The sequence below is a fragment of the Acinetobacter sp. YH12027 genome (assembly GCF_013420085.1).
In the GTDB taxonomy this organism is placed as follows: domain Bacteria; phylum Pseudomonadota; class Gammaproteobacteria; order Pseudomonadales; family Moraxellaceae; genus Acinetobacter; species Acinetobacter amyesii.
This window is the reverse complement of the sequence record NZ_VOYW01000007.1, coordinates 1-57,671: the sequence shown is the minus strand read 5'-3', so window position 1 is coordinate 57,671 and position 57,671 is coordinate 1. Positions and strand designations below refer to the sequence as shown.

The following is a 57,671-nucleotide window of genomic DNA, read 5'->3' as shown; positions in this document are numbered from 1 at the left end:
CAAGATGAAGAATCAGATCGCGTGGAATGGATTATCACGGTCTATGTCTATATGGAACCTGATTATGAAGATATCGTTGATTTAGAGCAGTGGTTTATTAAAATTGCGGAACAACATTCGGGCGAATATGATGGCTGGGGTTGTATGGCTTATATCTATGAAGATGATGATCTGGAAGAAGATGAAGCACAATTGAGCTAAGTCTCACTATTGCATCTTTAGCAACAAGAACCCAGTCTTTCAACTGGGTTTTTTATTATTTAAATTTTAGAGAAATTGTGTAAAATTTTGATTTTTCAATATTTTTATAAAAATCAATATGAATGCAGCTCACAAAACATAACACGGCATTGCGTTAAAGTGATGGGATCAATCTGTAGGATTCACTATAGTATTGAACAGCAATGACCTTTCTCGCATGTCTCAAAGCTGTTTCATTTAGAACGTTTCAGTGTGATAAAAATGGACGATAAAGCGAGGGTGAATGCATGTGGATGATTCAGTGAAAACAATGACACAAGGACATCATCATGAGCAATACTGTTCGATTACATCGTGTTTTTAGTGCGCCTGTAGAGCGCGTTTATCGTGCCTTTGTGGAGCCAGATGCTTTGGTGAAATGGATGGCACCGCATGGATTTACGGCCCATGTGGAGCATTCGGATGTGCGTGTAGGTGGCTCGTACCGCATGTCGTTTCAAAATTTTTCAACCGGAACCACACACGCTTTTCATGGTGATTATCATGAAGTCGTGCCGAATCATTTACTGCGCTATACAGACCAATTTGATATGCCAGAGTTAGCTGGTGAAATCGAAGTCACTGTTGAGTTTAAAGCGGTCTCAGTAGGAACCGAAGTGACGATTGTACAGGCAGGGTTGCCGAGCGTTATTCCACCTGATGCCTGTTATTTGGGGTGGCAGGAGTCTTTACAGTTGCTGGCTTTTTTAGTGAATCCAGCGATCCCCGATGAATAATCTGAAGAATGATCGAAAAACTATAAATAGGCGAAGGAGGGCTTAATGACTGTACACATTAAACGTATTTATGATGAGATAAGCCCAGATGACGGTAAACGCATTTTGGTCGATCGCTTGTGGCCGCGTGGTATCAGTAAAGTGAGCGCAGAGCTAGATTTGTGGCCGAAGGCATTGACGCCATCTACAGATTTACGTCGTTGGTATCATCAAGATGAGGCAATGGCTTCTCGATGGGACGAGTTTAAACAGCGCTATTTGCAAGAAATACAGCCACATCAAGCCGAGTTGGAACAACTACGGGCATGGGAAAAAGAGGAGCCACTAACCTTACTCACAGCGGCTAAACATACGGATAAAAATCATGCGCATATCTTAAAAGCGTTAATATTAAACACCTCATTAGATATCTAAAATTTAAACCTTCAAGTGCTGTAGCGTTGTGAAATTTACGACCTTCACAAGGTGATTAAACCATACGATATTTATGGTTTTTAAGTTCATGAAATACATAAAAATGTTATATTAAGTTTTTATGGATTTTTACATCCATCTTTTTTGAGGTCTTTTATGTCTTTACCCAATTGTCCCCAATGTAATTCTGAATATACCTATAATGATGGTGACTTACTGATTTGTCCTGAATGCTCACACGAATGGCGTGAAGGCGAAAGCGCTGCAGATGAACAGGTGCTGATTAAAGATGCCAATGGCAATGTATTGGCCGATGGCGACACGGTTACTGTGGTGAAAGATCTTAAAATTAAAGGCTCATCGTCAGTGGTGAAAGTTGGTACCAAAGTTAAAAATATTCGACTTTTAGCTGATGCAACAGATGGTCATGACATTGACTGTAAAATTGATGGTATCGGGGCTATGAAACTCAAATCTGAATACGTGAAAAAAGTTTAAGTTTCGTTTTTGTTCGCTCTAAAGCAACCTTCAAGCATCCTAAGCGAAGTCAACACTTGGCTTAGGATGTCTACTTAAACATGAAATTGATATCTAATCCGCTATAGATTTTACTTTTCAGCCTGCATAATAGACGCATTACAGGTTTGAAATGTCTTTACTATGCCGCATATTCATTTGGAATATTCCAATAACCTTGACGTCGAAGCTCGACCTTTACTTAAAGCGCTAAACGCTGCCTTATTTGAATCGGGTCATGTGAGTGCCATCAATGATATTAAGAGCCGTGCCGTAGCTCAGCAAGATTTTGTTGTGGGCTTGGATGAACACGCTCAACATGCGTATATGCATGCCAAAGTTTCATTATTGACGGGTCGAACGGTCGAAGTGCAAAAGCAAATTTCATTGTTACTATTGGACGTGCTGAAACAACATGTCACAGCTTCAGTAGTAGAAGTGCAACTTTGTGTGGAAATTTTAGAAATGAATAAAGCGACGTATTCAAAGCAGATCGTGAGTTCTTAAGACATTCATTACATGCAGAAACGCGCATATATTTTGAAATACATCATGCTGTAAAAATGATGAAATCTGACTTCGGTCGGATTATTTTTTATTGGAATTATTTATTAAAAAATCCCTTTTTGATTAAATTTTGAGCTTTATACTGATCAAAAAAGACATTGAAAAATGTGACCGAGTTCATTTATATTCTGTAGATCAGGTTGAATTTCCAAAAACAAATCCTGATCGAATAATAGAGAAAACAATGAAAATGAAGGGGTAACATATGTCGGGATGGTACGAGATCAGTCATTCTAATGATCAGCAGTTTCGTTTTGTATTAAAAGCAGGGAACGGTGAAATCATTTTAACGAGTGAATTATATAAAGCGAAAGCATCAGCCCAAAACGGGATTGAGTCTGTACAAAAGAACAGTGCAGATGACAGCCGTTTTGAACGACTGACGGCCAAAAATGGCAAACCATATTTCAATTTGAAAGCGGCAAACCATCAAATTATTGGGACCAGTCAATTTTATGCCAGTGAGCAATCGCGAGATAAAGGCATTGAATCAGTTAAAACCAATGGTGCAAGTACCCAAATTAAAGACCTAACGGCTTAAATTTGAAACAACCTGATCGAGACAGTCTTAGCAGGATGAACAAAACCTGAAGGCTCGTCAAAATCACAAGATCAAAAGCAATATGGTTCTCAGATAAGTGCTGTTAGGTAGGATGCTATTCAATCTAGATCAGGCTTATTTGACGGTACATGGAAGTACCACAACTTCACTGGCTAGAGTGGTGAAAGATGAATAAGCAGAATCATATTTTGTATTATGGGCTCATTGCGATCTTGATCATCGTCATGGGTTGGATGATTGCGTCTCCGTATTGGGTGCTTTACCAAATACGTCAAGCCTATGAGCACAATCAACCTGAAAAAATTGCTCAATATATCGATTTTGCGGCAGTCAAATCGAGTCTAAAACCACAAGTTGAAGACCTCATACAACAGAAAACTGGGCTACAGCATTTACCCGAATTTGCCCAGTCTTGGGGTGGGCAGCTCAGCACAGTCCTCAGTGCAACGCTAGTCGACAGTCTGGTCAATCCAACCAGTATCATGCTGCTTTTACAAGGCAAAGCATTAAAAGAGTCGATCCAACTACCAGAAATAACCAAACTGACCAATCCGAGCATGATTAGCCCAGGGATTGAACTATTCACGCATGCTGAAAATAAGGTCGCAGAACAACCTTATGCGTCAACACTATCCAAAAATGACGAAACTGCAACCGCTGTTGCTTTAAAGCAAAGCCAGCCACTTGAACCCAAAGCCAGCTATAGCGCTTGGAATCGATTTGATCTGTATGTGCCGCTCCAAGGCCTAAGCGAAGAAAAATATACCGTATTTAGTATGCAACGCCGCGGTTGGAGCTGGAAGATCGTTAAAATTCAACTTCCAAACGCCGCCCAGAACAATGCTTCATAAAAAATAAAATAAATAGGTGCCAGAGATGCAAGATAAAATCAAAATAGTTGGTGACCAACAGGCCGCTGACGAAATTCTGCAATTTTTAGCCAATTGGGATGAGGTCATCTGCCAATTGAAAATTGAAAATATTGCTGAATCCTGCGCAGCAGATGTGTACTTTTTTGATGCCAGTTGTGAAATGCGTGGCTTAATGGCATATCAAAAAATGTGGGAATTTTATCGGGAGTATTTTCGTGAAGGCTTAAAGGTATTTAGGCGGGAATTGGTCATCCATGCAGATCCTGATATTGCCTTTCTGCACTGTTATTCCAAAATTGATGATAAGAGTGGAATACCAACGCCAGGGATCTCGTGGTGTCGTAACACCATTGGGATGAAAAAAACGCAGTCTCAATGGAAGATCGTTCATCAACATATTTCTGTTCCCGTGGATATTGTGACTCATCAAAGTAAAGTGATTACCTTTTAATTCATCTGAAAACACAGTATGAAAACAGAGCTATAAAGCTCTGTTTTTTTCTTTGCAAATCATTACATGAAATGCGTATGCAGCCCTAAAACTTCAGCCTAAATTAAAAAATAATGACCATCGTTCAGGATAAGAAAATGGATCATAAAAATAATAAATTAGCGCAAGAATTTGAATCATCACCATCAGGTCAAAAGCAAGGCTTGCAAGACCTGAACGCATCGAAGCAAATGCCCCCTGCAGATTTACATAAAGTGATTCGAATCACAGCAGGGTTTATCATCGGCAGTTTGCTGATTGCCGCCTTATATCTTGGCAAAGATATTTTTATTCCATTGGCACTCGCAATTTTATTGGCTTTTTTAGTTGATCCTTTGGTGATGAAACTACGCGGTTGGGGACTTCCGCAGATGCCATCTATATTTATTGTGGTCGGTTTGGCTTTGGCGATTTTATCCGGCGCGGCCTCTTATTTGGGTTATCAACTGGGGCAATTAAGCCAAGAATTACCGCAATATCAGGGCACGATTCAAAAGAAAATGGATTCTATTCGTCAATTTGCACGCGGCCCGAGTGTTTGGGATGGCGCAAAAACCACCATAGATACCGTTGAAAATTCGATAGATGATGTGGTGCCTGAAGAGAAAAATCCTAAAGTGCAACAAGTGAAAGTGGTGGGGCAACAACAAACCACGGCTGAAGCAGTCATGGCTTGGAGCGAGCGGGTGCTCAATCCCTTGGCAACTGCGGGTATTGTTTTTTTGTTTGTGATTCTGATTTTGGTTAATCGGAAAGATTTGCATGATCGGTTCCTTAAGCTGCTGGGCGGAAATTTAAATATCGGAACAGACGCCTTAGATGAAGCGGCCAATCGTATAGGTAAATATTTACGTATGCAGCTGATGGTCAATGTGACCTACGGTATTCCGATGGCCTTGGGACTATGGTTTATTGGGGTTCCGGCAGCAATTATGTGGGGAATGGTGGCGATAGTGATGCGCTTTGTTCCCTATGTCGGCCCAATGATTTCTGCGATTTTCCTCATTGCATTGGCTTTTGCGGTAGATCCCACATGGAATATGGTGCTATGGACAGTGGGTTTAATTTTGCTCTTGGAGTTGGTCAGTAATAATATTATTGAGCCTTGGTTATATGGGGAAAGTACCGGACTTTCAACCTTAGCCATTATTATTGCTGCCATGTTTTGGACGGCGGTGTGGGGGCCAATTGGTTTAATTTTATCGACGCCTTTAACCGCGTGTTTATTGGTGCTTTCAAGCTATGTACCATCTTTAGGTTTTATTAAAACCCTGATCGGTAGTACACCTGCATTGGAGCCGCATGAGCGCTTTTATCAGCGATTGGTCGCTGATGATGTGCAAGATGCCATGGATGTAGCACAGACTTTTATTGCTGAAAAGTTACCGAAAGATGCCACGGATGAAATCAAGGCACGTCGGGTCAATGCGTTTTATGCCAAAGTGGCGATTCCAGCCATACGGATTTTTTCGAGCGGACACAACACCGAGGCCAGTGCAGAGCATCGACTACGCTTACATCAAGGCTTAAAACTGTTTAATCATAGTTTTCAACGGGCATATCCAGTGGCACAGCAGGATCAGAAAGCAGCGGTGTTATGTATCGGCGCACGTTGGGAAATTGATGTTCAAGTATCGGCTATGTTGGCGCATGGGCTAAGTTTAAGGGGTATTCCGGCTCAGGCATTTAGCGACGTATTGATTCAAAATCAGCATCAAAGTATGGATGATATCCAAGAGGATATTCAGATCGTATGTATTTCGATTTTCCATACAGCACCAGAAGCTCAAATTCGCCTTTTAAGCCAAGTTTTTAAGGCACAGTTTCCAGATATAAAACTGATTTTTGCACTGTGGAGCTGTGATGAGATATCCCAATTAGATGCGATCAAAGAAAATTTCACCGTCGATGCAGTGGTCAATAATATGAATGACTTGTTATTAACCATTGAAGCTTTTCAATTGAAGCATGGTGAATCTTGGTTGGATGAGCCTGATCCTAGCGTTGAAGCGCAGCGCTTAAAAGCATTAGAAGAACTGAATGTTTTGGATGAGCGGAATTTACCGATCTATGAACAATATATTGAAGAAGCCAGACAAGCCTTCGATGTGAAATATGCACAAATTTCTTGGGTCAAGCAAGACTGGGTCTATACCCCAGGTAGCCCTTTGGCTGAGGCTACCGAGCAACCGATGCAGATACGTCAGTCGAAGCAAGATTCGATCTGCAGTCATTTGGTGTATCAAAATGAACGTTTGATTATTGAAGACCTACAACGTGACCCACGCTTTGCGCATTTACCTGAATTGATGCATAACCGCATTCGCTTTTATGCTGGCGTTGCACTTAGAGACCGCAATGGGGTGGCATTGGGAAGTTTTTGTGTTTTAGATCGGCAGCCGAATCAAATGACCGATGATGATATGAGTCTGTTAAAAGGACTGGCGGCAGATTTGATGAATACGCTCAGTGATGAAAATGTGAAGCGAAAAAAATGTGAGGAGATACAGCAACTGAATGATTCATCTTCATAATTTCAAATGATGCAGCAGATCTTTTTAGGCTGGAGTTTCGGTGAAAAGCATTTTAAGATGGTTCTAATATAATTATTTTGAGCCAAAGACATGAACAAAAATAATGTCATCTGGCAACTTCTATTGGGCTACGTTGCTGCATTGGGTTGTAGTATGAGCTTTGCTCAAATTCAAGGAAACTATTTTTCACATAAGGATTGGGAAATCGCTTGTGATAATACGGGGACTTGTCGCGTTGCAGGTTATCAAGCGGAGGGCAATCAGCCCGCTATTTCTGTGTTATTACAACGTGCCGCGGGCGCTCAAGCGCAAGTCAGCGCACGAGTAAAACTCGATCCTGAAACCTTCAATGCGGCAAATCAACCACTTCAACTTTATATTTTAGGTAAAAATCAGGGAACTGTGCAGCTTGATGCCAAAACTGCGGAAGGTCAGTTAAGTGCAGCTCAAACTCAAAAACTGATTCAAGCCTTACAAGCCAATCAACCGATTGTGTGGAAAGGCAACAACAAAACATGGTTATTGTCCGTACAAGGTGCTAGTGCGGTTTTGCTCCGTATGGATGATTTTCAAAAGCGAATAGGGACAAATTCAGCATTATTACGTAAAGCCAATAGCAGTTCGGTTAATGTACTCAAACCGAAAAGTATTCCGAAAGTGAATATTCAAAATTACAGTAAGGGCTTACAAACACGGTATGCCGTCAATGCGCCCACCGCCAAACAATTATTTGGATTGATAAAGAAGAAAACGACAGTGGAAGATTGTCCTCAACTCTTTGATGCAAATTTTTTAGAGGATGATCGGGTCGTGGTGTTTCCAATCAATGGGAAAAATGCCTTGGTCGAAGTGCCATGTTGGCGTGGGGCATATAATAGTGGTAATGGTTATTGGTTGATGGATCGCAACTTAAAGCAAATCAAACAATCCGTGACCTTTTCTGGAAGTGGTTTTAGCGAAGGGCAAATTTTTTCCAATCAACGTGGGCGAGGCATTGGTGACTGTCATAGTACGGGGGAGTGGTCGTGGAATGGTCAGCGTTTTATCCAAACCTATATGGCAAAAACCACACAGTGCAAAGGATTTGCTGGTGGTGCATGGGAAATTCCAACCTTAGTATATCGCGTTCAACTCGACTCTTAATTTGAAAAAGCCCTGATATTCAGGGCTTTAAATGATGCAGCGTTTTATTCTATCGGGTTTAAATAAATAACCGAGTACTTTAAAAACGTTTTGGAATTTTCTGTCCTCCGACAACTGGTGATTCAGCGATTTTCAACACACCAAATAGCCATGTTTCGGCATGATGAACAGCCGTTTTGAGCTCATCACCTAAGGCTAAACGCCCTGCAATAAAACTCGCCAATGAACAGCCCGAACCATGATATTCCCCATCCAGTCGTGGACAACGGGTTTCAGAGACTAATTCACCCTGAACGTACAACGAGTTTTGGATATAGTCAGGCGTATTTTCATGCCCACCTTTTACTAATACCGCTTGAGCACCCATCGCAAAAAGTTGCGCAGTTGCTTTAGAAATATCCTCTTCACCTGTGAGCGCACGTAATTCTACGGTATTGGGTGTAAGCACAGTGGCAAGTGGAATCAGTTCTGCAAAGGCTTTGACCAAAGTTGCTTGATCGCCCAAAGAACCACCACTATTGGCAACTAAAACGGGGTCGAGAACATAATGATATTCGGGATGTTCACGTAAAAACTCAGCGAGAGCCGCGATATTTTCAGTCGTTCCTAACATTCCTGATTTTACACAGCGAATAGGGAGGTCACCGACGACGGCATGTGCTTGAGCCAGCAATAACTCACGAGAGGTCGCTTCAAACGAATACACTTGTTGTGAGTTTTGAACGGTTAATGCTGTACACGCAATGGCAGCATGTGCGCCACTTTGACCAATGGCTTCAATGTCCGCTTGCAGTCCTGCACCACCTGAAGGGTCAAGACCTGAAAAGCACAGTACAGTAGGGCGCACAATGATGTCCTTATTACACAAAATTTGCGATAGTATAGGCAACTTTGAGCGAACACTCGATAGTATTTTTGCAGAAGTGAATGGATAAGGTACAAGCTGTGATTAAGAATATATTGATCGATCTCGATGGAACATTAACAGATCCAAAAGTTGGCATTACTACTTCAGCACGCTATGGACTGGCGAAAATTGGACATCCCATTTCGGATGAGACCAATATCGATTGGATCATTGGGCCACCTTTGAAAGCCTCTTTGGCCAAAATCCTCAATGTCGATGTGCATAATGTACTTGCAGATCAGGCTTTACTAGGCTATCGCGAGCGCTTTGCAGTGACTGGCTTATTTGAAAATAAAGTCTATCCTGCCGTTGCCGACACTCTAGCAACTTTACAACAGCAAGGCTTTCACTTGTACGTCGCTACAGCAAAGCCGACGGTCTATGCCCGCCAAATTTTAGAACATTTTGATTTGGCACAATATTTTACTGTGATCTATGGCAGTGAACTGAACGGTGAGCGCACCAACAAAGGCGATTTAATTGAATACATTTTGCAGCAAGAACAGTTGGATGCGAAGGAATGTGTGATGGTGGGAGACCGTGAGTACGATATTTTAGGCGCACGCCGTAATGCAGTGCAGAGTATTGCTGTGAGCTATGGTTATGGTAGTGCAGAAGAAATTCAAACGGCTGCACCGGCACTGGTGATTGATCGTTTTAACGATTTGATTTCGAGTATTGAGCAATTGCAGCAGCAGAAAGTGTCGTAGTTGCACCTAATCAAGAGAATGATGCTGATTATTTAAAGATAATCAGCAAAATCAGAAAAATCAGCCCACAGAAAAACCATTTGAGCAAAGGTGACTCATCATTTTTGATGGTTTCTGCTTCGAGTGCGATGCCATGTTTATCGTAGACAAATACAAAATGTGCATTTGCGCTTAGAGCCATTTCTTGAATGGCTTGTAGCTCGAGTGCGCTGACTTCTTCACTTAAGCGTTCTTTTAACTGAATAAAAATAACCGGCTGTCCAAACTCATACCACTTGAAGTGGATCTGTTGTATGAGTTGGTTGAAGCACTGTTCTGCAACATGATAGTTTCGGACAAAACTTCCACGTTCTATAAAAGCCAGAGGGCAGTTTTGTTCAGCTACAATTTGATGATCACGCGTTAAAACTTGCATTTGATCATAATGAATCTGTACCCAAACTGCGTCAGGAAAAGACGCTAATTTTTCTTTTAACATCACTTTTAGGTTTCATTATTATTTTAGTGGATAGCAGTATGTCATTAAAATTTAGAGAAAAATATAGCTGAGATATAAAAAACACATCGATCTATCGAGTTTTTATCTTAAAACGTCTTTCGCAGTTTTGTCACTTTGAATTTTTAACTTCTACAATTGAAATATCTAAATCTTACGTGTGTTTTTAAAGCCATTATCCTTTTTCTAGAAAACTGTTTCTCATCTGATTTATGTAATCGATCTTGTAACTGTTTCAGGCTTTTGAAAAAATTCAGACAGAAAACAATAAAGCTGAATGCTATGTCCAAATCATTTTTATTCCCTAGCCAGTGGCTCAAACCTTTGCACCCACGTGATCCACATGAGCATCATCGTGTCGCGACCTCTTTAGAATTGCTTTTTGACTTGATCTTTGTCGTGGCGATCGCAACAGCAGGGCAGCAACTGCATCATGCCATTGTTGAAAATCATTTAGCTCAGGGTTTAACGCTGTATGGCATGGTGTTTTTTGCCTTGTGGTGGGCGTGGATGAACTTTAGTTGGTTTGCTTCGGCGTATGATAATGATGATGCGCTCTATCGAATCTTAACTTTCGTACAGATCATTGGTTCTTTGGTCATTGCTGCAGGTATTCCAAGCGCTTTTCAAAAGCAGGATTTTGACGTAATTGTGATTGGTTATGCCATTATGCGTCTGGGCTTAGTTACAGCAGTGGTTTCGCGTTGCAAAGCATGATCTGTCCCGTCGGAAAACAGCATTACGCTATGCTTTTGGCATCATACTGGTGCAAGTGGGGTGGCTGTTCTTTCATTTTTCACCGCTGCATTTCACAGTTTATCTTTTCATTTTGCTCGCAATTGCTGAACTGTCTATCCCAGTTTTTGCAGAAGCTGCAAGCCGTACACCTTGGCATGCGCATCATATTGCAGAGCGATATTCACTGCTTACCATTATCGTTTTAGGCGAATCTATTGTCGGATGCTCGATTGCCATAGCCGATGCATTAACAAATCAGCGTTTTAGTACTGAACTGATTTTTCTGATGGTGGGCGGCCTGATGATGATGTTCACCATGTGGTGGTCTTATTTTGATACCAGTATTGCAGAGCGTCTAAATAGCCGAAAAATGGCATTTACTTGGGGTTATGGACATTTCTTTGTCTTTATTAGTATCGCGGCGATTGGTGCAGGTTTAGCTGCCGCAGTCGATGTAGTTTCGCATGAGGCACTGATTAGTTCTGAAAAAGAAAGCTACTTTGTGGCGATCAGCCTCGTGATTTATACAACAAGTTTATATTTACTCCATGAGTTGCATCATCAAAGCGGCTTTAGAAAACTTTTATATCCTTTAACCGTGGTGATTGTTTTGTGTATTCCGTTGTTTATCACTCCCGCAGGTTATGCAATATTTGCGATGGCAGTGGTATATGCATTGAGATTGATGTTTACAAAATGCTATTTGGCAAGATAAGTTAATGATATGATATTCATCAATAATTCGTTATATTGCTGATGAAAATAACGTCCAAGAATCATCAAATAAAGATAAAACATAGAGGATTATATGAAAGGGCAAATACTCGATTTTTCTGTTCAAAATAATACAGGCATCATCAGTGGAGATGATCAGAATCGTTATCAATTTTCTGGAAGCGATTGGAAAGGACAAACTGTTCCTGCTCGTGGACAATTTGTTGATTTTGAGACAAGTGGAATGGGTTACGCAACCGATATTTACTTAGTCGCTGTGCCGAATGCTTTAGGCACGCAATACGGTCAAAAGAGTCGAATTGTTGCTGCACTCTTAGCATTCTTCCTTGGTGGATTTGGTATCCATAAATTCTATTTGGGTCGTATTGGATGGGGGATTGTGTATCTACTATTCTGTTGGACCTTTATTCCATCCATTGTTGCTTTTATTGAATTTATTATTTATCTATGCACTTCAGATGAAGATTTTGCACGTAAATATGGCTAAATTTTTGTGTTAAAAGATAAGGCGCATTGTGCGCCTTATTTTATTGTTGCAGATCTCTAGCGGGTTGACCCCATTGGTTGTTCTCGGCTTTGGTGTCTGTAGCCCACCAGATAATCAGTGGGATGATCCCAATGATTGTGAGCATTAAAAGTTGCCACCAACCTGAACGTCCTGTGTCATGTAGTCGACGTGCGCCAACAGCTAAGCTAGGAATGAGTAAAACGATATTGGTAATATTTTCTAGCCAAGGTTCACTGCCAATAACGAAATCGCAAACAGAGGCGAGTATAGTGACCAATATACAAAATAGCCAAAAGAACCAGAACTCTTTACGTCGAGCACGTCCTTCAAATTCAGCAAACTTTTTCAGTGGTTTGAATGACCACGCGAAAAAGTCATAGTTTTCCTCTTCTTCACTGTAGTTTGTTCGCGTATTCGTGGAAAAACTTTGTTGGCGTAATGCAATGTAGACTTGAATCGCTTGCTCACTTTCATCCAAAGCAAAATCAACCTGTTCTCCACGTGTAGGTGGTCTTTGACCTCGCCATTCATGACCAGCAAATTGATAGTGTTTTCCATCTTCAGCACTAATCACCCCAGTATTAGTTTGAATCGAAAAATCTAGTATTTGTCCTTTCATATTTTTCCTGAGTTGATGTGCTGTTGATAGGGCGGCTATATAAATAGTAGCCACGATTTTTTATTTATTTTGCAGGTTGTCCCCATTGGTTTACTTCAGGTTTGGTTTCCGTTGCAAGCCAAATTAGAACCAGAATTGGTCCAACGAGCGGAATCATTTGTATTAACCAATACCAACCAGATTTATTAATATCATGTAAACGACGTACTGCAACAGAAAGGGACGGAATAACCATTGCTAAGATGAAAATACCTGTGAATATTCCTCTGGTTCTAAGCACTGAATCGACAATCAGAGTAATAATCATTGCGATAAGATAGACCAAAACAAAAAACCAATATTCTTTACGGCGTGCACGTCCAGTAAAGTTGGCATAATTTTTTAGACATTTGACAAACCAATCAATCATGTTGAATTTTGATTCAGCTTGGTCTTGGTTTGAAATTTTATCGAGGTGCTGTGAAATTTGTTGAATAGGATTACTGCTGCCAAGTGCATTGAATACTTGAACCGCTTGACCTTCGGGACTGATATCGAAATCTACATGATCGCCACGTTTAGGTGAGTTTTGGCCACGCCATTCTGCACCTGTAAACTCATAACGGTTTTGATCATCTCCACTGATGATGCCTGAATTGGTTTGTACTGAATAATCTAATATCTGACCTTTCATTCTGTCCTCTTTTATTATGTGATTTTTATTAATTAATGTATTTTTATACCGTTTTATATTAGCAGAATATGAATTAAATTAAATGCATAGATTTGCTTGGGTGAATGAAATTCTTCATAAAAAAAGCGGAACACTTGGTTCCGCTTTTGATATTTCGCTGAAAAATTTATTACCAGCTTAACGCGCCACCAGTTTGGTAATCTGTTACGCGAGTTTCAAAGAAGTTCTTCTCTTTACGTAAGTCCATCATTTCTGACATCCACTGGAATGGGTTATTCACACCAGCAAATTGTTCAGGTAAGCCTAATTGGCTTAAACGACGGTTACAGATGAACTTCAAGTATTCTTCCATCATGCCTGCATTCATACCCAATACACCGCGTGGCATAGTGTCACGAGCATATTCGATTTCAAGCATTGTACCTTCAAGAATCATTTGAATGATTTCTTCTTGGAACTCAGCAGTCCATAGATGAGGGTTCTCGATCTTGATTTGGTTGATCATGTCGATACCAAAGTTCAAGTGCATAGATTCATCACGTAAGATGTATTGGAATTGCTCAGCAACACCATTCATCTTGTTACGACGACCCATAGACAAGATTTGGCTGAAACCACAGTAGAAGAAGATACCTTCAAGTACGCAGTAGAACGCGATCAAGTTGCGAAGCAAGATTTGGTCGTTTTCAGGCGTACCTGTTTTGAACGTAGGATCACTTAAAGATTGTGTATATTTCAGACCCCAAGCTGCTTTACGAGCGACTGAAGGAATCTCACGGTACATGTTGAAGACTTCGCCTTCGTCCATACCTAAAGATTCGATACAGTATTGGTAAGCGTGCGTGTGAATTGCTTCTTCAAATGATTGACGTAAGATGTACTGACGGCATTCAGGGTTTGTGATGTGACGGTAGATTGCAAGAACCAAGTTGTTCGCAACCAATGAATCCGCAGTCGAGAAGAAACCTAAAGAACGCATAACAATGGTACGCTCATCTTCGGTTAAGCCATTTTCAGACTTCCAAAGTGCGATGTCATGGTTCATGTTCACTTCTTGCGGCATCCAATGGTTAGCACAACCGTCTAGATATTTTTGCCAAGCCCATTCGTATTTGAATGGTACAAGTTGGTTTAAGTCAGCGCGGCAGTTGATCATCGCTTTATCGTCAACTTGAACACGCTGAGCACCCATTTCTAGCTCTTCTAAGCCAGGTGCAACGTCTAGATTTTCTAGAGCGTTAGATGCTCTTGCCAACGGATCGGTTGGATCTGTTGGTCGATTTGTACTGGTTCGAGCGGGTTGTGCAGCTGCCAAATTCGGCGATGAGTGCTGTGCATTAGATACCACTTGCGAATCAGTCGTTTTTTGCGGTTCGACGGGCGCAGGCTGGTGAGCTTGTGCAGCTTGTTTCGGTTCATCATCTTCGAAATCGTCCCAACTTAGGATAGACATAACAGTTCTCTCTTCGTTGCTTTATATCTTTTATAGACATCCAGCGTCGCTGAGATGTCCTACTATACGCTCAATTTGTGTAAGCAAAATTAAGTTTTGTCGATCACTGCTCTAAAAGTGTTCGGTAGAGCAAATATCCCCACTACTTATTTTGATTACGCGATTTATATGCCTTGAACCAGAAATAGGCGATCGGGACATAAAAAGTCAAAATAAAGGAAACCACCAAAGCAATAAGCCCTAACTGATAGTTATGTGTCATATGTGGCATGGTGGGTTCCTAATTATTGCTAATCCATTCAAATGAACGGATTAGCTATATTTTGTAAGTAAATTGATAGCTTAAATACCAAGTATGGTATAGCTGTCAAAATACATATATCCCATAGTGTTTTGATTAATTTGAATATTTTAGAGCAAATTAAACTAATACACTTCAACAAAACATGTGCTACATAAGACTCTCTGAATCTCAATGCCCACAGTATTGTTATTGTAAAACTTACAACCGCTTGAAGAGACTTACGTTCTTCAGTGGTTAGATCAATTTTTCTTCCAAAGATATCTTTTCTTTTTTTCATAATCGTTCCTTTCAGAATAATTACGCTATACGCGGCCAACGTTATAGAGATTTTCAGAGAGGCCACGTGAGTAGCCTAATTTCTGATTTCGATACCTTTAGTTAATTATTGACAAGCTTCACAATCAGGGTTGTCAATTGAACATGCCATTGGCACTGGAGCTGCTTGACCAAAACCTTCTTCTTCAGCAGCAACTTCAGCTTTAGGTTCTTCTTTCGCAACAGCAGTTACAGGTGCTGCAACTGTAGCAGGCTTAACCGCGTTCAATGCACCAGTGTTAATGGTTGATTTCTCAGCAGAAGTCGCACCCAATGCACGTAGGTAGTAAGTGGTTTTTAGACCACGTAACCATGCCATTTTGTACGTCATATCAAGTTTCTTACCGTTTGCACCAGAGATGTAAAGGTTAAGAGACTGAGCTTGGTCGATCCATTTTTGACGACGTGATGCAGCATCAACAATCCAACGTGGCTCAACTTCGAACGCAGTCGCGAAGATTGCTTTAAGCTCTTCAGGAATACGTGCAATTTTTTGAACCGAACCTTCGAAGTGTTTCAGGTCGTTGACCATTACAGAATCCCAAAGACCGCGATCTTTTAACGCACGTACTAGGTACGGGTTGATCACTGTGAATTCACCAGAAAGGTTAGATTTCACATACAAGTTTTGGAAAGTTGGTTCGATTGACTGTGATACGCCACAAATGTTCGAAATGGTTGCAGTCGGTGCAATCGCCATCACGTTTGAGTTACGCATACCGTCTTTTTGAACTTTAGTACGTAAAGTATCCCAGTCCAAACGTGTTGTACGGTCAACTTCGAACATACGGTCAGGACGAGCTTTTTGTACGATATCTAAAGAGTCAATTGGCAAGATACCTTGATCCCAAAGTGAACCTTTAAATGTCTCGTAAGTACCACGTTCAAGTGCCAAGTCGCTAGATGTTTGAATTGCGTAGTAAGAAATCACTTCCATCGATTCATCAGCGAACTCAACCGCAGCATCAGAACCATAAGCCAATTTCATTTCATATAAAGCATCTTGGAAGCCCATGATACCCATACCCACTGGACGGTGTTTCAAGTTCGAGTTACGAGCTTGTGGAACAGCGTAGTAGTTGATGTCAATCACGTTGTCGAGCATACGAACAGCAGTTTTAACTGTACGAGCAAGCTTTTCACGATCTAACACACCACCTTGAACGTGTTGTACAAGGTTGATTGAACCTAAGTTACATACTGCGATTTCATCTTCGTTAGTGTTCAGCGTAATTTCTGTACACAAGTTAGAAGAGTGAACTACACCAACGTGTTGTTGTGGTGAACGTAAGTTACATACGTCTTTGAATGTGATCCAAGGGTGACCAGTTTCAAACAACATAGACAACATTTTGCGCCATAAGTCTTTCGCACGGACTTTCTTATGTAGCATGTTGGTTTCTTTCGCAATGCCTTCGTAGTAAGCATAGCGTTCAGCAAATTCTGCACCTGTTAGGTCATGCAAATCAGGTGTTTCAGATGGTGTGAACAGAGTCCATTCAGCATCTTCGAATACACGTTGCATAAACAAGTCAGGAACCCAGTTCGCTGTGTTCATGTCATGGGTACGACGACGGTCATCACCTGTGTTCTTACGAAGTTCTAGGAATTCTTCGATGTCCAGGTGCCAAGTTTCAAGGTATGCACATACTGCACCTTTACGTTTACCACCTTGGTTGACTGCAACAGCAGTATCGTTGGCAACTTTAAGGAACGGTACAACACCTTGTGACTTACCATTTGTACCTTTGATGTACGAGTTAAGCGCACGAACTGGTGTCCAGTCATTACCTAAACCACCCGCCCATTTAGACAACATTGCGTTATCACGCATTGCGCCATAAATGTTGTAAAGGTCATCTGAAATCGTTGTTAAGTAACAGCTAGATAACTGTGGACGTAAAGTACCAGAGTTAAATAGAGTAGGCGTAGACGCCATGTAATCGAAGCTAGACAATAAGTTATAGAATTCGATTGCACGTTCTTCACGGTTTGCTTCGTTCAATGAAAGACCCATTGAAACACGCATGAAGAATAATTGTGGTAATTCGAAACGTACACCATCTGAGTGGATGAAGTAACGGTCAAATAAGGTTTGTAGACCTAAATAAGTAAATTGGTTTGAGCGTTCTGGTTGAATCGCAGCAGCCAATTTTGCCAAGTCAAAGTTAAGTAATTCTGGAGAAAGAAGATCAAGCTCGATACCTTTCTTCAAGAAAGTTTCTAAAGCATCGCCTTCATTCGTGTCAGTATCTAAACCTAAGAACTCTAACCCTGTAGCAACAAGGTCGTTACGCAATAAACGCGCAGTCACATATGTATAGTTTGGTTCTTGTTCGATACGTGTACGAGTAGCCATCATCATGGTCGTTGAGATGTCTGACTCTTTTACGCCGTTATAAAGGTTTTTTACAGTCTCATCGATAATCGCTCGAACATCGATACCTTCTAAACCTTCAGCTGCTTTAACAATATTTGCCTCAAGTGCGCCAAGATCAAGCGGTTTAAGCTGACCGTTTGAACCTGTCACTTGTAAAGTAGGGTGGTGGTGAGCACCAGTTTGTTTACGAGCTTCGGCACGTTGTTCGCGGTAAATCACGTAAGAGCGAGCAACTTTTTGCTCACCTGTACGCATAAGCGCAAGTTCAACCTGATCCTGAATTTCTTCAATATGAATGGTACCGCCAGAAGGTAAGCGACGGTTAAAGGTATTCAATACCATCTCAGTTAATTGAGAGATACGGTCATGAATACGGCTGGAGTCAGCGCTTTGCTGGCCTTCAACGGCCAAGAACGCTTTACCAATCGCCACAGAGATTTTTTCTGCATCAAAAGGTGCAACGTCACCGGTGCGTTTAATCACCTGAATTTGACCAGGGGTTGAATTCGTTACGCTCATGCTAGCATAGCTCCATTTGTCATCTATTTTTATGTTAGGACCGTTTGAACTGGGCAATTTTTATGCCACAGTGTTTGAGGTTTAAACACAAGACCTAGTGGTTTAAAAATTTATTGAACACAAGATACGGGAAAATTCAGGGTATATCAATATTGACATTTTACTAAATGCTTTGAACTTTTCTGGCAGAAATCCATCTCAAAAAATCCCTATTTTTTATCTTTGTTATATATGCCTTATCCGACAAGGGCATAGCATAGCAAAGTCGAAAAAGAGTGCTTATAGATAACATTGTGGATAACTTCAGAAAGCCTAAAAAGTTGTGAATTAATCAGTCAGTTTTTATTCGATGAAAATGTATCCAAATTTATAATTGTTGGTATTGTGAGCAATAGGGCATGGAAATGATTGGTAAATACAGCTGCAAAAATGTAGCAGGTTAAAATTTATTACAAAATACGATATTGATGTATCAGTTTGGTGAATGCCATCTTGTTTACAATGTAAACGTGTGTATATTGCAAACTATGTTTAAGCGTATCTATCGGATTTCAAATAGGATACGCCCAATCAAATAAGGGGCAATCAATGAGCCAAGAAGAAAAGTTACCTAAAATTTTAATTGTTGAAGACGATGAGCGTCTTGCTCGTTTAACTCAAGAATACTTAATCCGTAACGGACTTGAAGTTGGGGTAGAACCAGACGGTAATCGTGCGATTCGCCGTATTATCGCTGAACAACCAGATATGGTATTACTCGACGTGATGCTTCCGGGTGCCGATGGTTTAACCATTTGTCGTGAAGTTCGTCCACACTACCATCAACCAATTTTAATGTTGACTGCACGTACCGAAGACATGGACCAAGTGTTGGGTCTAGAAATGGGTGCAGATGATTATGTTGCAAAACCTGTTCAACCTCGCGTTTTACTTGCGCGTATTCGTGCATTATTACGTCGTACAGACAAAGCACCAGAAGATGAAGTTGCACAGCGCATCGAATTTGATGATCTTGTAATTGATAATGGTGGTCGTTCTGTCACACTCAATAATGAGTTGGTTGACTTTACCAGTGCAGAATATGACCTTTTATGGTTGTTGGCATCTAATGCGGGTCGCATTCTTTCTCGTGAAGATATTTTTGAGCGTCTGCGTGGTATTGAATACGATGGTCAAGACCGTTCAATTGACGTGCGTATCTCGCGAATTCGTCCAAAAATTGGTGATGATCCAGAAAACCCGAAACGCATTAAGACCGTACGTAGTAAAGGTTATTTATTCGTAAAAGAAACCAACGGCATTTAATGTAAAATACCGTCCCTTAGTTTGGCAAAGTAGGACACTTTTACGTGTTTAAACACAGTATATTTTTGCGCGTTTATGCGGGGCTACTGATTTTAGTCTTTTTAGTCGCTACATTTGGCTATTTGCTGGTGCAAATCATAAACTACCAGCGCGCGCAAGAATATCGTGAATCGCTTACTGACGGTTTGGCTTTCATTATAAGTGAAGGTATTGCACGTCAGCCAAATGAACAACAAAAGTCAGATTGGGTGTCAGATGCATCTGATCTACTTGAGTTGCCTATTTATTATGTAAAAGCTAATCAGGTTGATTTAACCCGAGCGGAAACAAAACGTATAGAAGAGCGTAAAGCTGTAGTGCGTTGGGACGCACAAACCACAGCAGCTTATATTATTATTGGTTTAAAAGATGATCCTGCACATCTACTGTATATAAAAGCTGATAATATTTCAGAACGCCAAATGAAGGCGTTGCCTGTCTTTATACTGGATTATTTGGTTTATTACCCAGGTCAAGAAAAACAATATCTTGAAAAAATTCAGCATCATTTTTCATATCCAATTTCAATTCAAAATGTTCAGAGTTTACCTTTAGATTCTGAGCAAATCGGCCGGCTACGTTTAGATCACAGTATTATTTTGTATCGTGACAGTGCGACGGAACGCGGTACAACTATTTCGATCGTATCGCCAATTCCAAGCTCAACTTCAGAAGTCTTGGTTATGGGGCCGGTACCGCTATTCAATTGGATGCCTTTTCAGTTGGCAGCCGGTATTACGCTACTGAGCTTGTTTGTCTTGAGCTTGGGTGTTTATGGTCTATTGGTGCCGATGCAACGTAAGCTGCGTGCTGTAAATTATGCGTTAAATAAAATGAAGGGCGGGGACTTATCTGTACGTCTGCCTGTCGAAAGTACCGATGAATTTGGTACCTTGGCATCGAGCTATAACTCAATGTCAGATCATATTGAACGTTTAATTGAAGCACAGCGTGAGTTGATGCGCGCGGTATCGCATGAGCTGCGAACACCTGTGGCGCGGATTCGCTTTGGTGTAGAAATGATGGCGGATGAAGATGACTATGACTACCGTCAGCAGCAAGTTGAACAAATCGACAAAGATATCGAAGCCCTCAATACCTTAATTGATGAAATCATGACTTATGCCAAGCTCGAACAAGGCATGCCATCTTTAGAGTTTGAAGATGTCAGCTTGTTTGAAGTTTTAGATCAGGTCTTGATTGAAACCGAAGCCTTAAAGACTGGGAAAACTTTGGAATTGCAAGCACCACCAATTGGAGTGATTGTGGAAACCGAGCGTCGCTATTTACATCGCGTTGTACAAAACTTAGTGGGCAACGCAGTGCGTTATTGTGATGATAAAGTGCTGATCAGTGGTGGTGTGAATGATGAAGGCATGGCCTATATCTGTGTTGAAGATGATGGCCCTGGTATTCCGGAAGAGGATCGTAAGCGTATTTTTGATGCCTTTGCACGCTTAGATGATAGTCGTACCCGTGCTTCAGGGGGCTATGGTTTAGGTTTATCGATTGTCAGCCGTATTGCTTACTGGTTTGGTGGAACAGTTGGTATTGATGAAAGTCCAACTTTAGGTGGGGCGCGTTTTACCATGACATGGCCTGCGACACGTTTTAAGAAAAATAAACCGAAGCTAGATGGTAAAGAGCTTAGTGCCAATGACAGCTAAGCGAGCTAAGAAATCTAGCTCAGCTGCATTTAGCGAATTGATACATATAAAAAAGCCATTCAATTTGAATGGCTTTTTTATATCAGGTTTTTACTTATTCGGTAATCGTTGCATCAGGTTCAATAATGGGTTTGCCATTTTTCAGAGCAGAAAGGGCATCTGTATTGAAATCGATGAGTAAAGAGTTGTTTTTTGCATCGATAGAATAATTGCTAATGAGTTTTTGGTCGCCGTTTAGGGTTTCAAGTTTATATTCATCTGCAATATTCATAATCCCGTTAAGGTTGGTGGTTGCAGAAGCTAAATCTTGACGTAATAACTCATAGATATCACGTAAATCAAAAATGGCATTTTGAGCATCAGGATGCTTATCTAAGTAGTTTTTAATATGGTGAATCACCAATTGCGCAGATAGAAAATAATCAGGTTTATGCGTAAATTCTAAAGTCATTATTGTCTCTCCGTTGTGATTGCTTTTTGTGTTTTAACTACAAATATCACACTCTTTATAGGTCGTGTCAAAGAATTGCAAAAAAGCCACAAGAAGCTAAAAAAATGTCTTTTTACATAGAGCCAATACAGCTGGCTTTTCATTTGAAGAAAAGATCAAAAGCAAAAGAAGTGAATAAACAAACAACAAAGTTGAGGTGGGGGAGTATTTATTTAATAAATGACACAGTTGATAAAAATACGCCAATTTGAACGTGTATGCTGAGAAATGAAGGGTTTGTTGATGAAACTGAACAGTCATAATTTTCTGATAAAATCACATAAATGTAATAATTAATAAAAAAATGCAATCTAATCTAATTAAGCGATTAATCCTAATTTTAAGGGAGTAAACCCAATTTAAATGCTGAAATGATTAAAAAATCATCCTAAAGACGAATACCGATAAGCTAGCAAGAAGCCTCCTCAATCAGGTACAATTGGCGGGATTAATTTTGTGTTTGGTGTATTTGAAGGCCAATACATACATTCTTTGTTAATAAATAGGCCTGCCAGGAGTTATCCCCGCATGAGTGCCATTACTCCATACGATTGGGCAATTATTGCCTTCGTGATCGGCGTTACATTCCTTTGCGTCTTTATGCTGACCGTCCCTTTACTCCTTGGGGGTAAATCATGGGGTCGTGCTAAGCAAGAGCAGTTTGAGTCAGGTGTAGTAGGTGCTGGTGGTGCACGTATTCGCTTGTCTGCGAAATTCTATTTAGTTGCAATTTTCTTCGTCGTGTTTGATATCGAAGCACTTTATCTATATGCATGGTCTACTTCTGTTCGTGAAGCAGGCTGGTTTGGTTTTACTACCGTGGTTATTTTTGTGGTCGATTTATTGATTGCTTTAATTTACGCGGTAAAAGTAGGTGCATTAGATTGGGCGCCTTCTGATAAGCGTAAAGCTGCAGGTAAAGCGTTGAAAATTGGTTCACCAAATATGGACATCGCAGAAATCACACGCTTTAACTCTATTGAAGAGTTGGTTATGGACCCTACAGGTCAAATTCCAGCGCAATCATCTGGTCGTGTGAAATCTAAGTCACCGACTGCATCATCTGACAAGGAGTAAGACGGGATGAAATATACATTAACCCGTGCGAATCCGGATGCTGATCAATATCCACTTCAAGAGCGTCAAATCGTTACCGATCCGCTTGAAGAAGAAGTGAATAAAAATGTGTTCATGACTCGTTTAGAGGATGTTGCACATACAGCAGTAAACTGGGGTCGTAAAAACTCAGTTTGGCCGTTTAACTTTGGTACATCTTGCTGCTACGTAGAGTATGCAACGACTTTAACAGGCGTGCATGACTTGTCACGTTTCGGTGCCGAGGTTATTCGTGCTTCACCACGTCAGGCTGACTTGATGATTGTTGCAGGTACATGCTTCATGAAAATGGCGCCTGTAATTCAACGTTTGTACGAGCAAATGCTTGAGCCTAAATGGGTAATCTCAATGGGCGCATGTGCAAACTCTGGTGGTATGTACGACATTTATTCAGTTGTACAAGGTGTGGATAAAATCATCCCTGTCGATGTGTATATCCCGGGTTGCCCACCACGTCCTGAAGCTTTAATTCAGGCATTGATGTTATTGCAAGACCAGATTCAACTTGAGCGCCGTCCTTTATCGGCCGTGATTGGTGATGATCTTAAGCCAGTGTATAAGCCAAAGATGATGCCAGAACGTGACCGTAAGAACGCACAGCGTATTGCAGTGAAAAACTTACGCTCAATGGATGAAATTAAATAATCACTGCGACGAAATATTGATACACCCGGACTGGGTGTAATTGTCGTTTTGATTGACTGAATTTGTATTAAATAGGAAGCCAAGCCAATGGCTGAAACTGACATTGCTATGCCAGAATCAACTCCAGTTGATTCCCGCCCTGCATTTGCAATTGTAGAAGAGCTCAAAACCAAATTTGGTGAGAACTTCTACGTGCAAACGACTTTTGAAGACTTTCCAACAGTCTGGGTTGAGCGCGCACGTGTACAAGAAGTTTTAATGTTCTTGCGTACGGTGTCACGTCCATACGTGATGCTGTTTGACTTGTCTGCGGTTGATGAGCGTTTACGTACACACCGCGATGGTCTGCCTGCATCTGACTTCACTGTGTTCTATCACTTGTTATCGTTAGAGCGTAACAGTGATATTCGTATCAAGGTTGCATTAGCTGAGAATGATGTAAACATTCCAACGGCAACGAATATTTGGCCTAATGCCAACTGGTACGAACGTGAAGCTTACGACATGTTCGGTATCAACTTCGAAGGGCATCCAATGCTCCGTCGTATCTTGTTGCCAACATATTGGGAAGGTCACCCGTTACGTAAAGAATATTCTGCGCGTGCGACTGAATACACGCCTTATCGCCAAAACCAAGCGAAACAGGATTACGAACAAGAACATCTTCGTTTCGTACCTGAAGATTGGGGTATGAAGCGTGGGAACGATGATGAAGACTTCATGTTCCTAAACTTGGGTCCTAACCATCCATCTGCGCACGGTGCCTTCCGTGTGATCTTGCAGTTGGACGGTGAAGAAGTGAAAGACTGTGTACCTGACATTGGCTATCACCACCGTGGTGTGGAAAAAATGGCTGAGCGTCAAACATGGCACTCATTCATTCCGTATACAGACCGTGTTGACTACTTAGGTGGTTGTGCGCAAAACATGCCTTACGTTCTTGGCGTAGAGCAAATGGCAGGGATTACGGTTCCTGATCGTGCACAATGTATCCGTGTCATGATGTCTGAATTGTTCCGTATCAATAACCACTTATTGTTCATTGGTACTGCGATTCAGGATGCCGGCGGTATGACCCCAGTATTCTATATGTTCGCTGACCGTCAAAAAATCTATGACGCGATCGAAGCGATCACGGGTTACCGTATGCACCCAGCATGGTTCCGTATCGGTGGTACAGCGCACGACTTGCCAAACAACTGGCAGCACCTCATTCGCGAAATCCTAGATTGGATGCCGAAGCGTATGAACGAGTACTACACTGCGGCACTGAAAAACTCAGTGTTTATCGGTCGTACCCGTAATGTTGCTCAGTATGATGCAAAATCAGCATTGGCTTGGGGTGTAACAGGTACAGGTCTACGTGCTACAGGTATTGATTTCGACGTTCGTAAATACCGTCCTTATAGCGGCTACGAAAACTACGACTTCGATGTGCCTTTAGAGTACGAAGGCGATGCTTATGCACGTGTTCTTGTTCACTTCCGTGAAATTGAAGAATCACTGAAAATCATCAAACAATGTTTAGACAACATGCCTTCTGGTGCATACAAAGCAGACCATCCATTGGCTGTTCCACCACCAAAAGATAAAACTTTACAAGACATCGAAACATTGATTACGCACTTCTTGAGCGTGTCATGGGGTCCTGTAATGCCAGCAGGCGAAAGCTCTGTAATGGCGGAAGTGGTAAAAGGTGCGTCGAACTACTACTTGACTTCAGACAAGTCAACGATGAGTTACCGTACACGTATCCGTACACCAACCTTCACGCACTTACAGCAAATGCCTTCTGTGATTAACGGCAGCTTAATGTCTGACTTAATCATTTATTTAGCGACAATTGACGTCGTAATGGCTGACGTGGATCGCTAAGGGGTAATCGCATTATGATGATTTTGACTGACAAAAAACCACGTGTGAACGTTGAAGGGATTTTAACTGCGGAAGAAATCCACGATATCGAACATCACATTGGTCACTATCCGTACCCACGCGCAGCATGTCTTGATGCGCTGAAGTGTGTACAACGCCGTAATGGCTGGGTAGATGATGCACAGATGAATGCTATTGCTCAATTGCTTAGCATGAGCCTTGCAGACTTAGAAGGTGTTGCTACTTTCTATAACCGTATTTACCGTCAACCAGTTGGTCGCCACGTAATTTTATTATGTGACTCGATTGCTTGTTTCTTGATGGGTGCAGAAACACTGGCAGAAGCATTCCAGCGTGAATTAGGCATTTCATTTGGTCAAACGACTGCAGATGGTCGCTTTACTTTATTGCCAATTTGCTGCCTAGGTAACTGTGACAAAGGTCCGACGTTAATGATTGACGAAGACACTCACGGTTTAGTTGAAGTGACTTCAATTAAACAGTTATTGGAGAAGTATGTATGAATACTGAACCAAAACCAATTTATGGCGACGGTAACCCAGAAACTCACCCATTAACTTGGCGTTTGAGCAAACAGGAACACGTTCGCAGTGCAGATGATTACGAAGCACTTGAAGGTTATGCCGGCTTTAAGAAAGCTGTTGGCATGCAACCGAAAGAAGTGCTTGAAGTGATCAAAGCTGCGACTGTAAAAGGTCGTGGTGGTGCGGGCTTCCCAGCAGGGATCAAATGGTCGCTTATGGCACCAAATGATAACTCAGGTCCTCGTTACCTCATCTGTAATGCCGATGAAATGGAACCAGGTACCTTTAAAGACCGTCTGTTGATGGAAAAACTTCCTCATCAGTTGATTGAAGGTATGTTGATTGCTGCTTATACATTAGAAGCAACACAAGGTTATATCTTCATCCGTGGTGAATACATTGAAGCGGCTCAATACTTAAATGAAGCATTGGACCAAATTCGTGCCAAAGGCTACTTGGGTGAAAACATCCTAGGTACAGGTTGGAACTTTGAGTTACACGTGCATACCGGTGCGGGTCGTTATATCTGTGGTGAAGAAACTGCATTGATTAACTCGCTTGAAGGTCGCCGTGCGAACCCTCGTACTAAACCGCCATTCCCACAAGTTGCAGGTGCTTGGGGTCGTCCTACGATTGTTAACAACGTAGAGACTTACAACAACTTACCCGCAATTATGCTTCGTGGCCCTGAATGGTATATCGGTTTATCAGAAGGTAAGTCGAAAGATCCAGGTACTAAAATCTACGGTGCATCAGGTAAGGTGACTTTCCCAGGTCTTTGGGAACTTCCATTTGGTACAACTGCGCGTGAAGTGATTGAAGATCATGCTGGTGGTATGCGTGATGGTTTAAAACTCAAAGCATGGTTACCGGGTGGTGCTTCTACAGACTTCCTTGCTGCTGAACACATTGACCTTCCTATGGATGCTGAAAGCATCATGAAAGCAGGTTCACGTTTAGGTACGTGTTTGCTCATGGTGGTTGATGAAACTCAGTGTATGGTTTCAGCAACCCGTAACCTAGAAGAATTCTTTGCGCGTGAATCATGTGGTTGGTGTACACCATGCCGTGATGGTTTACCTTGGGCGGTTAAAGCGCTTAAAGCCTTGGAAGATGGCACAGGTAAGAAAGAAGATATCGATCACTTACAAGAACTTACTCGTAAGCTTTGGATTGGTAAAACTTTCTGTGCGCATGCTCCAGGTGCGATGGAACCGTTAATGGGCGCACTCAAACATTTCCGTGGCGAGTTTGAAGCTAAAGTCGTAAATGCGGCAGCTCAAACTAGCAACGTAGAACAAGCTTAAGGAATTCGACTATGGCTACAATTCATGTCGATGGAAAATCGTATGAAGTCAACGGCTCAGAGAACTTGCTACAAGCATGTCTTAGCCTTGGCATCGACATCCCATACTTTTGTTGGCATCCATCCTTAGGTTCTGTCGGTTCTTGCCGTCAATGTGCTGTGACTCAATACGCGAATCCTGAAGATACTCGCGGTCGTTTAGTTATGTCATGTATGACGCCTGCATCTGACAATACCTACATCTCGATTGAAGATGACGAAGCAAAAAATTTCCGTGCTTCTGTTGTTGAATTCTTGATGACCAACCACCCACACGACTGCCCAGTCTGTGAAGAGGGTGGTCATTGTCATTTACAAGATATGACTGTAATGACTCAGCATGACCGTCGTCGTTACCGCTTCACAAAACGTACGCATTACAACCAAGAGCTAGGCTCTTTCATTTCTCATGAAATGAACCGTTGTATTGCGTGCTACCGTTGTGTGCGTTACTACAAAGATTATGCAGGTGGTACAGACTTTGGTGTGTATGCAAACGCTTCGCGTGTTTACTTTGGTCGTCCAGAATCAGGTACTTTAGAATCTGAATTCTCTGGTAACTTGACTGAAGTGTGCCCAACAGGTGTATTCACAGATAAAACTCACTCTGAACGCTATAACCGTAAATGGGACATGCAGTATGCGCCAAGCGTATGCCAAGGCTGTTCTTCAGGTTGTAACATCTCTCCAGGTGAACGTTATGGCGAACTACGTCGTGTAGAAAACCGCTTTAACGGTGACGTGAACCAATACTTCCTTTGCGATAAAGGTCGTTTCGGTACAGGTTATGTGAACCGTGAAGATCGTCCACGTCAACCACAATTCCGTTCTGGTGCAAATGTAACTACAGTTTCTGTAGACCAAGCATTGGATACCGTAATTGAAAATATCCAAGGCAAAAAAGTATTGGGTATCGGTTCACCACGTGCATCACTTGAATCAAACTTCGCGCTTCGCGAACTTGTAGGTCAAGACAACTTCTCAACGGGTACGTCTCAAAAAGAGCAAAAACTTGTTGAACTTGCAGCTTCTATTATGCAAACCGAAGGTGTTTATAACCCAGGTATGCGTGAAATCGAAAGCTACGATGCTGTGTTGATTTTGGGTGAAGACTTAACTCAAACTGCACCACGTATGGCTCTATCTGTTCGCCAAGCTGCGAAAAATAAAGCCAAAGAAATGGCTGCAGAGCGCCGTACGCAAGAGTGGTTGGCTGAGCCTGTACAACGTATTGCTCAAGATGCGAAATCTCCGATTTACATCCTTGCTGCAACTCAAACACGTTTAGCTGATGTTGCAACGGGTGAAGTTGTTGCATCACCTAACGACATTGCACGTTTAGGTTTTGCGGTCGCTGCTGCTGTGAAAGGTGAAGTGATCTTAGGTTTGGATGACGATGCAAAAGCATTTGCACAAACGATTGCTGACACTTTAAAAGCTGCGAAAAAACCATTAATCATCTCTGGTACAAGCTTACAAGACGCATCAATCATGGAGGCTGCTGCACAAGTTGCACAGAACCTTGGTAATGCGGGCTTAACATTGACTGTTCCTGAAGTGAACTCAATGGGCTTAGCGATCTTTGGTGGTCAAAGCTTAGAACAAGCATTCGCACAAGATTACGATACCGTGATCGTGGTGGAAAATGACCTTTATCGTCGCTTACCAGCCGCGCAGGTGAATGCTGCACTTTCTGGTAAAGAAGTGATCGTACTTGATCATTCTGAAACTGAAACTGTGAAAAAAGCCAACATCGTACTTTCTGCTGCTTCATTTGCTGAAGGTGATGGTACAGTTGTCTCTCAAGAAGGCCGTGCACAACGTTTCTACCAAGTGTATGACCCAAGCTACTACAAACCAGAACTTGCGATCAAAGAATCTTGGCGCTGGTTACATGCCATTGAAACTGGCGTGAAAGGCAAAGCGATTTCTTGGACAGTTCTTGATGACGTGATTGAGTCAGTAGCGAAAAACGTTCCTGCACTTGAAGCAATTCAAGATGTAGCACCAGATGCTGGCTTCCGTGTACATGGTCTGAAAGTGGCACGTGAACCACGTCGTTACTCAGGTCGTACTGCGATGCGCGCACCACTTTCTATTCATGAACCAAAACAACCAGTCGATAAAGACTCTGCGTTGACGTTCTCTATGGAAGGTTATGTAGGTAACCAAACTCCAGCTTCACTTGTACCATTTGCTTGGTCTGCAGGTTGGAACTCACCACAAGCTTGGAACAAATTCCAAGACAACGTGGGTGGTCACTTAAAAGGTGGTGATGCAGGCGTTCGTTTATTCGATCGTTTAGCGAAACGTCCAGCACGTACATTCGTTGCACCTGCACCTGTTGCGGTTAATGGTGAAAGCTTCCGTCTTGTACCGATGCATCACATCTTCGCTTCTGGTGAATTTACAGTGAAAACACCTGCGATGGAATCACGTATTCCTGAAGCAATGTTTGCTGTGGGTGAACAAGATGCAGCACGCTTAAATGTTCAAGATGGTCAACGTATCGCTGTGAAAGCAGGGGATGCTGAAATCGTCCTTCCAGTTCAAGTGATTGAATACTTACCTACAGGTTATATCGGTTACCCAGTGGGTCTAGCACCTACAGTATCGCTTGCAGAACCTGTTTCAGTCGCGGTAGGAGTGTAATTCATGGAACAAGAATTAATCCGTCAAACGCCGCTGTGGGCTGAAAACTGGCCAATCGCCTATTCAGTTCTTCAAGCAATTGTGATCTTACTGGTTGTGGTATTGATCGCTGCGTTGATGTCTTTTATTGAACGTCGTTTACTCGGCTTGTGGCAAGACCGTTACGGTCCGAACCGTGTAGGTCCGGGCGGTATGTTCCAGATTGTTGCCGACATGCTGAAAATCATGTTCAAAGAAGACTGGACACCAAAATTTGCTGACAAATTGACTTTCCGTATGGCTCCAGCAGTTGCGATGGCAACTGCAGTGCTATCGTTCATGGTTATTCCTGTTTCACCTTATCTAGGTGTTTCAGACATGAGTATCGGTCTATTGTTCTTTATGGCAATGGCTGGTATTGCGGTATACGCAGTATTGTTCGGTGGTTGGTCATCAAATAACAAATACGCATTACTTGGTGGTTTACGTTCTGCTGCTCAAACCATTTCTTATGAAGTGTTCTTGGGTATTTCATTGATGGGTGTGGTTGCGATTGCAGGCTCATTCAACATGCGTGAAATTGTTGAAGCTCAACGTGATGTTTGGTTTGTTATTCCTCAGTTCTTAGGTTTCTTGATCTTCGTGGTTGCGGGTGTTGCGGTAACTCACCGTCATCCATTTGACCAACCAGAAGCAGAACAAGAATTGGCGGAAGGTTACCATGTCGAATACGGCGGTATGAAATGGGGTATGTTCTTCGTTGCGGAATACGTCAACGTAGTACTGATCTCTGCATTAATCGTGACTTTATTCTTCGGTGGTTGGTTAGCGCCTTTCAACCTAGATATTCCATTCATTCCAGCTGCATTCTGGTTCATTATTAAAACAGCATTCTTTGTAATGATGTTTGTCTTGGCTCGTGGTTCTTTAATGCGTCCACGTTATGACCAAGTCATGAACTTTGGTTGGAAAATTTGCTTGCCATTGGCGTTGGTTAACCTTCTGGTAACTGGTGCTGTGATTCTGATGAATCAGGCCTAAGACAGCAGGGAGAATAAAATGTTTAAATTTCTAGCTGGATTTGGGTCAATTGTACGTTCGTTGTGGATGGTATTCTCACACGCGACACGTAAACGTGACACCATTTTATATCCAGAGGTTAAAGCGGAAGACATCGTACCACCACGTTTCCGTGGTCGTATCGTGTTAACGCGTGACCCTGATGGCGAAGAGCGCTGTGTAGCATGTAACCTTTGTGCGGTTGCATGTCCAGTCGGCTGTATTTCACTACAAAAAGCTGAAAAAGAAGATGGCCGTTGGTATCCGGAATTTTTCCGTATCAACTTCTCACGTTGTATTTTCTGCGGTATGTGTGAAGAAGCATGTCCTACGACTGCGATTCAAATGACACCTGACTTTGAGTTAGGTGAGTATGTTCGTCAGGACTTAGTTTATGAGAAAGAAAACCTTCTTATCTCAGGTCCTGGTAAATACCCAGACTATAACTTCTACCGCGTAACAGGTATGGCTGTTGCTGGTAAAGATAAAGGTCAGGCTCAACGCGAAAGCACACCAGTTGATGTACGGAGTCTATTACCATGATGTGGCCATTTTATTTGATGGCGCTTGTGGCCATCGTCTCTACCGTTCGTGTTGTAACTAACACGAACCCAGTACACGCTTTATTAAGCTTGATTATCTCTTTACTTGCAGTTGCAGGTATCTTCATGATCGTGGGTGCGCCGTTTGCCGGTGCGCTTGAAATTATCGTTTACGCTGGCGCAATCATGGTGCTATTCGTATTCGTCGTGATGATGCTAAATCTTGGTCAAAATACAGTTGAACAAGAAAGCAAATGGCTGACTTCTTCAGCGTGGGCATATCCTGCGTTGATGAGCTTCCTGATGGGTCTAATCCTTGTTTGGATGTTGAAGTCAGACTATACAACTGCTGGCACTGTCATGGGTGCTCAAGTTGTCGGTCCGAAAGAAGTGGGTACTTCACTCTTTACTCAGTACTTATTGCTGGTTGAAGTTGCTGCGATGTTATTGCTTGGCGCACTTGTCGCTGCATTCCATCTTGGCAAACGTGAGCCAGGTGCAGAAGAGGACAAAGAATAATGGGCAACATCCCTTTAGAACATGGTTTGATCGTTGCAACCATTCTTTTTGCACTGGGTTTTTACGGTGTGATGGTTCGACGCAACCTACTATTTATTTTAATGAGCCTTGAAATCATGATGAACGCTGCTGCATTAGCGTTCGTTTTGGCAGGAAGCGCATGGGCACAGCCAGATGGTCAAGTGATGTTTATCTTGATCTTAACGCTTGCTGCAGCAGAGGCGTGTATCGGTCTTGCGATCGTCCTTCAGTTCTATCATCGCTTCCATCATCTGGATGTGGATGCTGCTAGTGAGATGCGCGGATGAGTTATTTATATTTAACAGTACTTTTCCCGCTAATTGGTTTTATCCTGTTGGCGGCAGGTCGTAAAAACCTTCCTGAATCAGTTGCTGCAATTATTGGTGCAGGTTCAGTTGGTCTTTCAGCTTTATTTGCATTAATTGCCGGTATCGACTTTGTTAATAATGGTTCAGTTGCAACAACTCAGCATCTTTGGACTTGGTTCAGTGCAGGTAACTTAGCACCGGGCTTCACGCTTCATTTAGATGGCTTATCATTATTGATGATGGGCATGATCACAGGTGTGGGTTTCTTAATTCACATCTTTGCAACGTGGTACATGCGTGGCGAAGAAGACTTTGCACGTTTCTTCTCATACTTCAACCTATTCGTGGCAAGCATGCTGCTTTTAGTGTTGGGTGACAACTTAGCGTTGTTATTCCTAGGTTGGGAAGGTGTAGGTCTATGTTCATACCTATTGATTGGTTACTACTACCAAACACCTGCAAACGGTTTTGCTGCAATTAAAGCATTCACTGTGACACGTGTGGGTGACGTATTCTTACTGATCGCATTGTTCTTGATCTACCAACAATTCGGCACTTTAAACATTGCAGAAGTTGTAGCTGCTGCGCCAACAGTTTTGGCTCAGAGTTCTTCAATTGCGATTTGGACTGCATTGATGTTGTTCTTGGGTGCTGCAGGTAAATCTGCCCAGATCCCATTACAAACATGGTTGGCTGATGCGATGGCTGGTCCTACACCAGTATCTGCATTGATCCACGCAGCAACAATGGTAACAGCGGGTGTTTACCTATGTAGCCGTATGTTCAGCGTATTTGAACAAGCGCCAGAAGTGATGATGTTCATCTCAATCACGGGTGCAGTGACATTGTTGGTAGCAGGCTTTGCTGCATTGGTACAAACAGACATCAAACGTATTCTTGCTTACTCAACTATGAGTCAGTTGGGTTATATGTTTATGGCTGTAGGTGCTGAAGCTTACCAAGCTGGTCTATTCCACATGCTGACTCACGCATTCTTCAAGGCATTATTATTCTTGTCTTCTGGTGCAGTGATTTTGGCTTACCATCATGAACAAAACATCTTCAAGATGGGTGGTCTATTCCACAAAAACAAATTCTTGTTTGCTTGTTTCGCGATTGGTGGCGGTGCATTGGCTGCGATTCCATTCATCACGATCGGCTTCTTCTCGAAAGATGCGATTCTTGGTGCGGTATGGGTGAAAGGTCAAGCAATAGCAGTTTATGACTGCTTGTACTGGACTGGTGTAGCAGGTGCGTTCTTAACTTCAATTTATACATTCCGTCTTATTTGGGTTGTATTCTTTGGTAAAGAAAACACGCCTTACCATGAAATCAAAGGTGTTACTTACTGGGGGCCATTGGCGATTCTTGCAGTGCTTTCAACTGGTTTAGCTTATGTATTAAAAGCACCAGTAACGAATATTTTAAATGCTGCACAAATCCCAGCGTTTAATATTCCAGAAGCGCTAGAACATGGTATGCATAGCGCTGAATACACAGCTGTTGGTATTGCACTTGCAGGTCTTGTAGTCGGTGTTGTTTTATTTGCATTTGCTTATGGTGCAGTGAAATCGTTCGCGAAAACTTCACTGGGCGCGGGTCTTGCAAATATCTGTCGTAATGCACTTGGTTTCGATGCTTTGTATAACATTGTTTTCGTTAAGCCTTATTTGCTACTGGCTAAAATCTTTGGTCGTGATCCAATTGACGGCTTATGGCTTGTATTGCCTGCACTTGTTAAAGGCGGTAATAGCTTTACAAGTTCACGTCAAACAGGTTCATTGCGTGAATACGCATCTAGTATGGCATTCGGTACGTTTGCATTACTATTGATCCTGGTCGTGATTCAGGTCGTGGGGAAATAAAATGGAAACTCCAAACAATTTAATTCTACCCGCTCTGATCCTTATTCCGTTCATTGCAGGTTTTGTATGCTGGCTTGTCGATAAACTCGACAAGCACTTACCACGCTATATTGCCTTAATTGGTATGCTATTAACGTTGGTGTTAACCGTCGTTTTATGGCAAAGCGGTACTTATAACTACGAGTTGGGTACACAAGCTCCACAGTGGGCCGCTCAATTTAACCTACCGTGGATTACCACTTTAGGGATTAACATTCACCTTGCGGTGGATGGTCTTTCACTGCTTATGGTAGGTTTAACTGCATTACTGGGTGTACTTGCGGTCGGCTGTTCATGGGGTGAGATTCAAAAGAACGTTGGTTTCTTCCACTTAAACCTACTGTGGTCTTTAGGTGGTGTGATCGGTGTATTCTTAGCGATTGACATGTTCCTATTCTTCTTCTTCTGGGAGATGATGCTGGTACCAATCTACTTCTTGATCGCACTTTGGGGTCATAAAGGGGCAGAAGGTAAGTCACGCGTTTACGCTGCAACTAAATTCTTTATCTATACTCAGGTTGCGGGTCTGATCATGTTGATCGGTATCTTGGGTCTAGTGGTTGTTGGCTTCCAACTTCACGGTCAAATCAGCTTTAACTATGACTTCTTGATGAGTGTTGCACACACTGTTGAGGCGAAAGCTCCAGCACTTGCCTATGCATTCATGATCTGTATGTTCATTGGTTTTGCGGTAAAACTTCCAGTTTTCCCATTACACGGCTGGTTACCAGATGCACATGCGCAAGCACCTACAGCGGGTTCTGTCGACCTTGCAGGTATCTTGATTAAAACTGCGGCTTATGGTCTTTTACGTTTCGTAATACCATTCTTCCCAGTAGCATCTGCTCAGTTTGCTGACATCGCGATCATTCTTGGTCTAATCGGTATTTTCTACGGTGCATGGTGTGCATTCCAACAAACAGACATGAAACGTCTGCTTGCGTACACATCTATTTCGCACATGGGCTTCGTACTTCTTGCCTTGTATGCAGGTAACATCCTGACATTCCAAGGCTTGATGATTATGATGCTGGCTCACGGTCTATCTTCTGCTGCATTGTTCATTATGTGTGGTCAGGTTTACGAACGTCTGCATACACGTGACATGCGTTTGATGGGCGGTATTCGTGGTCAGTTCCAATACCTTTCATTCTTCTTAATGTTCTTTGTTGCGGCACTTGTAGGTATTCCGGGTCTAGGTAACTTCATCGGTGAATTCCTGATCTTGATGGGTTCTTATGACAAGTTCCCTGTGTATACAATCCTTGCTGCAGTAAGCTTAGTATTTGCCGGTCTTTACGGTTTAATCCTGATCCACAAAGCGTTGTTTGGTACACCAAACGAAGAACAAAAACAGCATTACGCAAATCCGTTGAAAGACTTAAATGCGCGTGAAGTTGTGATTCTTTTAATCTGTGCTCTTGGTCTAGTATGGCTTGGTCTATTCCCACAAAGCTTCCTTGATATTTCAAATTCAAGCATGGCGTGGATTGCAAATAGCTATATCCCAGTTCAAGAAGTCGTTGATGTTGTGCAGCAGATTGCTGTACAACCTGAAAATGTGGAGATGCAATAAGCCATGGACTTCACAATGTCATTTTCTGAGCTTATGCCATTAGCTCCTGTGATGATCGTGGCTTTAACTGCGATCGTCGTGATGTTGCTAATTGCAATCAAGCGTAACCACAATTTAGTTGCAACGACTTCCGTTATCGGTCTGAACCTTGCAGCCTTTTATATTATTTTTGTTTTCGTTGCAGGGCAGTATGCACCTGCAAACGTAATGAATTTGTTCATCGTAGATCCATTTACGATGTTGTACCAATTCGTGATTTTGATTGCAGCACTTGCTTGCTGCACATTGTCACATGCGTATATCGAAACCTATAAAGATAACCGTGAAGAACTTTATATCTTGATGCTGTGCTCTGTAACAGGTGCATTGTTAATGGTTGCAAGTTCTCACTATGCGTCATTCTTTATCAGTCTTGAGTTAATGTCGATTCCTGTATACGGCCTATTGGCTTATACACACCAACGTTCACAGTCGCTTGAAGCGGGTGTGAAATACTTGGTGCTTTCAGCAACTGCTTCTGCGATGTTGTTGATGGGTATGGCTTATGTATATGCGTACACAGGTACAATGGCATTCGTTGCTGAACCAGGCAAAATGTTCACAACATTCAGCCAACCGGGTGTAGTCCTTGGTCTTGCACTGATTGTTTTTGCTGTTGCATTTAAATTGTCTCTTGCGCCATTCCACAAATGGACACCAGACGTGTATGCAGGTGCGCCAGCGCCAATCGCGACATTCTTAGCGACTGTGGCTAAAGTGGCAATGATCGGTCTATTCGTTCGTTACTTCTTGGCTTCTGGCTTAATCCTTTCTGACAGCTTCATCACGATCGTGACCATCATTGCAGTATTGTCTATCCTTGCGGGTAACTTACTAGCAGTACGTCAAGTGAACTTGAAACGTATCCTTGCATACTCTTCAATCGCTCACTTTGGTTACTTACTTGTTGCGATTGTCAGTGCACGTAATACTGACTTTGTTCAAGTACAAGGCTTTGCAACATTCAGCAGCGTCAACGTTTATGTGATTACTTATGTATTAACAACGATTGGTGCGTTCGGTGTTGTGACACTGATGTCTAGCCCTTACAACAACAAAGACGAAGCAGGTAGTCTTGCTGAGTACCGTGGTTTGTTCTGGCGTCGTCCAGTGTTGACTGCAACACTCACTGTCATGATGTTATCTCTTGCAGGTATCCCATTAACAGCTGGCTTTATTGGTAAGTTCCTTGTGATCAAAACAGCAGTTGCTGGTGGTTCATGGTTCTTAGCTGCAATGGTGATCCTTGGTTCAGGTATCGGTTTGTACTACTACCTACGTGTGATGATTGTGATGTACATGACTCCACCAGAAAACCCACGTATCGACGCTGTTGATCATTGGGGTCAAAAAGTGGGTGGTATTATGGTGCTTGGCGCAGCTGCACTTGTGTTGTTGATCGGTGTATATCCAGATCCAATCATTGCAGTATCTCAAGTGGCATACTTTGCAATCTCACCTGAATTACAACAGTTCATTTTTAGCTTAATTCAAAGTGGTTTTAACTAATGAATTAAGTAATTAATTTGCTTATTACAAAAAAGCCTCCTGTAAAGGGGGCTTTTTTATTTTTATCATTTGTTAAATAGCTTTATAATGGTCGAAATTTTATCTTAACCTTTTAGGTGTTCTCCCGTGGCTATCCATGAAATCCGTCATCCGCTTATTCGACATAAACTCGGCTTACTTCGTCGTGCAGATATTAGTACTAAAAACTTCCGTGAGCTTGCTCAAGAAGTGACAATGCTTCTGACTTATGAAGCAACGAAAGATTTACCAATGGTCGATCATGAAATTGATGGTTGGAATGGTAAAGTAACTGTAGATCGTATTGCCGGTAAAAAAATAACAGTCGTACCGATTTTACGTGCAGGTATTGGTATGTTGGATGGTTTCTTAAACCTGATTCCAAGTGCGAAAGTATCTGTATTGGGTTTAGAGCGTGATGAAGAAACTTTAGAAGCGCGTACTTACTACAAAAAATTAGTACCAGACGTACAAAACCGTTTAGCGATGATTATTGACCCAATGCTTGCAACGGGTTCATCGCTCGTTGCTGCTATTGACGTTCTAAAAGCCAGTGGTTGTAAAGATATTCGTGTCATGGTGCTTGTTGCAGCTCCAGAAGGCATTAAACGTGTAAATGAAGCTCATCCGGACGTAACGATTTACACAGCATCTGTAGACCAAGGTTTAAATGAAAACGGTTATATCGTTCCTGGTCTTGGCGATGCAGGCGATAAAATTTTCGGTTCAGTTCAAAAAGACTAATTTTTGCATCATGAACAGAAAAGGGGCTTTTATAGCCTCTTTTTTATATACTAAAGACATTGGCATAAATGGAATAGGGTACTTTATGAAGTCCGAACAATATAAAGGTAAAGTGAAGCAGTACAATCCTGAAAAGGGCTTTGGCTTTCTTTCATGTGAAGAAGGTGATGTATTTTTCCATATCTCTGACTTTCCCGCAGATGGTGTCGAGCCAAAACGTAATGATCGTGTGAAATTTAATGTGGTGAAAAATGGTGATCGTTATAAAGCCATAAACATTGAGCGTGAAGAAGACAAATCTGCAAAAGCTAAAAAATCTAAAGTAGTGGCAAATAACCAGTCAATTACTTCAGCTTTGCTTTCGAATTTGCGTAAATAATGTGATTGTAAGATTTCATGGAAATCTTTGAAATTGAAAAAGAGGTCTATAGGGTCTCTTTTTTTATTATCATAAGAGTATTAAAAGAAAAGATGAGAGACAATTTTTATGTTTAAAGAGGGGAAAATCAAAAGCTATAACGTTGAGCGCGGCTTTGGATTTATACAACAAGATCAAGCAAAGGACTTATTTTTTCATATTCGTGATTTTCCTAGCCGACACATCGAACCACGTGTTGGAGAAAATCTCAAATACAGGATTGAAGCAGATCAAGGTAAATTTAAAGCGGTAAATATCATCCGTTTAGATTTGAAAAAAGAGCAGTCCACTCATGAACAGATAAATCCGTCATTTGAATCAATGCTAGATCGAGTGAACGACCAAGTTACGCCTCACGATACAGCCAAAGGCACAGTCTGGGGCAGTAAAATCATCAGCATGATTGGACTTATTGTAATTGTGGTATTCGCTGTGGCTGTTTATGGGAAATATCAGCAGTACCAAGAACAGAAGCAACTACATTTACAACAGCTCATGCAAGAAAATGAAAATATTGTAAAAGAACAACGTAAAGCACAGGGGAATTTACCCGATCGGGTGCTGTCGGAGCAAGGTGAAAAAAATCTATACGGCACAGCTTCAACGCAAGCTCAGTCAGTTGTTCGAGACACTGTGCCAGCTCATGCTTCAAGTGATACGCCAAGGGCGGCAGAGAAAGCACAGTTTAGTTGTGATGGGCGTACACATTGTAGTCAGATGAAATCTTATGAAGAAGCGGTCTATTTTCTTCAACATTGTCCAGGAACAAAAATGGACGGAAACAACGACGGAATACCTTGCGAACGACAATTTAATAAATAAGAAAAAGCGCCATTAGGCGCTTTTTAGTTTAAACAGATTTTTCACAAAATTGCATAAAGGCTTTGAGACCCGGTCCTTGGTATTTCTGACGATGTACCAACATGAATAATGGACGGGCAAGTTGCCAAAACGGCGTATCTAAAACCACCAATTGACCTTTTTCACGTAAAGGCTCAATTGCCAGTTTAGAAATACATGACATACCAAGACCACCTGCCACGATTTTTAGAATGGCTTCGTTATGACCCAAGGTTAAACGAATATTGGCATCTGGCAGGTCTTTTAAAATTGCGTTATCAAATACTTCACGTGTGCCTGAACCTTCTTCACGTAAGATCCATTCTACGTTATCAAAGTCAGCTGCAGTGAGTGCACGATCCAACTTCGCTAAAGGGTGCTCAGGTGAACAGCACACAGCAAGTTCATCGTCACGCCAGTGAATACATTGCAGCTGTGGCAGATGACATGAACCTTCAATTAAGGCCAAATCCAACTGAAATTGGTTTACCGCTTCAATCATTTGGCGGGTATTGCCGACTTGAAGTTGTAAATGTGCTTGAGGCTGAATTTGTAAGAAATCTGCCATGAGGTCTGGCATCAAGTAGTCACTGATGGTTAGGGTCGCACCCAAACGCAGATCAATACTTTGTAGTTCGCCTTTGGCTGCTTGTTCAAAAGCTTCACAGCGCCCTAAAATTTCCAAAGCTTGTGGCAATAAAAAACGACCCAAGTCATTCAATTGCAAGCGTTTACCAAGTCGGTCAAACAGTGGAGCACCGAGACCATCTTCGAGGTCTGCCAATGCCATACTTGCTGCACTTTGAGTAAGTTTGACAGCATCACTGGCTTTGGTAACGGTACCTTCTTGAGCGACTGCTACAAAAACAGCCAACTGGCGTAAAGTCATGCGCATGAATCAGGCCTTAACATTTAAAAAATATTAATAAATTATGCTGTCATGCTAACATGAGCACAGTCTGTCACGCCACGTTCAAATCATGTCAATTGAAAAATTTAGCTTAGAAAAGGTTTTATCTGTACACCGTTGGACCAATACTTTGTTCAGTTTTACCATGACACGTCCTGCGCATTTTAAATTTACCGCTGGTCAGTTCGCACGAATCGGCTTGAAAGTGGGCGATGAATTGGTGGTTCGTGCCTATTCTGTGGTGTCGTCACCCTTTGATGAAACTTTAGAATTTTTCTCTATCGTCGTTCCAGATGGTGCGTTTACCTCGAATTTACAGCATCTACAAGTGGGTGATGAGCTGTATTTAGAAAAAGTCCCTTATGGCTTCCTTACCTTGGCACGTTATCAGTTGCCATTGCCGAAGGACTTATGGCTGTTGGGGACAGGAACGGGTCTTGCACCATTTTTATCAATGCTACAAGACTTTGAAACGTGGTCTAAATACGAAAAAATTAATCTAGTCTACAGTGTGCGTACCGTATCAGAATTGGCTTATATCGAGCGTATTCAAGAAATCGCCGAGACCTTTGGTGAAGGGCATACGGGTTTTAAATTTATACCTATTGTGACACGTGATCCAAATGCACCGCTGCATGATCGTTTACCAGTTTTAATTGAAAATGGCGAGCTAGAACAGGCGGCGGGCTTAGCGTTTAATGTGGAAACGACGCATGTCATGTTGTGTGGTAATCCACAAATGGTTGATGACACCAAGGCAGCATTAAAGGCGCGTGGTTTGACCATGAACCGCCGTGGTGAAGGTAATATTGCTGTAGAAAACTATTGGTAAGGTGCCATGAAAAAAAGCTCATCGATGGATGAGCTTTTTTATTTTCGGAAAATAAATAACTGATGTTATGCATGCAAAAGTAATTTTGCATTTTTAAAATGATTGTTAAGCCAATTCGACGGAGTCTTACATCAAGGGAATGAATAAAGTGATTAGCCTTCGGCTGGAGGTACTCTTACGAAGCACGCTTCTCATTAGGCAAAATGAGAAGCGAAGCTTCGCAAGGAAACCATCTTGCGGAGCAGTGCTCCTCACCGCAAAACTCGTTCACTAGCGTCTAATTATCTAAAGTATCGCAAAAACATTTTTGATTAGAAGAATTCCTATCTCAAACACTTGCGGATGACGTTACCGCGTATCGTACTTTTATTTGAATCAAATTACGCTTCTGATGTTACTTCGTAACATCAGTTAAATAAACGTTTTGATGTTAATGCAGAATTTTATTTAAGAACTGCTGCGCTCGTTCACCACGAGGAGCATTAAAGAAATCATCTTTGCTGCAGTCTTCTACAATTTTTCCTTGATCCATAAAGATCACTCGGTCTGCAACCTGACGAGCAAAGCCCATCTCATGGGTTACACACATCATGGTCATACCTTCTTTGGCAAGACCCACCATTACATCAAGCACTTCGTTAATCATCTCTGGATCAAGTGCCGAAGTTGGTTCATCAAACAGCATGGCAATCGGGTCCATACTGAGCGCACGTGCAATGGCAACACGTTGTTGCTGTCCACCTGATAACTGTGCAGGAAATTTAGCGGCATGCGCACTCAAACCCACACGATCTAAATAAGCCAAGCCTTTTTTCTTGGCTTCGGCTTCTGATCGACCCAAGACTTTAACCTGCGCAATGGTCAGGTTTTCGGTAATGGATAAATGTGGAAACAATTCAAAGTGCTGGAACACCATACCGACACGACTACGCAATTTATTTAAATCGGTTTTTGGGTCATTAATGGAAATACCGTCGACTAAAATCGTACCGGCTTGAAAAGGCTCAAGTCCATTGACGGTTTTAATGAGCGTTGATTTGCCTGAACCTGAAGGTCCACACACGACAACCACTTCACCTTGTTTAATTTGAGTCGTGCAATCGGTAAGCACTTGAAAATCTTTATACCATTTACTGACATTTTGGAGGTCAATCATCGTTTTTTGATCGGTCATACACTTAACCTCCGTTGTAATTTTTTAACTGCATAGGTAGCGATCATACTAATAGTGAAATACACCAAACCAGCAAACAGAATGTATTGAGTTAACAATGACATAAGGTCGCCTCGAACATAGTTGGTGCGGAAAAAGTCTAACAGTCCGATGGCATAAACCATGGTTGAATCTTGGAACAGAATGATGGTTTGTTGTAAGAGAAGTGGCGTCATTTTGCGAAAAGATTGCGGCAAAATAATTAAGCGCATTGCTTGGCTATAACTCATACCGAGAGCATAAGCTGCAGAAGTTTGACCTTTAGGAATTGATTGAATCCCGGCACGGACAATCTCTGAAAAGTAAGCCGCTTCAAATAGCATGAAGGCCACGATACTCGAAACGAGGGCAGTATCAATCGTCAGATAGTTACCGGTGATCCCTGTGTAGATAAAGGGTACGGCAAAGTAGAACCACATCAGCACCAAGAGCAAAGGAATAGAACGAAAGAGGTTCACATAGCCTTTAGCAAAAATATTAAATGCCTTAATCGAGGACAGGCGCATCAACGCCAATAAAGTCCCAATAAAGACACCACCAATGGTTGCCGTGATCACCACTTTGAGTGTGATGCTGAAACCATGCCATAGCGCAGGGCCAGACGCTTGGAGGTCTTGAATAAAAGAACTGAGCCATTCCATTATTTATCTCCTGCAATTAAGCCAGGAACGCGTAGGCGTTTTTCCAGAAAATTCATGAAACCAATTAAACAGATGTTGATCACGATGAAAATAATGGTGACGTAGGTATAAATTTCGATGGTGTTTTGCGTGTATTCACTGATGGTTTTCATCTGTGAAATGATTTCTGCGACACCGACCAAAGACGCAACTGAGGTGTTTTTGACACAGTTGGTCAACTCAGAGCTCAGTGGTGGCAAAATCGTGCGGAACGACTGCGGTAAGATCACATAGCGATAAAGTTGAGTCGTGCTAAATCCCATGGCATAACCAGCATTGGTTTGCCCCAAAGGAAGCGCTTCAATACCTGTCCTGACTTGTTCACAGACCCGTGCAGCTGTAAAAAGACCCAAACCGACACTTGCAGAAATTAAGGCGGTCGTATTTGCTCCAAGGTCATTCATCCACCAGCTTTTAATCGCAGCAGGGAGGAAGTTAGGTACAACATAGAACCAAATAAACAGTTGAATCAATAAGGGTACATTTCGGAAAATAGTCACGTAGGCCGTACCAATACCTCGTGCTACAGGACTCGGTAGGGTACGCATAATACCCAAGATGCTGCCGAGCACCATCGCAATGCTCCATGCCACCAAAGCGATGACAAACAGCCAGCCGATTCCAATTAAAATCCAATTCAGGTAGGTCGAATCACCTACACCAGTAGATTGGAACAGCACACCCCAATTCCAGCTATAATTCATAGGAACTCCCTATAATGAGCTTAAGCCAAAATCCGTTTGGCTTAAGCATCTTTAGAATGTTTAGGGAAAGTTATTCGTCACGGTCATGTGGATTGCTAATCAATGCTTTTAATTGATCAGACATCGGGAAATTCAAATTGATATTTTTTGGTGGAATTGGCGTTTGGAACCATTTTTTATACATGTCATTGATTTCACCAGAGCTATAGGTCGCTTTGATTGCATCATCAACCACTTGTTTAAAGCCAGTATCGCCTTTACGTAGCATACAACCATAAATTTCTTGAATCGGTGCTGTACCCACGATTTCCCATTTATTTGGATCTTTGGCTTTCGATTTTTCACCCGCCAGCAAAATATCATCCATCATAAATGCCGCTGCACGACCATTTTGTAGCATGAGGAAAGACTCAGCGTGGTCTTTGGCAGAAATGACTTCACCAATACCTAACTCTTTTTCATGTTGACGAATATAACGCTCAGATGTAGTTCCTGCCGTGGTGACTAATTTTTTACCTTTAAGGTCAGCGAAGTCTTTAATCCCAGAGTCTTTTGCAGTAAGTAAGCGTGAACCCACTTCAAAGAAACCTGTTGAGAAATCAACTTGTTGTTGGCGTTCTTTATTGTTGGTGGTTGAACCACACTCTAAGTCGACGGTGCCATTAGAAACTAATGGAATTCGGTTTTGGCTGGTCACTAAGTTATAACGGATTTTTAAATCGGGAAGATTTAATTGTTTTTTTACTGCTTCAACTACTTTTAATTGAAGATCATGCGCATAACCCACAGGTTGATTTGGATTATCTGCGATATATGAAAATGGAATCGATGAATCGCGATAGCCTAAAACAATCGTGCCGGATTTTTTGATCTTATCTAAAGTCCCTGAGTCAGAAACAGCAGCTTCACTTCCTGCAGCTTTATCCGTTGTAGGTGCTTTATTGTCACTACATGCGCTAAGCCCTAAAGTGAGCGCACTTGCACAGAACAAAGTTGCTAAATGTTTTTTTGACGTCATCGTTAAAACTCCTTTTACCCTGATTTAATATCCACTTTTTATGATCTTGTTACGTATTTAGTTTTATTGCTCTGTTTTTAAGAATGTTTCAACAATAAAAAAGAGATCATTTTCTACATCTTAGGTGATAAATCGAACAAGGCTCAAGCAAAATTTATTGCCGAATTGTTACTAAGAAATGGGATACGTTATGAACATTTTTTATAAGTAAATTTGTTGTAAGTTGTTGAATATCATTTAAATTAATTTGATTGTGAAATAAATCATTAAAATAAAAGGGCATAAAAAAACCTCCAGATGGAGGTTTTCGGGATTAAACTTTAGTTTAATCTCCGTGTTAATGCACAAACATATCCATAAATTCACGAATTTCTTGAATCGCTGTGTCTACGTCTGAAGTCAACCAAGTCGGTTCAAAAAAGCCAGCATAGTGCTCCAGTCGATCTTGGGGAACAACTAAGCGAATCGGGCATTCTTCTTCGAGCAAGCGCCAAGGAATAATAGGCACTTCATTATCTAAAAAAGCCGCAATATTTCGAATATCAATCACCATCGCATTGATGCATTCAGGGAATGGCATCACTGAAAACTCTTCAGTACGTCGGCGGAAATATTCCAAATCACCCCATTTCAACACATAACTTGGCTTACTAAATTCAATAATGCCAATAAGATGCTGATCACGAGTGTAATGAAGGGAACATTGATGAGTGACGTCAGTGTCAAGATCAAGCGTTACACCTTGTTGATGGTACGCCATAGATTTGATAACAGGTGAAAAATAAGGTGCATGATTATAGCTCATTTCATTCATCAAAAGCAGAGAATTCCATCTAGCTCAAAAAAGCATTTATTTTTGCAACACTTGATACTCTGAAAATGAATACGATTGAAATGGTACATTCATTTCATGCTCCGATATTTTTACCTTAGCGATTGATTTTAAATCTAAAAATCAGTCATCTATTTAAACAGCAAGACGGATGTAAATTGAACTGATCTTTCAAGTTACATGTTTTCACGGATTGTAATTGTTCTTCACACAACAAAGGATATTGTATTGTTAGTATAAAAGTGAACGACGAACAACAAAATAGCGAGGGGAATATGACACACGATTTTAATAAACCGCCCCATACCACCAGCGCAGAAGAAACAACACAAAAAAAACGTATCCCAGTGTATATGCTAATTTTAGTGGGTATCTTCTTAATCGCGTTATTGTTTTATATGTTTGCAGATATGAAACCGTCTGCTTCGGATGCACCACCTGATCATCCTGCACCGAATGCACAAACTGCAACTGCCAATGATACGACTAGCGGTACAGCGGGGGATGAAGCTGTTGCCAATGATTCAAATACTGCAACTGCGACAGATCATTGATGATAAATACATGAGTCAGATTTACATGATTGCAAGATCTGAACCTTAAGCATCTCATCAGAATGACACAAATAAAGCCTTGGTTATGCCAAGGCTTTTTTACATTCAATTGTGAGCTTTTGTTGGAGTTATGCATACTTTGGTTGATTAAAAAATACGCAAAAACTAAGGTGGAAAAGAAAGCTCAAGTTTAAAGCACCAATGCTGTGTGATATCGCGGCATACGTAAAAATGCACATAACAACAGATCATGTATAACAATGAGGGCGAACGTATGAATGATTATCTGGGTGGTCCGCGTGGCCGTTTTGATGCCATGTATTATTGGGAACAGTTTCACCCCATTTTAAGTGCAGTAGCAATTCTCCTGATTGGTTGGGTCATTGCTTTATTGATTGCTGCTGGCGTCAAAAAAGTTCTGCAACAATTAGGTACAAATCAAAAACTTTCAAATGCAACTGGGCACCGTTCCAATGTTGAAAATATAGTCTCCAGAGTAGTGTTCTGGATTATTTTGATCATTGCCGTCATTGGTGCGCTCAATGTGCTGAATTTGACCAGTGTCAGTGGCCCATTCAGTAATATGATTCAGCAGTTCTTGTTATTTATTCCACAGCTCTTGGCTGCGGTAGCCGTGGGTTTTATTGGTTGGATCGTGGCGAGTTTGGTCAAAGTCGGTTCAAAAAAACTGCTTGATAAAACCCAACTCGATGAAAAACTTAGTTCTGAGGTTGGCGTCAGCCCTATCAGTCAAAATATCAGTGAAATTGTATATTGGCTGATTTTGTTACTTTTCCTACCGATTGTTTTATCGATCTTGGGTTTGAACGGTCTATTGTTCCCAATCCAAAATATGGTCACTGAAGTTGTTTCTTATCTTCCCAATATCTTTATTGCCGGTGTCATCGTCTTTGTGGGTTATATTTTGGCGAAGATTGTACGAGGCATCGTGGAAGGCTTGGTGAACAGTTTAAGCCTGCAGCAGCAAGTCGAAAAAGTGGGCATGTTCAAAAACGCAAAACTTGCTCAAGTATTGGGTAATTTCGTCTTTGCTATAGTTATTATCACTGCTTTAATTGTGGCTTTCGAAGCACTTGGTATCGAGGCGATTTCTCAGCCTGCAACAGCCATGTTGCATGAGATCATGTATGCGATACCGAACATCATTGCCGCAGGTTTAATCTTAATCTTGGCTTATGTGGTATCACGTTTTGTGGCACGTCTAGTGGTAGATGTGATCTCGGGTACTGGTGTCGATGCTGTACCAGAAAAATTAGACATTCAACGCTTTTTGGGCAATACCAAAGTGTCGGATGTGGTCGGTTGCCTGATCGTATTTTTCACCATGCTGTTTGCGGTATCTGAAGCCGCTAACCGTTTAGGCTTTGAACAAATCAGTGCCTTGATTGCCATGTTTATCCAGTTCGGTGCAAGTATTTTACTTGGTGCCGTGATCTTGGTGGTGGGCTTCTGGCTTGCCAATATTGTGGCAAATGTGGTGCAACGTGGGGAATACAACAGTTCACGTTGGTTAGGTAATTTGGTTCGTGTGCTGATTATGGGCTTGGTTGTCGCCATGGGCTTACGTGCCATGGGTATTGCCGACTCGATCGTAAATTTGGCCTTTGGTTTAACCCTCGGCGCGGTCGCAGTTGCTTTCGCTTTGGCCTTTGGTTTGGGCGGTCGCAATCCAGCAGAACGATTGTTATCAGATCTAATTGATAAAGCAAAACGTGAAGCCAACGAACCGAATCCAGTTCAAGAACAGGCGAAGGCAAAAACCACTTTTAATACGCCAACATCGTCTGCAGCGAGTCCAACGCCATCAACATCTGTGATGACTTCTGAAGTGAAAATCGACGATGGCTATCCAAACATTCAACAGGCTGCACCCGGCGTCAGTGAAAAAGAAACGGCCACGCCAGATCAGTTGGATGTAAACCCAAGTGATCAACCACAAAATAATCCATTTGGATCGACAGGCGAGGCTGAAAAACAGGTCGATGCACCTTCGGCACCTGTAACCCCGCCAAAACCAAATGATCCAAATTAAACTATTCTGTCTTTTAAAAATCGGCCACGTTTATGTGGTCGATTTTAATGCTTTATAAGGAATATTGTATGGCAAAAACACCGAATAAATTTTTAGCCCCAGTGATTATTGCTGGGATCACAGTTGGTTTTTTGGCAAGCGCACGACGCTTTATTTTTGCAAAATCAAAACGCACTGATTTGGAGCAGACAGAACAATCACCGCCAAAAAAGTGAAAAAATTATACCAATCAGTCCAAAAATAATGATTGAAATTTACTCGAAAATTGGTATTTTAAGTAATAGTGATATATAGAATATTACTTAAAATATAAAAACTTAGGATTCATATTGCTGTCATGAATGACACTTATGATCCGTGCAAAGGAATGGCAAAATGGGGGTAATTTCAATGCTCAATACTTTAGTATCGACACTCAAACAAACCGCAAGCGTGCAACCACAACATATTTCAGTTGCCGTTGAAAAAATGGATATGACAATTCAACGAACTTCGTCGTCGTCAGTATCATTATTTAAAACCGACTATCTTGAATAAGTCAGATCGGGCAAGAAAAAGGGCTGAATGAATCAGCCCTTTTTTTATGCAGAGATCTTCTGCAGGTTATATTTAATTAATTCTATGTCGAGATCAGACGTATTCAGAAGCGGCATGCGCAGAAGCCCATGCCCATTGGAAGTTGTATCCACCTAAATGACCTGTTACATCAAGTACTTCGCCAATAAAGTACAAACCTTTCTGTTTTTTACTTTCCATGGTTTTTGATGAGACTTCAGTGGTATCGACACCACCCAGTGTAACTTCAGCAGTACGGTAACCTTCAGTGCCTGATGGCTTCACTTCAAAGCTTTCCAGACGGCTTGCAATGAGTTCTAGTTTTTCATCACTGATATTGCCAATGGCTAAATCAGCTTGTTCAGGCCAAATCAGATTTTGTAATTCCACAACCACGCTTTTCGGTAAGTGTTCATTGAACAGTGTGCGCAGTAACACTTTCGGTTGACTAGATTTCTTAGATTTGAGGAAATCTAAAACATCTAAAGTTGGCAGGAAATTGATATTAAAACGTTGACCGACATCCCAGTAGTTTGAAAGCTGCAATGAGCTTGGGCCACTTAAACCACGGTGAGTAAAGAGTAAAGCCTCAGTAAAACTATTTAACTCATTCGATAACGTGGCTTCAACAGCATTGCCGCTCAAGCGAGTGGTTACTTCTTTAAAACTATCTGAGAAAGTGAAGGGTACTAAGCCTGCGCGAGTGGGGTAGACGGAATGTCCGAATTGTTTGGCAATTTCATAGCCAATTCCTGAACCACCTAAAGTAGGAATAGAAAGACCGCCACTGGCAATAACCACCGATTCTGCTTCAAAATAGCCTAGATTGGTTGCCACTTGAAAGCCTTGTTCTGGTAAGGCATTGACTGCTTTTACTTCACAGTTGGTTTTAATATCTACCAAGCCTGTTTTGTCACACTCTGCCAATAGCATGGCGAGAATTTCTTTTGCACCATTTTGGGTAAATAACTGCCCATGTTTGCGCTCTTCGTACTCAATGCCATATTCGCAGACCATACCAATGAAGTCCCAGTTGGTATAGCGAGTTAATGCTGAAATAACAAAGTGTGGATTATGTGAAATATAATTTTCTGGTTCGACATACAAATTGGTGAAATTGCATTTACCACCACCAGACATTAGGATTTTTTTGCCAACTTTATTGGCTTTTTCAACTACCAAAACTTTGCGTCCACGCTGCGCCGCTTTAAATGCCGTCATTAAGCCTGATGCGCCAGCACCTAAAACAAGGACATCATATTGATTTTGCGACATGGTAAGTTTCCGCGTGGAAGAAAGGACGCAGGATTATACGCTTTTTAGCGCTTCGGTTGAACCTTTCAAGCGACCTTGTAGGCCACCAGTATGGATCACTAAAACACGTTGATGGCTTGTAATCTGACCCCGCTCAATCATGCTGAAAATACCTCGCAACATTTTAGCCGTATAAACCTGTTCTAATGGGATCGCATAGCGATGTTCAAAGTCTTGCATAAACTGTAAAAGTTCCGGCGTTGTTTTGGCATAGCCGCCACAGCAAAATTCATCACTGATGTTCCAATTGGTTTTCTGCGTCAACTGAGCAACATCGTCGCAAAGAAAATTACCTTTGAGCGCAGAAAAGCCAAGAACATGTTGGTGTTCAGCACTGGCTTCGATCAAGCCTGTTATGGTTCCACCTGTACCGACTGCACAGCAGATGAGATCAAAATTTTGTTGATTTTCATGGCTTAAGATTTCCATACAGCCACGGATTGCCAATGCATTGGTTCCACCTTCAGGAATGACATAATGTTCGGGAAATTCCTGTCGTAATTGCGCTAAAGCGTCAACTTGTTTCATTTCCCGATACTGTTGGCGTGTGACAAAATTGAGCTGCATACCAAACTGTTCGGCGGTGGCTAAAGTAGGATTTCGGGCTTGATGTTGTAATTCTTCCCCACGGATGATGCCTAGACTACCGAATCCAAATAAATGTGCGGCAAATGCGGTGGCTGCAATGTGATTTGAATAAGCACCACCAAAGCTAAGCACCTGTTTAAATCCTAATTTCTGCGCCTCAATAAAATTGTATTTAAGTTTATAAAATTTATTACCCGATATTTGCAGGTGTACCAAGTCCAAACGCTTAATACACAAATCAACCCCTTGATATTGAATAGTCTGCTCAGGAATGGCGTGGGCGATAGATTCAAACATGCTGGTAATCGTTATCTTGGTGGTTGGAGGTCAAATAGGTAGGCATTGTAAAACGGGAGGTGCAGAAGATGAAATCCTTTACATCTTGTATTGTTCAACTTTGCTTATAGTACTTCACTGCCAGCGTCCGCTAACTATCAACATCAACTAACTAGCAACATCTACGGAGGTGACGACAGACATACCGGGTCTTAAGTTTTCCAAACCTTGTTGATTGGGATCAATCGCAATTTTCACGGCAATGCGTTGCACGACTTTGGTGAAATTTCCTGTGGCATTGTCAGGTTTCAATACACTAAATTCAGAACCAGCCGCAGGGGAGATTTGCTCAACTTTGCCATAAAATTTTTGATGTTTCATGCCATCGACGCTGAACCACGCTTTTTGACCAATATGCATATCTGCAATTTGCGTTTCTTTAAAGTTGGCAGTCACCCAGCGCTGCTGTGGAATCAAATACATCAGTTGAGTGCCTGCTGCAACGTATTGACCAATCCGCGGGCTCACTTCACCTAGCTGACCATCCATAGGCGCTACAATCGTGCTGTAGTCTTTGGTGGTCACAGCCTGATCAAATTGTGCTTTGGCACTATTTACTTGTGCTTTAAGCCCCGTCGCTGCAACTTGTGCGGTTTTGAATGATTCTTTGGCAACCAGTAAATTGGCTTCTGCTTGATGAAGTTGGGCCAAACTATTTTTTGCATCTGCAGTGGCTTTGTCTTGTTCCGTTTTCGACGCAGCGCCAGTATTGCCGAGTTGTTGGTAGCGCGTCATTTGTGCAAGGGCTAATTCATAGGCCGCACGTGATTGGTCCACTTTCGCTTCGGCTGCCGTAATATCCGCTCTGCGTTGTTTAATGGCCTGGCTTTGATTGGCAAGCGAGTTCTGTGCTTGTTCCACCCCAGATTCAGCTTGTGTGACTTTTTGATCATAGGTCGTTGCATCGATATGCATAAGCACTTGACCTTTTTTCACATGATCAAAATCCGTCACCAAAACATCTTTCACATAACCATTAATTTGTGATGAAAGCACCGTGGTTTTGCCTTTGACATAGCTATTTTCAGTCGACTCGATACTGTTATGAAATGGACCAATCCGCCACGCCCATAAGATCAGTGCAATCCCCAACAAGAGGATAATCAACATGAAAATCAGGGTACGCTGCGGCGTAGAAATAAGCTTGCTCGATGGCGCAGGCATAGCGGTTGCTGTTTGTGGTTGCTGCGGTGCTGCTTGCTCAGTGGGTTTATGGTCTTCGGTCATGGTGTTCTCAATATCAATTAGGTCATTTGGCGGTTGCTTATGTTGTTTAAGTCGGGAAAATTTTAACTACTATCCGTGCGTTGCTGTTGGCGTAATTGATATTTATTTTTGCCCATCAGCAATAAACCCCAAAGCAACAATAAAACGGCGAATATGCCATTTAAAAAAATCACATCGTTATAGGCTCGAACTTGGGCTTCTCGTGTGATGGTTTGATTAAGGCTACGTATGGCTTGTTGTTGATCTAAATAGGGGTCTAAAGAATATTGATGCGCAATTTGAGCCAATAGTTGTAGGCGCTGTTCCACTATAGGTGAGGTTTGCGATAAATCATTATAAATCTGTGCCTGATAGGTTTGGGTACGCATTTGCTGGTAGGTCGAAAAGAACGATGAACCGACGAGTCCCCCAAAGGTTTGCGTTGCAGAAAACAGCACGATAAACGTCACCATGTGAGATGGGCCTTTTTGTAAAGCACTGACAATGCCTGTAAGCAAAAGTGGGCCAATAAACATGCCACTGGCAAAGCCCACCAAAAACTGACTCCAATAAAAATCATGTGGTCGTACATCACTGGTCAGATGGTAATCCAGTGCACAGGCAAAGAGCACGAGACCTGCTGCACCGAGCAGATGAAGCACAATTTTTTCTTTGGAAAAGGTCAGGGCACTAAACACTGTGCCTAAGACAATTCCGATCAGCACAACGGTATAAAAAGAAACGAATTGGTCGGGTCCAATGCCCATGGTTTTCAAAAAATTCACGGCCGCATAGCTTTGTTCTGACATGAGAAAGCGAATGGCAAAGGCACCGATAATAAAACTCACGGTAGACGATGTTCCGAGCCAGCGTGTGACAATCAGTGGATTGACCCGAAAATGTTCATAGGTCAGACCAACAACTAAAAGAATCAAAGCGGCGATGAGTAAATAGGCCAACCATTCAGCTTCAAACCACCAAAGAATCGGGCCTTGAGTCAACACGATACATAGCAAAGCAAAGCCGGGTGCCAATAATGCAAAGGTGAATAAATCTTGCTTTTCAAACACTTCTATACGTAGGCTTCGTGGCAGTTTTAGAGAGACCACCATCGCCAAACAACATAAGGCTAAACCTAATTCAAAGGTATAGAAAATAGACCAATCATTTACATCGACCAGATAGGGCGACATGATCCATGCCAGCGGTATCCCCAACTGCTGAAAGCCTAAAGCTAGATAAAGCCCACGACCAAAATGAGCACGTTTAAAGGCTTGCATGATGTAATACATCCCAAGCGAACTGAGTGGAGCTGCAAGTAAGCCGCTAATCACCCGTGCAAAAATTGCCATTTCATAGGTATGGACAAATAAATGCAGCAGCATCACCGCGATAAATAAGACCAAACCAATTTCTGAAAATAGCCTAAGTCCATATTGTTGACGGGCTTTAAATAAGATCAGGTTGGAGCTGACATTGGCCATAACAAATGCCGCAGGGATCCATGCCGCTTCTGAAGGCGTTAAGCCATATTCACCTTGTAGAAGGGGTAAATTTGCCGTAATGAATCCATTACTTAAGCTGCCCGAGATCGCAACAAATAAACCGATAAAGAAGTATAAAAAACGCTTATAGGTCGGATGTGCAATCGCAGCGGGAGAGCCGGGCAGGGTCGGTTTTTCTTCGGGTGTCCAATCCGGAGCAGGTTCCAATAAACGTGGAGATTTGGACATGACGTATTACCCGCAAATACCATGTAGTAAAAACTCCACGGCACGTTTGGCGAGTTTTTCCTGATCTGCTTCGGTATGGCCTTGCAAAGCTGCACGCAAAATAGAGGTGACCATGGCATAGTCCGCCGGTTTAAAGTCTGCTCGACAGCGACCATTTTGAATGGCCTGATCAATCATCGGTTGTAATATGGCATCACGTCGTTGGTATATTTCAACCATGGCAGGATCATCCCGATCGATCACACGCCAATATTCCATTAAAGCCGTGAGATAGGGAATATTATAAATATGGTCTTGAATGAGGCGAATAAATCCATCATCGAACTGTGCATAATTAAGCGCACGCTGTTCAAGTCGGTTCAAGGCAGCTTGCATTAAGGCGAGTACCAACTCACGACGGTCATTAAAATTACGATAAAACGTCGCACGTCCAACTTGAGCCTGATTGATGATGAGTTGTAAAGGCGCATTGATCCCGTGAATACGGAATACCTCAATCGCAGCTTCTAAAAGCACTTCTCGGTTTTGCGCAGCGAGTTGTTGACGTGTGGACATTATTCTTTGACATCATCATTCTAAATTTATCTAGCTATTAAACGGACAAAAGTGTCCGAAGTAAAATCGTATTCGATAGCAGTTTTGTAACTTGTCTTCTATGTGGTTATAAGAAAATGAATAAATTATTTATTTTAAAAAGAAAATATTTTTCTATCGGCATCAATCTGCATCCGCATTGGAAAGACCGCCGAGACATAATTCCTGACAATTGACCCTAAATCGGCAGATAAATAAGGTGAATATCTGCACAAAAATGCTATGCTGAATTTATAAGCAAGATAATTATAAAAATGGAGGGCATCCAATGAGCAAATTAAGTCCGGCTGTGCTGTCTATGCTGTGCCTGTGCGGTTTTTGGATGGTTGGCTGTGATACGACTGACGAATTGCATCGTCCTCAAAATGAACATCGCACTATGATCATTGGTGGTGTCCCTGTAAATGACCATGACTATAAATTACCCCGTGAGGATGTTGCACTCAATGAAGCCGCTGCGGATGACGACTAGCAGATAGATCCGTCAAAAATAGGGTGGACATACTGTCAGTACACGGTAGTGAGACGTGACATGTAAAGAGTCACAGATGCAGTGTGATACGTCAGATGTGTGAACATTTTGAAGTAGACGTCTTACTTCTGCAGTTTTGTTTGTTGAATTAAAGCCTTACAAACATTTAAAAAGGCTCTGTACTCGCCCAGTATGCCCGAACTGGAATGAACCGCGGTTCAAATGCTTAAATCAGGTCAATCTATCAGGTCAATTTGCCAATTTGATGCCTGAATTTCTAAGTTATTTTGTCTAAGTTGCTGACTAATGCTATCGGCCTGTTTTTGTAAATCTGCCACTGCAATGGTTTTAATCCAACGGATTTCACTCGAGCTATAACGACCATTTTCACGGCGTGAGCTGTCGATTGCTTGTTGCAAGATACGATGCTGTTGGGTCAATAAATCACGTTCATTGAGGACCGAAAGCATGCAGCGTCCTGAACTGGTTTTAGCCTGTGCGTTGGTGGCGTGAATCTTTTCAATTAAGCCATAAAGTTCTGTATTTACGGCAAATGCTTCTTGAATTAAAGCATTTGGTTCTTCGCTAGGTGCATCACCTTCTTGAATGAGCACGTTGTTATTGATTCTTTGTTGCAGCGAGGCCAATTTTGTTTGTAAGTCACTGCGTAAAAGTAGGGCTTCAGCTAATTTCATTGTCTTGATATTAATTTGTACTTTTAACGATCATGCGATGGATTAATGCGGTATTCAAGTTATTTATAGTGAAAAATTTGGTCAATTAAAATAAACACTGCAAATTATAGGGAGAAATTCAGAGATTCTATCTGTAAAATTGCCACGAATTTAAGTGAAAACGGTGTGACAGTGGAATCATTTTGGATATTAGGCTCGATTGCGGCAGCACTATTACTTGGTGCAATGAGCCCGGGGCCAACGTCAATTTATGTGGCGAAGAATTCCATTGCGATTTCACGTAAACACGGTTTATTTACCGCTCTTGGTACAGGTTTCGGCGCTGCAATATTTGGGCTATTAGCGGTATTGGGTTTGCAGGCATTTTTATTGGCTGTACCTTCTGCTTATTTGGCTTTAAAAATTTGTGGTGGTTTATATCTGCTTTGGATGGCATTTAAAATTATAAAACATGCCAAAGAACCCATCGAAGCAGGCAATTCGAGCAGTTCGCAAATGTCACTCCGTCGTGCATTTACCACTGGTTTAATTACTCAGTTGTCGAATCCTAAAATTGCAATTGTGTTAGCCAGTATTTTTACGGCACTTTTACCGAAAGACATTCCGACGTATTTCTACTTTGTATTGCCAGTTTTGTGTTTCTTTATCGATGCAGGGTGGTGCTCATTGGTCGCTGTAGCTTTATCGGCAGAAAAACCCCGCAAAGTTTATTTGAAGTTTAAAGCGGGTTTTGATCGGGCAGCTGGGGCAGTGATGACAGTGCTTGGATTAAAGCTGATTTTGGGGATGAAGTGATTTACAGTTAAGGTGTAAAGAAATATATTAAAATACAATAATTTATTTTTGAATTTTAATATGTCTAATTACATTTCAGAACCTAATAAGCACATTGAAGACTACTTAGACTATTATTTCGATGGAAATAAGAATTTTGAATATGCTGTATTGTTGAATGGAGCATGGGGTAGTGGCAAGACATGGTTTGTAAAACAATATTTAGAAAAGAAAAAAGATCAGGGAAAAAAGATTTGTTATGTGAGTTTAAATGGTATTACTAAGACTTATATGATTGATGAAGCTATTTTTAAAAGTATTCATCCAATTCTTGGGAGTAAAAGTGCAAAATTAGCAGGTCAAATTTTAAAAGGTACATTGAAAGCAACAATTAGAGTTGATTTAGACAACGATGGTAAATCAGATGGAAATATCTCAGGTAGCATTCCCAATATTGATTTACCAGATTATCTAAAAATTAATGATAACTTCGTATTAGTTTTTGATGATTTAGAACGTTGTGAGTTAAAAAAAGAGGATGAACCGTACCGGGTTTGTCGGAGACTTTTTTATTTAAGTTAGGCCACCTGACCTAACGGATTAATCTTATCATAGTACATTGCTTCAAACTCAAAAGGCGATACATAACCCAGTGCACTGTGTACACGCTTTTTGTTGAACCAATCTACCCAATTTAATGTCGCAAGTTGTACATCCGCTAAACCTTGCCAATCTGCTTTTAAATATTCAATCACTTCTGTTTTGTATAAGCCATTCACCGTTTCAGCCAAAGCATTATCGTATGAATCACCTGTCGTACCGACTGATGCTCGTAAATTTGCTGCTTCTAAACGATTGGTATAGCGAATAGAAAGATATTGAACACCTCTATCTGAATGATGAATCACATTCTTAGGCATACCTCGATCGTGCAATGCTTGCTCCAATGCATCGAGCACCATATCTGTATTCATCCGTGTAGATACTTTCCATCCAACAATTGCTCGTGAGAACACGTCAA

Annotated in this window: 57 protein-coding genes and 1 pseudogene (1 of these 58 running past the window's edge); 38 read left to right on the top strand and 20 right to left on the bottom strand. The window is 41.7% G+C overall.

Annotated elements, in window-relative coordinates; translation table 11 throughout:
* From FTT94_RS03330 to FTT94_RS03285, 10 genes are all read left to right on the top strand, one after another.
* Positions 1 to 201, top strand: partial view of a ribonuclease E inhibitor RraB gene (locus tag FTT94_RS03330; protein ID WP_168378552.1) — the 3' portion only. The gene continues 186 nt to the left of window position 1, outside the view; 201 of the gene's 387 nt are visible here — the last part of the coding sequence; the start codon falls outside the window, past its left edge; its stop codon occupies positions 199 to 201.
* A 329-nt stretch (positions 202 to 530) separates the two neighbouring features.
* Positions 531 to 977: an SRPBCC family protein gene (locus FTT94_RS03325; RefSeq protein ID WP_078191122.1), complete on the top strand. Its 447-nt coding sequence runs from the start codon at positions 531 to 533 to the stop codon at positions 975 to 977.
* 45 nt (positions 978 to 1,022) lie between these two features.
* Positions 1,023 to 1,391 (top strand): DUF488 domain-containing protein, encoded by a 369-nt coding sequence (locus FTT94_RS03320; RefSeq protein ID WP_180009302.1) that lies wholly within the window; start codon positions 1,023 to 1,025, stop codon positions 1,389 to 1,391.
* Positions 1,392 to 1,547: 156 nt separating this feature from the next.
* Positions 1,548 to 1,889 (top strand): zinc ribbon domain-containing protein YjdM, encoded by a 342-nt coding sequence (locus FTT94_RS03315; RefSeq protein ID WP_168378554.1) that lies wholly within the window; start codon positions 1,548 to 1,550, stop codon positions 1,887 to 1,889.
* Between the two features lie 162 nt (positions 1,890 to 2,051).
* Positions 2,052 to 2,414 carry a 5-carboxymethyl-2-hydroxymuconate Delta-isomerase gene (locus FTT94_RS03310; protein WP_180009304.1) on the top strand — a complete coding sequence of 121 codons (363 nt, stop codon included), beginning with the start codon at positions 2,052 to 2,054 and terminating at the stop codon, positions 2,412 to 2,414.
* 265 nt (positions 2,415 to 2,679) lie between these two features.
* On the top strand, positions 2,680 to 3,015 hold the full coding sequence (locus FTT94_RS03305; protein WP_078191118.1) for a YegP family protein: 336 nt from the start codon (positions 2,680 to 2,682) through the stop codon (positions 3,013 to 3,015).
* A 188-nt stretch (positions 3,016 to 3,203) separates the two neighbouring features.
* Positions 3,204 to 3,887, top strand: a complete 684-nt coding sequence (locus FTT94_RS03300; protein ID WP_180111798.1) for a DUF2939 domain-containing protein — start codon at positions 3,204 to 3,206, stop codon at positions 3,885 to 3,887.
* A 25-nt stretch (positions 3,888 to 3,912) separates the two neighbouring features.
* Positions 3,913 to 4,359, top strand: a complete 447-nt coding sequence (locus FTT94_RS03295) for a nuclear transport factor 2 family protein (RefSeq protein WP_218949636.1) — start codon at positions 3,913 to 3,915, stop codon at positions 4,357 to 4,359.
* A gap of 137 nt (positions 4,360 to 4,496) precedes the next feature.
* Complete coding sequence (locus tag FTT94_RS03290; RefSeq protein ID WP_257231126.1) at positions 4,497 to 6,932, top strand: AI-2E family transporter; 2,436 nt, start codon at positions 4,497 to 4,499, stop codon at positions 6,930 to 6,932.
* A 90-nt stretch (positions 6,933 to 7,022) separates the two neighbouring features.
* The gene (locus FTT94_RS03285; RefSeq protein WP_180064019.1) at positions 7,023 to 8,075 is read left to right on the top strand and encodes a DUF1176 domain-containing protein; all 1,053 of its coding nucleotides are present in this window, start codon (positions 7,023 to 7,025) and stop codon (positions 8,073 to 8,075) included.
* Between the two features lie 79 nt (positions 8,076 to 8,154).
* Here FTT94_RS03285 and FTT94_RS03280 read toward each other — a convergent pair whose 3' ends face one another.
* A complete protein-coding gene (locus FTT94_RS03280; RefSeq protein ID WP_078191115.1) occupies positions 8,155 to 8,922 on the bottom strand; it encodes a hydroxymethylpyrimidine/phosphomethylpyrimidine kinase in 768 nt (255 codons plus the stop codon).
* Between the two features lie 98 nt (positions 8,923 to 9,020).
* On the opposite strand from FTT94_RS03280, the gene FTT94_RS03275 reads away from it, so the two are divergent.
* Positions 9,021 to 9,692, top strand: coding sequence for an HAD-IA family hydrolase (locus FTT94_RS03275; protein WP_180041527.1), 672 nt, complete (start codon positions 9,021 to 9,023; stop codon positions 9,690 to 9,692).
* Positions 9,693 to 9,720: 28 nt separating this feature from the next.
* Here FTT94_RS03275 and FTT94_RS03270 read toward each other — a convergent pair whose 3' ends face one another.
* Positions 9,721 to 10,173 (bottom strand): hypothetical protein, encoded by a 453-nt coding sequence (locus tag FTT94_RS03270; RefSeq protein ID WP_180021346.1) that lies wholly within the window; start codon positions 10,171 to 10,173, stop codon positions 9,721 to 9,723.
* Positions 10,174 to 10,470: 297 nt separating this feature from the next.
* Between FTT94_RS03270 and FTT94_RS03265 the strand changes: the two are divergent.
* Positions 10,471 to 11,641, top strand: a pseudogene (locus FTT94_RS03265) (low temperature requirement protein A).
* A gap of 93 nt (positions 11,642 to 11,734) precedes the next feature.
* Positions 11,735 to 12,148 (top strand): TM2 domain-containing protein, encoded by a 414-nt coding sequence (locus FTT94_RS16595; RefSeq protein ID WP_228144741.1) that lies wholly within the window; start codon positions 11,735 to 11,737, stop codon positions 12,146 to 12,148.
* Between the two features lie 40 nt (positions 12,149 to 12,188).
* Here FTT94_RS16595 and FTT94_RS03255 read toward each other — a convergent pair whose 3' ends face one another.
* From FTT94_RS03255 to FTT94_RS03240, 4 genes are all read right to left on the bottom strand, one after another.
* Positions 12,189 to 12,788 (bottom strand): DUF805 domain-containing protein, encoded by a 600-nt coding sequence (locus tag FTT94_RS03255; RefSeq protein ID WP_180170220.1) that lies wholly within the window; start codon positions 12,786 to 12,788, stop codon positions 12,189 to 12,191.
* A gap of 64 nt (positions 12,789 to 12,852) precedes the next feature.
* On the bottom strand, positions 12,853 to 13,461 hold the full coding sequence (locus FTT94_RS03250; RefSeq protein ID WP_180004739.1) for a DUF805 domain-containing protein: 609 nt from the start codon (positions 13,459 to 13,461) through the stop codon (positions 12,853 to 12,855).
* 169 nt (positions 13,462 to 13,630) lie between these two features.
* The gene (locus tag FTT94_RS03245; RefSeq protein ID WP_078191110.1) at positions 13,631 to 14,914 is read right to left on the bottom strand and encodes a ribonucleotide-diphosphate reductase subunit beta; all 1,284 of its coding nucleotides are present in this window, start codon (positions 14,912 to 14,914) and stop codon (positions 13,631 to 13,633) included.
* Positions 14,915 to 15,600: 686 nt separating this feature from the next.
* Positions 15,601 to 18,432 carry a ribonucleoside-diphosphate reductase subunit alpha gene (locus FTT94_RS03240; RefSeq protein WP_168378562.1) on the bottom strand — a complete coding sequence of 944 codons (2,832 nt, stop codon included), beginning with the start codon at positions 18,430 to 18,432 and terminating at the stop codon, positions 15,601 to 15,603.
* A gap of 588 nt (positions 18,433 to 19,020) precedes the next feature.
* On the opposite strand from FTT94_RS03240, the gene bfmR reads away from it, so the two are divergent.
* Positions 19,021 to 19,737, top strand: a complete 717-nt coding sequence (gene bfmR, locus FTT94_RS03235; RefSeq protein ID WP_067764711.1) for a response regulator transcription factor BfmR — start codon at positions 19,021 to 19,023, stop codon at positions 19,735 to 19,737.
* A gap of 44 nt (positions 19,738 to 19,781) precedes the next feature.
* Entirely contained in the window at positions 19,782 to 21,443 is a 1,662-nt protein-coding gene (bfmS, locus tag FTT94_RS03230) for a sensor histidine kinase BfmS (RefSeq protein ID WP_180159911.1), read from the top strand.
* A 94-nt stretch (positions 21,444 to 21,537) separates the two neighbouring features.
* On the opposite strand, the gene FTT94_RS03225 is transcribed toward bfmS, so the two are convergent.
* Complete coding sequence (locus FTT94_RS03225; protein ID WP_078191107.1) at positions 21,538 to 21,894, bottom strand: hypothetical protein; 357 nt, start codon at positions 21,892 to 21,894, stop codon at positions 21,538 to 21,540.
* Positions 21,895 to 22,461: 567 nt separating this feature from the next.
* On the opposite strand from FTT94_RS03225, the gene ndhC reads away from it, so the two are divergent.
* The 16 genes from ndhC to FTT94_RS03145 all read left to right on the top strand — a co-directional run bounded on the left by ndhC (position 22,462) and on the right by FTT94_RS03145 (position 39,569).
* Positions 22,462 to 23,010 (top strand): NADH-quinone oxidoreductase subunit A, encoded by a 549-nt coding sequence (gene ndhC, locus FTT94_RS03220; RefSeq protein ID WP_078191106.1) that lies wholly within the window; start codon positions 22,462 to 22,464, stop codon positions 23,008 to 23,010.
* Between the two features lie 6 nt (positions 23,011 to 23,016).
* Entirely contained in the window at positions 23,017 to 23,694 is a 678-nt protein-coding gene (locus tag FTT94_RS03215) for an NADH-quinone oxidoreductase subunit B family protein (protein WP_078191105.1), read from the top strand.
* 87 nt (positions 23,695 to 23,781) lie between these two features.
* Complete coding sequence (gene nuoC, locus FTT94_RS03210; protein ID WP_078191104.1) at positions 23,782 to 25,569, top strand: NADH-quinone oxidoreductase subunit C/D; 1,788 nt, start codon at positions 23,782 to 23,784, stop codon at positions 25,567 to 25,569.
* 14 nt (positions 25,570 to 25,583) lie between these two features.
* Complete coding sequence (nuoE, locus tag FTT94_RS03205) at positions 25,584 to 26,093, top strand: NADH-quinone oxidoreductase subunit NuoE (protein ID WP_078191103.1); 510 nt, start codon at positions 25,584 to 25,586, stop codon at positions 26,091 to 26,093.
* A complete protein-coding gene (nuoF, locus tag FTT94_RS03200; RefSeq protein ID WP_168378564.1) occupies positions 26,090 to 27,421 on the top strand; it encodes an NADH-quinone oxidoreductase subunit NuoF in 1,332 nt (443 codons plus the stop codon). The genes nuoE and nuoF overlap by 4 nt, the downstream gene beginning before the upstream one ends.
* An 11-nt stretch (positions 27,422 to 27,432) precedes the next feature.
* Positions 27,433 to 30,111, top strand: coding sequence for an NADH-quinone oxidoreductase subunit NuoG (nuoG, locus tag FTT94_RS03195; RefSeq protein ID WP_180170219.1), 2,679 nt, complete (start codon positions 27,433 to 27,435; stop codon positions 30,109 to 30,111).
* Between the two features lie 3 nt (positions 30,112 to 30,114).
* Positions 30,115 to 31,131 (top strand): NADH-quinone oxidoreductase subunit NuoH, encoded by a 1,017-nt coding sequence (nuoH, locus tag FTT94_RS03190; RefSeq protein ID WP_078191100.1) that lies wholly within the window; start codon positions 30,115 to 30,117, stop codon positions 31,129 to 31,131.
* A gap of 18 nt (positions 31,132 to 31,149) precedes the next feature.
* A complete protein-coding gene (gene nuoI, locus FTT94_RS03185) occupies positions 31,150 to 31,692 on the top strand; it encodes an NADH-quinone oxidoreductase subunit NuoI (protein ID WP_078191099.1) in 543 nt (180 codons plus the stop codon).
* Positions 31,692 to 32,210 (top strand): NADH-quinone oxidoreductase subunit J, encoded by a 519-nt coding sequence (nuoJ, locus tag FTT94_RS03180; protein WP_171262661.1) that lies wholly within the window; start codon positions 31,692 to 31,694, stop codon positions 32,208 to 32,210. The genes nuoI and nuoJ overlap by 1 nt, the downstream gene beginning before the upstream one ends.
* Positions 32,210 to 32,518: an NADH-quinone oxidoreductase subunit NuoK gene (gene nuoK, locus FTT94_RS03175; protein ID WP_067665227.1), complete on the top strand. Its 309-nt coding sequence runs from the start codon at positions 32,210 to 32,212 to the stop codon at positions 32,516 to 32,518. The genes nuoJ and nuoK overlap by 1 nt, the downstream gene beginning before the upstream one ends.
* Entirely contained in the window at positions 32,515 to 34,404 is a 1,890-nt protein-coding gene (gene nuoL, locus FTT94_RS03170) for an NADH-quinone oxidoreductase subunit L (protein WP_180059312.1), read from the top strand. Before nuoK ends, nuoL begins: the two co-directional genes overlap by 4 nt.
* Position 34,405: 1 nt before the next feature.
* The gene (gene nuoM / locus FTT94_RS03165; RefSeq protein ID WP_078192291.1) at positions 34,406 to 36,019 is read left to right on the top strand and encodes an NADH-quinone oxidoreductase subunit M; all 1,614 of its coding nucleotides are present in this window, start codon (positions 34,406 to 34,408) and stop codon (positions 36,017 to 36,019) included.
* A gap of 3 nt (positions 36,020 to 36,022) precedes the next feature.
* Positions 36,023 to 37,567: an NADH-quinone oxidoreductase subunit NuoN gene (gene nuoN, locus FTT94_RS03160; RefSeq protein WP_078191095.1), complete on the top strand. Its 1,545-nt coding sequence runs from the start codon at positions 36,023 to 36,025 to the stop codon at positions 37,565 to 37,567.
* A 126-nt stretch (positions 37,568 to 37,693) separates the two neighbouring features.
* Positions 37,694 to 38,329, top strand: a complete 636-nt coding sequence (gene upp, locus FTT94_RS03155; protein WP_078191094.1) for a uracil phosphoribosyltransferase — start codon at positions 37,694 to 37,696, stop codon at positions 38,327 to 38,329.
* 85 nt (positions 38,330 to 38,414) lie between these two features.
* On the top strand, positions 38,415 to 38,708 hold the full coding sequence (locus FTT94_RS03150) for a cold shock domain-containing protein (RefSeq protein ID WP_078192288.1): 294 nt from the start codon (positions 38,415 to 38,417) through the stop codon (positions 38,706 to 38,708).
* A 108-nt stretch (positions 38,709 to 38,816) separates the two neighbouring features.
* Positions 38,817 to 39,569, top strand: a complete 753-nt coding sequence (locus tag FTT94_RS03145; protein ID WP_180117023.1) for a cold shock domain-containing protein — start codon at positions 38,817 to 38,819, stop codon at positions 39,567 to 39,569.
* Positions 39,570 to 39,597: 28 nt separating this feature from the next.
* On the opposite strand, the gene gigC is transcribed toward FTT94_RS03145, so the two are convergent.
* Positions 39,598 to 40,482, bottom strand: a complete 885-nt coding sequence (gene gigC, locus FTT94_RS03140; RefSeq protein ID WP_078191091.1) for a LysR family transcriptional regulator GigC — start codon at positions 40,480 to 40,482, stop codon at positions 39,598 to 39,600.
* Between the two features lie 85 nt (positions 40,483 to 40,567).
* Between gigC and FTT94_RS03135 the strand changes: the two genes are divergently transcribed.
* Complete coding sequence (locus tag FTT94_RS03135) at positions 40,568 to 41,329, top strand: ferredoxin--NADP reductase (protein WP_180025850.1); 762 nt, start codon at positions 40,568 to 40,570, stop codon at positions 41,327 to 41,329.
* Between the two features lie 430 nt (positions 41,330 to 41,759).
* Here the strand turns inward: FTT94_RS03135 and FTT94_RS03130 are convergent, their stop codons facing one another.
* The 5 genes from FTT94_RS03130 to FTT94_RS03110 all read right to left on the bottom strand — a co-directional run bounded on the left by FTT94_RS03130 (position 41,760) and on the right by FTT94_RS03110 (position 45,704).
* Complete coding sequence (locus FTT94_RS03130) at positions 41,760 to 42,503, bottom strand: amino acid ABC transporter ATP-binding protein (protein ID WP_078191089.1); 744 nt, start codon at positions 42,501 to 42,503, stop codon at positions 41,760 to 41,762.
* Positions 42,500 to 43,183 carry an ABC transporter permease subunit gene (locus FTT94_RS03125; protein ID WP_078191088.1) on the bottom strand — a complete coding sequence of 228 codons (684 nt, stop codon included), beginning with the start codon at positions 43,181 to 43,183 and terminating at the stop codon, positions 42,500 to 42,502. Before FTT94_RS03125 ends, FTT94_RS03130 begins: the two co-directional genes overlap by 4 nt.
* Complete coding sequence (locus tag FTT94_RS03120; RefSeq protein ID WP_168378571.1) at positions 43,183 to 43,926, bottom strand: amino acid ABC transporter permease; 744 nt, start codon at positions 43,924 to 43,926, stop codon at positions 43,183 to 43,185. Before FTT94_RS03120 ends, FTT94_RS03125 begins: the two co-directional genes overlap by 1 nt.
* Before the next feature lie 70 nt (positions 43,927 to 43,996).
* Positions 43,997 to 44,944, bottom strand: a complete 948-nt coding sequence (locus FTT94_RS03115; protein ID WP_180004747.1) for a transporter substrate-binding domain-containing protein — start codon at positions 44,942 to 44,944, stop codon at positions 43,997 to 43,999.
* A gap of 337 nt (positions 44,945 to 45,281) precedes the next feature.
* Positions 45,282 to 45,704, bottom strand: coding sequence for a hypothetical protein (locus tag FTT94_RS03110; RefSeq protein ID WP_078191199.1), 423 nt, complete (start codon positions 45,702 to 45,704; stop codon positions 45,282 to 45,284).
* 347 nt (positions 45,705 to 46,051) lie between these two features.
* Here FTT94_RS03110 and FTT94_RS03105 point away from each other — a divergent pair, with 347 nt between their 5' ends.
* The 3 genes from FTT94_RS03105 to FTT94_RS03095 all read left to right on the top strand — a co-directional run bounded on the left by FTT94_RS03105 (position 46,052) and on the right by FTT94_RS03095 (position 48,598).
* The gene (locus FTT94_RS03105; RefSeq protein ID WP_078191085.1) at positions 46,052 to 46,330 is read left to right on the top strand and encodes a hypothetical protein; all 279 of its coding nucleotides are present in this window, start codon (positions 46,052 to 46,054) and stop codon (positions 46,328 to 46,330) included.
* Positions 46,331 to 46,604: 274 nt separating this feature from the next.
* Complete coding sequence (locus FTT94_RS03100; protein WP_180170239.1) at positions 46,605 to 48,383, top strand: mechanosensitive ion channel; 1,779 nt, start codon at positions 46,605 to 46,607, stop codon at positions 48,381 to 48,383.
* A gap of 68 nt (positions 48,384 to 48,451) precedes the next feature.
* The gene (locus FTT94_RS03095) at positions 48,452 to 48,598 is read left to right on the top strand and encodes a hypothetical protein (protein ID WP_180170218.1); all 147 of its coding nucleotides are present in this window, start codon (positions 48,452 to 48,454) and stop codon (positions 48,596 to 48,598) included.
* Positions 48,599 to 49,013: 415 nt separating this feature from the next.
* Here the strand turns inward: FTT94_RS03095 and FTT94_RS03090 are convergent, their stop codons facing one another.
* The 5 genes from FTT94_RS03090 to FTT94_RS03070 form a co-directional block, all read right to left on the bottom strand.
* Positions 49,014 to 50,213, bottom strand: a complete 1,200-nt coding sequence (locus tag FTT94_RS03090; RefSeq protein WP_180170217.1) for an NAD(P)/FAD-dependent oxidoreductase — start codon at positions 50,211 to 50,213, stop codon at positions 49,014 to 49,016.
* 33 nt (positions 50,214 to 50,246) lie between these two features.
* A complete protein-coding gene (locus FTT94_RS03085) occupies positions 50,247 to 51,137 on the bottom strand; it encodes a 1-aminocyclopropane-1-carboxylate deaminase/D-cysteine desulfhydrase (RefSeq protein ID WP_180170216.1) in 891 nt (296 codons plus the stop codon).
* A gap of 147 nt (positions 51,138 to 51,284) precedes the next feature.
* Positions 51,285 to 52,403, bottom strand: coding sequence for an HlyD family secretion protein (locus tag FTT94_RS03080; protein WP_180170215.1), 1,119 nt, complete (start codon positions 52,401 to 52,403; stop codon positions 51,285 to 51,287).
* 62 nt (positions 52,404 to 52,465) lie between these two features.
* Positions 52,466 to 54,115: an MFS transporter gene (locus FTT94_RS03075; protein WP_180170214.1), complete on the bottom strand. Its 1,650-nt coding sequence runs from the start codon at positions 54,113 to 54,115 to the stop codon at positions 52,466 to 52,468.
* 6 nt (positions 54,116 to 54,121) lie between these two features.
* On the bottom strand, positions 54,122 to 54,670 hold the full coding sequence (locus tag FTT94_RS03070) for a TetR/AcrR family transcriptional regulator (protein ID WP_180007512.1): 549 nt from the start codon (positions 54,668 to 54,670) through the stop codon (positions 54,122 to 54,124).
* A gap of 307 nt (positions 54,671 to 54,977) precedes the next feature.
* Between FTT94_RS03070 and FTT94_RS03065 the strand changes: the two genes are divergently transcribed.
* Complete coding sequence (locus FTT94_RS03065) at positions 54,978 to 55,181, top strand: NF038215 family lipoprotein (RefSeq protein ID WP_168378580.1); 204 nt, start codon at positions 54,978 to 54,980, stop codon at positions 55,179 to 55,181.
* Positions 55,182 to 55,417: 236 nt separating this feature from the next.
* Here the strand turns inward: FTT94_RS03065 and FTT94_RS03060 are convergent, their stop codons facing one another.
* Complete coding sequence (locus FTT94_RS03060) at positions 55,418 to 55,876, bottom strand: DIP1984 family protein (RefSeq protein ID WP_168378581.1); 459 nt, start codon at positions 55,874 to 55,876, stop codon at positions 55,418 to 55,420.
* A 171-nt stretch (positions 55,877 to 56,047) separates the two neighbouring features.
* Here FTT94_RS03060 and FTT94_RS03055 point away from each other — a divergent pair, with 171 nt between their 5' ends.
* Together FTT94_RS03055 and FTT94_RS03050 are read left to right on the top strand one after the other, a co-directional pair.
* A complete protein-coding gene (locus tag FTT94_RS03055) occupies positions 56,048 to 56,671 on the top strand; it encodes a LysE family translocator (protein ID WP_168378582.1) in 624 nt (207 codons plus the stop codon).
* A gap of 60 nt (positions 56,672 to 56,731) precedes the next feature.
* Positions 56,732 to 57,232, top strand: a complete 501-nt coding sequence (locus FTT94_RS03050; RefSeq protein WP_180170213.1) for a P-loop NTPase fold protein — start codon at positions 56,732 to 56,734, stop codon at positions 57,230 to 57,232.
* On the opposite strand, the gene FTT94_RS03045 is transcribed toward FTT94_RS03050, so the two are convergent.
* On the bottom strand, positions 57,229 to 57,671 hold a 443-nt coding region (locus FTT94_RS03045), incomplete at its 5' end, for a DDE-type integrase/transposase/recombinase (RefSeq protein WP_032023737.1). The genes FTT94_RS03050 and FTT94_RS03045 overlap by 4 nt on opposite strands.

Bases quoted from the DNA above. Each gene is read 5' to 3' on its own strand.
- ndhC (WP_078191106.1), top strand. From the start codon at position 22,462: ATGAGTGCCATTACTCCATACGATTGGGCAATTATTGCCTTCGTGATC.
- nuoK (WP_067665227.1), top strand. From the start codon at position 32,210: ATGGGCAACATCCCTTTAGAACATGGTTTGATCGTTGCAACCATTCTT.
- FTT94_RS03145 (WP_180117023.1), top strand. From the start codon at position 38,817: ATGTTTAAAGAGGGGAAAATCAAAAGCTATAACGTTGAGCGCGGCTTT.
- nuoN (WP_078191095.1), top strand. From the start codon at position 36,023: ATGGACTTCACAATGTCATTTTCTGAGCTTATGCCATTAGCTCCTGTG.
- FTT94_RS03135 (WP_180025850.1), top strand. From the start codon at position 40,568: ATGTCAATTGAAAAATTTAGCTTAGAAAAGGTTTTATCTGTACACCGT.
- FTT94_RS03070 (WP_180007512.1), bottom strand. From the start codon at position 54,670: ATGTCCACACGTCAACAACTCGCTGCGCAAAACCGAGAAGTGCTTTTA.
- nuoE (WP_078191103.1), top strand. From the start codon at position 25,584: ATGATGATTTTGACTGACAAAAAACCACGTGTGAACGTTGAAGGGATT.
- nuoM (WP_078192291.1), top strand. From the start codon at position 34,406: ATGGAAACTCCAAACAATTTAATTCTACCCGCTCTGATCCTTATTCCG.
- FTT94_RS03240 (WP_168378562.1), bottom strand. From the start codon at position 18,432: ATGAGCGTAACGAATTCAACCCCTGGTCAAATTCAGGTGATTAAACGC.
- FTT94_RS03130 (WP_078191089.1), bottom strand. From the start codon at position 42,503: ATGACCGATCAAAAAACGATGATTGACCTCCAAAATGTCAGTAAATGG.
- FTT94_RS03300 (WP_180111798.1), top strand. From the start codon at position 3,204: ATGAATAAGCAGAATCATATTTTGTATTATGGGCTCATTGCGATCTTG.
- FTT94_RS03310 (WP_180009304.1), top strand. From the start codon at position 2,052: ATGCCGCATATTCATTTGGAATATTCCAATAACCTTGACGTCGAAGCT.
- nuoJ (WP_171262661.1), top strand. From the start codon at position 31,692: ATGTGGCCATTTTATTTGATGGCGCTTGTGGCCATCGTCTCTACCGTT.
- FTT94_RS03090 (WP_180170217.1), bottom strand. From the start codon at position 50,213: ATGTCGCAAAATCAATATGATGTCCTTGTTTTAGGTGCTGGCGCATCA.
- FTT94_RS16595 (WP_228144741.1), top strand. From the start codon at position 11,735: ATGAAAGGGCAAATACTCGATTTTTCTGTTCAAAATAATACAGGCATC.
- FTT94_RS03315 (WP_168378554.1), top strand. From the start codon at position 1,548: ATGTCTTTACCCAATTGTCCCCAATGTAATTCTGAATATACCTATAAT.
- FTT94_RS03050 (WP_180170213.1), top strand. From the start codon at position 56,732: ATGTCTAATTACATTTCAGAACCTAATAAGCACATTGAAGACTACTTA.
- FTT94_RS03080 (WP_180170215.1), bottom strand. From the start codon at position 52,403: ATGACCGAAGACCATAAACCCACTGAGCAAGCAGCACCGCAGCAACCA.
- FTT94_RS03065 (WP_168378580.1), top strand. From the start codon at position 54,978: ATGAGCAAATTAAGTCCGGCTGTGCTGTCTATGCTGTGCCTGTGCGGT.
- FTT94_RS03150 (WP_078192288.1), top strand. From the start codon at position 38,415: ATGAAGTCCGAACAATATAAAGGTAAAGTGAAGCAGTACAATCCTGAA.
- FTT94_RS03105 (WP_078191085.1), top strand. From the start codon at position 46,052: ATGACACACGATTTTAATAAACCGCCCCATACCACCAGCGCAGAAGAA.
- FTT94_RS03100 (WP_180170239.1), top strand. From the start codon at position 46,605: ATGAATGATTATCTGGGTGGTCCGCGTGGCCGTTTTGATGCCATGTAT.
- nuoI (WP_078191099.1), top strand. From the start codon at position 31,150: ATGTTTAAATTTCTAGCTGGATTTGGGTCAATTGTACGTTCGTTGTGG.
- FTT94_RS03120 (WP_168378571.1), bottom strand. From the start codon at position 43,926: ATGAATTATAGCTGGAATTGGGGTGTGCTGTTCCAATCTACTGGTGTA.
- FTT94_RS03075 (WP_180170214.1), bottom strand. From the start codon at position 54,115: ATGTCCAAATCTCCACGTTTATTGGAACCTGCTCCGGATTGGACACCC.
- nuoL (WP_180059312.1), top strand. From the start codon at position 32,515: ATGAGTTATTTATATTTAACAGTACTTTTCCCGCTAATTGGTTTTATC.
- gigC (WP_078191091.1), bottom strand. From the start codon at position 40,482: ATGCGCATGACTTTACGCCAGTTGGCTGTTTTTGTAGCAGTCGCTCAA.
- nuoH (WP_078191100.1), top strand. From the start codon at position 30,115: ATGGAACAAGAATTAATCCGTCAAACGCCGCTGTGGGCTGAAAACTGG.
- FTT94_RS03325 (WP_078191122.1), top strand. From the start codon at position 531: ATGAGCAATACTGTTCGATTACATCGTGTTTTTAGTGCGCCTGTAGAG.
- FTT94_RS03110 (WP_078191199.1), bottom strand. From the start codon at position 45,704: ATGGCGTACCATCAACAAGGTGTAACGCTTGATCTTGACACTGACGTC.
- nuoG (WP_180170219.1), top strand. From the start codon at position 27,433: ATGGCTACAATTCATGTCGATGGAAAATCGTATGAAGTCAACGGCTCA.
- FTT94_RS03295 (WP_218949636.1), top strand. From the start codon at position 3,913: ATGCAAGATAAAATCAAAATAGTTGGTGACCAACAGGCCGCTGACGAA.
- FTT94_RS03085 (WP_180170216.1), bottom strand. From the start codon at position 51,137: ATGTTTGAATCTATCGCCCACGCCATTCCTGAGCAGACTATTCAATAT.
- FTT94_RS03125 (WP_078191088.1), bottom strand. From the start codon at position 43,183: ATGGAATGGCTCAGTTCTTTTATTCAAGACCTCCAAGCGTCTGGCCCT.
- FTT94_RS03250 (WP_180004739.1), bottom strand. From the start codon at position 13,461: ATGAAAGGTCAGATATTAGATTATTCAGTACAAACCAATTCAGGCATC.
- FTT94_RS03115 (WP_180004747.1), bottom strand. From the start codon at position 44,944: ATGACGTCAAAAAAACATTTAGCAACTTTGTTCTGTGCAAGTGCGCTC.
- FTT94_RS03255 (WP_180170220.1), bottom strand. From the start codon at position 12,788: ATGAAAGGACAAATACTAGATTTTTCGATTCAAACTAATACTGGGGTG.
- FTT94_RS03225 (WP_078191107.1), bottom strand. From the start codon at position 21,894: ATGACTTTAGAATTTACGCATAAACCTGATTATTTTCTATCTGCGCAA.
- bfmR (WP_067764711.1), top strand. From the start codon at position 19,021: ATGAGCCAAGAAGAAAAGTTACCTAAAATTTTAATTGTTGAAGACGAT.
- FTT94_RS03245 (WP_078191110.1), bottom strand. From the start codon at position 14,914: ATGTCTATCCTAAGTTGGGACGATTTCGAAGATGATGAACCGAAACAA.
- FTT94_RS03215 (WP_078191105.1), top strand. From the start codon at position 23,017: ATGAAATATACATTAACCCGTGCGAATCCGGATGCTGATCAATATCCA.
- FTT94_RS03290 (WP_257231126.1), top strand. From the start codon at position 4,497: ATGGATCATAAAAATAATAAATTAGCGCAAGAATTTGAATCATCACCA.
- FTT94_RS03095 (WP_180170218.1), top strand. From the start codon at position 48,452: ATGGCAAAAACACCGAATAAATTTTTAGCCCCAGTGATTATTGCTGGG.
- FTT94_RS03320 (WP_180009302.1), top strand. From the start codon at position 1,023: ATGACTGTACACATTAAACGTATTTATGATGAGATAAGCCCAGATGAC.
- nuoC (WP_078191104.1), top strand. From the start codon at position 23,782: ATGGCTGAAACTGACATTGCTATGCCAGAATCAACTCCAGTTGATTCC.
- FTT94_RS03305 (WP_078191118.1), top strand. From the start codon at position 2,680: ATGTCGGGATGGTACGAGATCAGTCATTCTAATGATCAGCAGTTTCGT.
- FTT94_RS03060 (WP_168378581.1), bottom strand. From the start codon at position 55,876: ATGAAATTAGCTGAAGCCCTACTTTTACGCAGTGACTTACAAACAAAA.
- nuoF (WP_168378564.1), top strand. From the start codon at position 26,090: ATGAATACTGAACCAAAACCAATTTATGGCGACGGTAACCCAGAAACT.
- FTT94_RS03285 (WP_180064019.1), top strand. From the start codon at position 7,023: ATGAACAAAAATAATGTCATCTGGCAACTTCTATTGGGCTACGTTGCT.